This window comes from Nocardia sp. NPDC058518, from assembly GCF_042719655.1.
GTDB lineage: Bacteria > Actinomycetota > Actinomycetes > Mycobacteriales > Mycobacteriaceae > Nocardia.
The window spans coordinates 1-57,052 of record NZ_JBHXNJ010000004.1 but is presented as its reverse complement, the minus strand read 5'-3'; the positions used below and the strand labels follow the sequence as shown (position 1 = coordinate 57,052).

The following is a 57,052-nucleotide window of genomic DNA, read 5'->3' as shown; positions in this document are numbered from 1 at the left end:
TGGCCTACTACGGCCAGCTGTCGTCGAAGGACGGTTCGGTGCGCCACCAGGGTGACAACCTCACCGGCGAGGGCGAGGGCGACGACGAGATGATCCTCGTCGACCTGACCAGGATCCCGGCGCACATCAGCACGCTGCTGTTCATCGTCACCTCCTACAAGGGTCACTCCTTCGAGCAGGTGCAGAACGCGTTCAGCCGCCTGATCGACGGCACCACCAACGCCGAGCTGGCGCGCTACACCCTCGCGGGCGGCATGCCGTTCACCGCGATGGCGATGGCGAAGGTGTACCGCGTCGGCGGCGACTGGAAGATGCAGGCGCTCGGCGAGGGCTTCAACGCCAAGCACCCCGGCGAAGCGGTGCCCCAACTGGGCCGATTCCTCGGCGGCAACTAAAACCGCGACAGAGCAGGGCAGACACCGTGATTCACCTGAAGGCGGGGCAGAACACTGCTCTGACCGCTGATTCCGTGCGCTTCACCGCGCAGACCGCAGGCGCCGTCGAACTCGGGGCGCTGGTGGTCGGCGAGGATCTGCGGGTTCGCGACGTGCACGATCACGTGTGCGCGTCGCGGCCCGCGGCACCTGGCGTGAGCTTCGCCGGGGCGGCGGTGGATCTCACGCTGTCGCAGATCAGGTCCGACGCGCATGCTGTGCTGCTGTTCGTCGTCGGCGGGCAGACGCTGGGCACCGTCACCGCCGTGCTGTACGAAAACGGCAGTCCGGCTGCTGAATTCGTCATCGCGCCCACGTCCGGTGAGAGCGCGCTGATCTGCCTCGAGGTGTACCGGCGCGGTGGTGGCTGGAAGTTGCGGGCGCTCGGTCAGGGTTACGCGGGCGGCGCGGCACAATTGCTCACCGCGCACGGCGTGACCGCGCCCGAGCCCGCACCGGCGCAGGCGTGGCAGCCCGCACCACTGGCACCGCCGAGCGCCCCCACCGAGACGGTCGCGCGACCCGTACCCACATCGGGCATTCCGCTCGAGGTCGACCACGGCCTGCAACGCATGTGGATGATCTTCGAAGACGCCGCCCGCTCGGCCGCCGCGCTCGTCTCGGCCCGCGACTACGCGACCAAACGCCTGGATCAGGAACTCTCCGAAGCGGTTTCGAACCCGGCGACCCGTAATACCCCCGCCGCCGACGCGGCTCGCGCCCAAGCGCAACGTCGCCACGACGATCTGGTGGCCCTCGCCGACGCCGACCACCGTCGCGACAGCGACCAGCTCGGCCACGAGATCGCCGAGGCCGACGCTTCCATGCCCGCCGCGCTGGCCTCCTGGCTCGCTCCCGCATGGACCACCCGCGCCGCCCGCAGCGACGGCATCCGCCTCGGCGAGCTCTACGCGCTCGACCGCGGCGGCCTTCGCGTGCCGTATTGCGTTCCGGTGCCGCTGAATCGGCCGCTGTGGGTCGACACCGAATCCACCGGCGCGGCCGCACGCGTGATCGGCGCGCTGGTGGCCCGCCTCGTCGCCGCGATCCCCGACAAGCCGACCAAGGTCGACCTGATCGACCTCACCGGCGGCCTGCGCACCCTCGCCGCCCCCCTCGCCCCCCTCTTGGCGGGCCCGGTGATCGCCGACCACGGCGACATCTCCGCCCGCCTCGCCGAGCTCGCCCACGCGGCCGAACTCGCCGAAATCGCCTACAACAGTGGACAAGCCGTACCCCCGACCGAACACCGCATCCTCGTCGCCGCCGACTTCCCCCACGGCTACCAGGGCAGCGATGTAGTGCGCCTGGGCCAGCTGATGGTCCGCGGCGACCTGATCGGCCTGTCCCTGGTCATAGTCGGCAGCGGTAGCGGCGAATTCGGCGACGGCCCGGTGGACCTGCTGGCCCAGTCGTGCAGACACCTGCCCACCATGCCCGGCACCCCGCTCTTCGACCCCTGGACAGGCAACGCCTGGGAACTCGACCTCGACATGCTCCCCGCCGAGCCCGAACTCCAGGCCCGCTACTTACGAATGTAGAACCGGGGTTCCGGTCAGTTCAGCACCGACACGGGTCGGGAGCTGATCGTTGCCTGCCTCGGGCGCAGGAATTCCGGGAGCCAGGGGAGTAGTGGGTCTAGGGCTCGGTCGAGGACGCCGCCTGCGGGGTCGTCGACGAAGTCGCGGCGGACCACGTCGTTCTGGGGGCGCAGGATCTCGTAGACGATCAGTGCGCATAATCCGAGTACCGCCAGGTCGCGCAGGACGACGGTGCCGGTGAACCACTGTTCCGGCAGGCCCTTGTTGTCCTCGCCGAGGTAGTAGTACATCCGCGGTACCCAGACGAGTGCGTCGATCGTCATCCAGGCCAGCAGGATTCGCCGATGCGGCAGCGCGAGTACTGCCAGCGGCACCAGCCACAGCGAGTACTGCGGGCTCCACACCTTGTTCGTCAGCAGGAAGGCCGCGACGACAAGGAAGCACAGCTGGGTCAGGCGTGGGCGCCGTGGCGCGGTGAGCGCGAGGTAGGCGATGCCCGCGCAGGCGGCGACGAAGGCCAGCAGCGAGACCGTGTTCAGGATGGTCGGCGGCTCGCCGTGCCCGATCGGGCCGTCGAAGCCCGCCCAGCCGGTGAACGAGGTGATCACGTTGTAGATCGAGTCGGGGTCGGCGTGCCGAGTGGTGTTGAGCCGGAAGAACTCTCGCCAGCCCTCGGGGTACAGCGCCGCGATCGGGAGGTTCACCGCAGCCCATGTTCCCGCGGCGGCGAGCACGGTGAGGGTGGCCGCGCCGAGCGGGCGCAATGCGAAAAGGTGTGTCCTCGCCGGTGTCTCACGCAACCAGGTGCGGGCGCTTTCGAGGCTGTCGACATCGCGCAACCGCAGCCCGGCCCGTGCGGCGGGCTGACGCTGCATCGGGTCGATCCGCATGCACAGCACCACGATCGGCCCGAGCAGCAACAGCGGATACAACTTCGCCGCCCCGCCGAGTCCGAGCAGAACGCCCGCGAGCACCGGCTTACGCCGCGCCCACGCCAACAGCCCCGTCGCCGCGAAAGCCGTTGCGAGAGCATCGAAGTTGGTGAACATGTGCACGATCACCAACGGCGACACCGCGATCAACGCAGCGTCCCAAACCCGGCGCCCGGCTAATCGCGACGACGCCCACACCGTGATCAGCCACCCGACCGAAAGGCCGAGTGCGACAACGTTGAAGTACACCACCACCGACAGCGCACCGGGCAGCGGCAGGTGATCCCAGACATTGCCGATCTGCATCGCCGCGTACTGGTATAGGCCCGAAAGCACCGGATACTCCATGTATCTGGTCTCGGTGCCACCGTCGGGCGTCGATTCGGTCCAGGATTTCTTGTACGGGAACGCGCCCTCGTTGAGCCGTTCGGCGCCGTAGAGCGGCACCGTGTCGGAGTAGCACATGGCCACGTACTGGCGGCCGTTGTTCCAGTCCAGCATCAGGCCACCCTCGCCGTCGCTGGTCTGCTGGATGCAGCCGGCCTTGGCGGTCCAGCCCAGGGCCAGGAATATCACCGTGAAGGCGAACAGCACCCGCAGCGGCGTCCAGAACCGCACCCGCCCGATCAGCGCGTGATCGCCGACCGGGCCGCCGATCACGGTGGAGAGCTGCGCGGTCAGTGAATCGTTGCGGCTGGGCCGGTCCCGCGCATCGATCGAGCGCAGGTCGGGTGCCAGCCGGGCGGGCGCCACGTACCCCACCTCGCGGCCCGGCCGGGTACCACTCGACGCCGGCTGGTCCGCGAGTTGCTGATCGGTCACGACATCCGAGGCTACCGGTGGCTACCGGGATCGGGTCGGCGTGGTTCCCGCGCCGCTGCTCTCGTTGTCGTTGCCCGAGGCACCGTTGGTCGGTCTGGTCGACCCGCCGTTGCCATTTCCCGGCGTCGCGGGCGAGCCATCCGGGCCTGCCGTCGGCTGACCGGGCAGCGGGCCCGCACCGGTCTCAGCAGGCGACTGCTGCGACTGCGGCACCGCGGGCTGCTGCACCCCCGGCACCGGAATCCGGATGCCGGGCAGGATCTCGACCTGCGAGGGCACGATCACCGGCGGCACGATCGCCGGAGCGGTGGTGGACGGCGCGGTGTAGGGCGCCGACCATTCCGGGACACCGGCCTGGCCCTTGATCGGGGTGGGCTTGGGGAACGACTCGTTCGACGTGCCCGACAGCGCGCCGTCCATCGTCGCCTTCCAGATGTCGGAAGGCAGACCGGAACCGTAGATGCTGCCGCCGCCGTAGTTCTTGAGCGGGTCGCCCTGCTCGGTGCCGACCCAGACCGCGGTCGACAGCGACGGGGTGTACCCGACCATCCAGGCGTCACGGTTGTTGCCGGTGTCGCCGAGCTGGTGGGTGCCGGTCTTGGACGCGGACTCCCGGCCACCGGCCAGGTTGTGGTTGCGCGAGTACGCCGCGATCGGCTTCATCGCCGCGGTGACGTTGTCGGCCACGGCCGCGCTCACCCGCTGCTCACCGGCGGGCTCGCCGCGGTCGAGCAGCACCTGCCCGTCGGCGGTCACGACCTTCTGCACGAAGTGCGGCGCGTGGTAGACGCCAGACGCCGCCAGAGTGGCATACGCCGAGGCCATGTCGAGCGGCCGCGACTGGTACTGGCCGAGCACGATGCCGTTGTTGGGGCCCACGCCGCCGGGCTCGGTCAGCGTCTCGCCGACACCGGGCAGCTCCTTCGCGATACCGAGCTTGTGGCCCATATCGGCGATCTTCTGCGGCCCGTTCTGCATGTCCAGCTGCATGCGGTAGAAGCTGGTGTTCAGCGAACGCTTGAGTGCCTCGGCGATGGTGCACATGCCGCAGCCCTCGCCCTCGACATTGCCGATCTTGATGCCGTTGACGGTGATCGGTCCACTGTCGTAGAGCTGCGAAAGCGGAACGCCCTGTTCGAGATTCGCGGCAAGGCCGATCACCTTGAACGAAGAACCCGTCGGCAGACCGGCATTGGCGAAGTCAAAGCCCTGACCGTCGCTACCGCCGTAGTAGGCGCGGACCGCACCGGTGCGCGGGTCGACCGAGACCACCGCGGTGCGCAGGTTCTCCGGCTCGCCTTCGAGCTTGCCCTGCGCGGCCTTGATCGCGGCGTCCTGCGCCTTCTGGTCGATCGTGGTGGTGATCTGCAGGCCTTCGGTGTTCAGCTGCTGCTCGCTGATGCCGGCGGTCGAGAGCTCTTGGAGCACCTGGTTCTTCACCAGGCCGGACGGGCCCTCGTCGTTGTTCTTGTCGCCCAGCGATTCCAGCGAGACCACCTGCGGGTACTGCATCCCCTGACGCTCCGTCGCGGGCAGGTTGTTCTCCGCGACCATGCCGTCGAGCACGTAGTTCCAGCGCGTCCTCGCGCCCTCGGGGTTCTTCTCCGGATCCAGCATCGAGGGCAGCTGGATCGTGGCGGCGAGGACAGCGCCCTCGGCCACGGTCAGCTCCTGCACCGGCTTGCCGAAGTAGGACTTGGACGCGGCGTCGATGCCGTACGCGCCACGACCGAAGTAGATGGTGTTCAGGTAGGCGGCGAGGATGTCTTCCTTGCTCCACTGCCGCGCCATCTTGGCCGAGATCACCAGCTCGTGCATCTTGCGCGTCATCGACCGCTCGTCACCGACCAGCGCGTTCTTCACGTACTGCTGGGTGATCGTGGAACCACCACCGGCGCTTTCCTTGCCGAGGATGTTGTCGCGGGCGGCGCGGGCGAAGCCCGAGACCGAGAAGCCGGGGTTGGTGTAGAAGTCGCGGTCCTCGGCGGCGATCACGGCATTGCGCACGTGCGGCGGGATCTGATCGATCGAGACCTCGGTGCGGTTGCCCTGCGGCGGAACCACCTTGCTGATCTCGGTGGTGCCGTCGCTGGCGAAGATCGTCGCTACCTGGTTGGTCTCCAGATCGCCCGGCTTCGGCACCGATACCGCCGTGTAGGCGACCAGGAACACCGCGCTCGGCACGACGATGGCAAGGGCCATCAGGACATAGAGCGTCCGGCGAACGATCCGCCATGGCGATTTCTTCACCGCACCAGCACTACCCGAGCCGTCGTCGCCCCCGCCGCCGGCGCGGCGGCTGCGCGGACCGGTCGGCGGCGGTGTGCCACCCACACCCGCGGCACGACGTTCACCGGTGCTCGGGCCACCCACGGTGGCGCGACGTTCACCGGACGTGGGGCCACCGGGGCGTCGCCCCGCACCGGCCCGTGCGGCCGCGGCGGCACCGCCCGCGCGGGCTGTCCGCGCTACGTCTTCGTTCGCACCGCGCACGGTCCTGCCTGCACCGGTCTGACCCGAACGCACGGTCGACTCGTCGGGGCCGCCGGGACGCGGCAACTTCTGGGTGGCACCGGCAGCGGGCGTGCCGGGACGGCCCGGCTGCACGGGCCTGCCCTGCGGCGGCCTGCCCTGACCGGGCGCACCCTGCGGAGCCGGCCCACCCTGCGGTCCACCCGGACGCTGCGGGGGCGGACCAGGCCGGCGCGGCGGCATCCCACCGGGCGGCGGACCCTGCTGACGATTCGGCGGCGGCCCCTGCGGACCACGCCCTCCAGGCACCGGACCACCCTGCGGACGCCCACCCTGCGCGGGACCACCGGGCGCACCCTGCGGGCGCGGGCCCGCGGGCGGCATCGGCCGACGCGGCGGGGGACCGCCGGGCCGATCACCCGACTGTGGGGGGAGACCCGGTTGCGCACCCCGAGCCGGACGGCCGCCGCGCGGATCATCGCCGTGGGGGGAGGACTCGTAGGGCGAACTCACTGACCAGATCTCCATAACTTGTAAGGTTCGGGCACACAACATCCGCGCCGGAGTACCGGCGCGGAGAGGGTGCACCCCGAACAGTGGCGCATCACGCGGTGGCCACCATCACTTGTGCGGGCCGCCCGTCACTGGGCAGCCCCGTCGCTGCGCAAGCCATCATTCGGCAGCAGAGCGCCGGGCTCGCGAACTCGTCCGTCGCCTGGCGGGGGCGGGAGCCGTGCCGAGCACATACGACTGCACCAGATGGTTCCAGCTGCACGAGCGACATACCTCGACGACATGCACCGAGAATTCCTCGTTCGCCTCGGCCATCCGAATCAGTTCCTCGGGCGTCCGCGCCGACCCGGCCACTTGGCCGAGCCCATCGCCGAACACCCACGAAACCAACGTCAGCTGCTCTTTCCGGCAGATCGGGCAGGTCGCCTCGCTGCCCCGGCCATGGAACTTGGCGGCCCGGAGCAGATACGGATTCGCGTCGCACACCTCGGCGACGCCGACCCGCCCCGCGTAGACATCGGCCAGCAGGGACCGGCGCCGGAGCGCATAGTCCACCACCTGCCGCTGAATTCGCACGATCACCAGAGTAGCGGGGTTCGCATACGCGTGCCCACGGCATCGTTTGATCCGATCTCCCTGACCACTCCGGCTATTTCGGGGCAGATGCGGGTGTTTTCGCAGGTGAGGCGACGCGCGGCACGCGGATGTCCGGCAGACCTCGATCGGGGGTCGCCGATCCGGTCTCGCGCGTACGTGACATCGATCGCCCAGCGGCGTCGAGCATGCTTGACGCCGACGCGCCCGTAAAAAGCTCCAGTTCACCCCACTGCGCTGACCTGCGGTGATGACGCCTGCGTCACATTCGACTGTGCGTAGATGTATCGCTCCGATATAGTTGGAACTCGCATCCACGGTTAGGTCTGTTCGGCCTGTCAGGTCGTCATAGTCAGGGAGTGAGGTCGGCAGTGCTCGAATTGGCGATTCTCGGCCTGCTCCTCGACGCGCCCATGCACGGTTACGAGCTGCGCAAGCGGTTGACGGGCCTGCTCGGAGCGTTCCGGGCCTTCTCCTACGGTTCGCTCTACCCGACGCTGCGCAGAATGCAGGCCGACGGGTTGATCGCCGAGGAGCTTCCGGAGGGCGCGATCGCGCGCCGTGCGCGCCGCGTCTACCGGCTCACGCCGGTTGGGCGGGAACGGTTTTCTGAACTCCTCGCCGACACCGGTCCGCAGAACTACACCGATGACGGTTTCGGCGTTCACCTGGCCTTCTTCAGCCGCACTCCCGCCGAGGCGAGAATGCGAATTCTGGAGGGCAGGCGACGCCAGGTCGAGGAGCGCCGAGAGGGTCTGCGGGAAGCGATCAAGAAGGCCAGCGGCTCGCTGGATCGCTACACCCGCCAGCTCCACCAGCTCGGATTGGAATCAAGCGAGCGCGAAGTGCGCTGGCTCAACGAGTTGATTGCGGCGGAGCAATCGACGAAGGCGGCACCACAGAAAGAGGGAAAGAGCGGCCATGAGTGATGTCAACAAGGTTGGGTCCGGCGAAGTTCGCGTCGCGATCGTCGGTGTGGGCAACTGCGCATCGTCGCTGGTGCAGGGCGTGCAGTACTACAAGGATGCCGACGAGAACCAGGTCGTTCCCGGCCTCATGCACGTCAAGTTCGGTAGCTACCACGTGCGCGACGTGAAGTTCGTGGCCGCGTTCGATGTCGACGCCAAGAAGGTCGGCTTCGACCTGGCCGAGGCCATCTTCGCCAGCGAGAACAACACCATCAAGATCTCCGATGTGCCGCCGACCGATGTGACGGTCCTGCGTGGCCCGACCCTCGACGGCATCGGCAAGTACTACGCGATGACCATCGAGCAGTCCGAGGCCCCCGCGGTCGACGTCGTCAAGGCGCTCAAGGATGCCAAGGTCGACGTGCTCGTCTCCTACCTGCCGGTGGGTTCGGAAGAGGCCGACAAGTTCTACGCGCAGTGCGCGATCGACGCGGACGTCGCCTTCGTCAACGCGCTGCCGGTCTTCATCGCCTCCGACCCGGTCTGGGCGAAGAAGTTCACCGATGCCGGTGTCCCGATCGTCGGCGACGACATCAAGTCCCAGGTCGGCGCGACCATCACCCACCGTGTGATGGCCAAGCTGTTCGAAGACCGCGGCGTGGTGCTCGATCGCACCTACCAGCTCAATGTCGGCGGCAACATGGACTTCAAGAACATGCTCGAGCGCGACCGGCTGGAGTCGAAGAAGGTCTCCAAGACCCAGGCCGTCACGTCGAACCTCACCGGTTCGCTCGCGGGCAAGGTCCACGACCGCAACGTTCACATCGGTCCCTCGGACTACGTGGAGTGGCTCGACGACCGCAAGTGGGCCTACGTGCGCCTCGAGGGTCGCGCCTTCGGTGACGCCCCGCTGAACCTGGAGTACAAGCTCGAGGTGTGGGACTCGCCGAACTCGGCAGGCATCATCATCGACGCCGTCCGCGCGGCGAAGATCGCCAAGGACCGCGGCATCGGCGGACCGGTCATCCCGGCCTCTGCCTACCTGATGAAGTCCCCGCCGGAGCAGATCGCCGACGATGTCGCGCGCACTCAGCTCGAGGCGTTCATCATCGGTGCCGATTAATCACTGAACGAAAAAGCCGGTGTCGCACGAACTTTCGTGCGACACCGGCTTTCTTTGTAATCCAGGGAGTTCTAATCCAGGGAGACGTACACCTCGACCGAAGTCGGGCCGGTGTAGCGCTCCAGCTCCGCCGTGTGCGAGCGAGTGATGGTGCCCGCGTTCTCGGCCTTGATCACCTGGGCCCATGCGGTGCGCAGCAGATCGTAGGGCTTGTCCGAGACCACGAACTTGGCGTAGCGCCCCGCGGGAATGCGGGTGAGCACGTCACCGTGGTCGACGTCCTCCAGCCCGCCGACCTCGTAGCCGAGCACGGCCACCGCATGATCGTTCTGCCCGATATAGGCAGCCGCGCGGGGAACCATCTTCTCCCGCGAGAGATACCGATCCCAGGTGAAATTCACCAGGTCGAGATCGCGTGCGGTCACCTCGCGCCCGGCCAGCGGCACGGTGAGACCCGCGATCAAACCGTCGTCGAGGGTGACGATTTCGAAATCCACGGCCATCAGCTGTCCTTCTCATCGGTCAGCGAAACGAAGATCTCGACCGTGCGCTCGTCGGGATACTGCTCGCAATCGCCGGTATAGGCGCGCACGAATTCACCCGCTGCCTCCGCGTCCCACACCTGGCGCCACAGCCCGACGATGGTGTCGCCGAGGTTGTCGCCACTGGCCACGAATCGCGCGTAGCGGCCCGCCGGAATCTTGCCGAGCACATCGCCCACCTGTAGGTCGGCGAGAGTTTTGCACTCGTATCCGACGATGTGGGTCAGGTACGAGTTGATCTCCGGCGCGAAATCGACATAGCCCGTCGCGACCGGCCCCGGTAACGTTCTCGTCCGCAGGTTCGCCCACGCCTCGACCACCTTGGCGCGGCGCGGCCCCTCGACGGCGAGCGCCGGGCTGCGAAGCACCGTGCCCGCGATCAGCGTCTCGGGACGGTCAACGACATTGAAATCCACCTGCGTAGCCCCTATGTCTAGTGTCGTCGCATGTCGGTACCGACCGCACATCCTCCCGTATCGGTCCGACAGGTTCCGCGCCGGGATCAGTCGACCCCTGGTCGGGCGGTTCGCGCTCTGGGCAACGATGTTGCCATGTCCCTAGGGTAGTCGGGTCCGGCTGCGCCAACTCGTGATCTATCGCGGCCCTTCACCACCGAGCCCGGGGAAAAGCTCACCGGGGGCCGATGGGTTCGGTGCGGGCGGAATGATGATCAACGGCGGCGGTGGCGGATTGTTCGGCGAGTTCGTCGGCGGACCGAAGATGTCGAAGCCACGGCCCTGCGTCGGCGCCGTCCCGGTACCCGGCACCGGCACCAGCGGCGGGCTCGGCAACGGTGGTGTGTCGAACTGTTCGACCGGTGTCCCCGCCAGTGCGGCGTCCATCGACTGCTTCCAGATGTCGGCGGGCAGTCCCGAACCCCAGATGGCCCCACCGCGACCGTTGCGCAGCGGCTGGGGGTGCTCGGTGCCCACCCACACCGCGGTGGACAGCGAGGGCGTGTACCCGACCATCCACGCGTCCTTGTTGTCCTTGGTCTCGCCGAGCTGGGTGGTTCCGGTCTTGCTCGCCGACTGTCTGCCCTCGGCGAGCCCGTGGCCGTTGGAGTAGTTGGCGATCGGCAGCATCGCCGACGTAGTCGCATCGGCGATTTCGGCCGAGATCCGCTGCTCGGGCTCCGAATGTCGCTTGCCCGTCGCGGTTTCCCAGCTGCGGTCGAGCAGCACCCGGCCGTCACCGGTGCTCACCTTCTGCACGAAGTACGGCCGGTGATAGACCCCGGAGGCGGCCAGCGTCGCATACGCCGACGCCATGTCGATGGGCCGCACCAGATACTGCCCGAGCACGATCCCGTTGAGCGGGTAGCCGTCCGGTTCCGCCAGGGTGACGCCGTCGACGCCGGGAATGTATTCGGGGATGCCTGCCAGGTGCGCGGCCTCGGCGATCGAGCGCGGGCCGTCGGCCATCGTCATGGTGAGCCGGTAGAAGCTGGTGTTCAGTGAGCGTTTGAGCGCCTCGGCGAGCGAACAGCGCCCACACGAATCGCCTTCGACGTTGGTGATCTCGGTGCCGCGGTCGGTGATGGGCGAGCTGTCCATCGCCCGCGTGACCGGAATACCCTGCCGTTGGGCGGCGACGAGCGCGAAAACCTTGAACGCGGAACCTGTTTGGAGCGGTGCCTGCGCGAAATCGAACCCGGCCCCGTCCTCGCCGCCGTAATAGGCGCGCACGGCCCCGCTGCGCGGATCGATCGACACCACCGCCGAGCGCAGTTCCGGCGGCTGCCACGAGAACCGTTCACGTACCGAATCGACCGCGCCCGCCTGCGCCGCGGCATCGATGGTGGTGGTGATCTGCAATGCGCCCGTGTTGATGTCGGCGTCGTCGAGGCCGGCGGCCCGCAATTCGCGCAGCACCTGGGTGCGGATATGCCCTTCCGGTCCGAGCGTGGTCGCTTCGGCAGGCACATCGTCGAGTGGGATGATCGGCGGGAACACCGTCGCGTCACGGTCGCCGGGCGCGAGCACGCTCATCTCGACCATCCCGTCGAGCACGTACTGCCAGCGTGCTCGCAACTGATCGAAATGATTCTCCGGGTCGAGCACCGAAGGCGAGCGGATCACGGCCGCGAGCACCGCGCCCTCGGCGAGGGTCAGCTCCGGCACCGGCTTGTCGAAATAGGCCTTCGACGCGGCCGCGATCCCGTACGCCCCGCGCCCGTAGTAGATCGTGTTGAGGTAGGCGGACAGGATCTCGTCCTTGCTCCACTGCCGCGCCATCTTGGCCGCGATGATCAGCTCCCGCATCTTGCGGGTGACAGTGCGTTCGGAGCTGAGGAAGGCGTTCTTCACGTACTGCTGGGTGATCGTCGAGCCGCCGCCCGCGTAGTCCTGACCGGTCACATTGTCGCGGGCGGCGCGCAGGAAGCCGCTGGTCGAGTAGCCGGCGTTGGTATAGAAGGTGCGGTCTTCGGCCGCCAGCACGGCGTCCCGCACCGGATACGGCACATCGGTGAGCGGGATGGGTATCCGATTGCCCTGTGGCGGAATGAATTTCGTCAGAACCGTGGTGCCGTCGGAGGCCAGCACGGTGGCGGGCTGCTCGACCGCGACCTCGGCCGGTTCGGGGATCTCCGAACTCCAGTACACCGCGACGAACAGCAGCGCGGGCACACACACGAAGATCACGAACAACGCGAGCAGCAGCCGCCGGATGCGCTGGCCCCTGGTGCGCGGCTTACGTTCGGAGGGCTGGTCGTCGGTGCCGAGCAGGGCGGCCTGTGCCCGTCGCGCGGCGCCCTTGTCGCGGGGCCCTTCGGTGGCGGCCAGGCGCGCCGCCTGAGCTCGTCGCGCCGCACCCTTGCTCGGCTTCTGCTCCTTCGCGAGTGGATCGCGGAACCCGGCAATCGAGGTGTACGGCGCGTCCTCATCGGAACGCCCGCGCCCGCGCTGGGAGGCCACACCATCTCCTTTCGGAGCGAGCAGAAGAACTCACCTGCACCGACGTCGATATCGGTGCAGGCGACTCTACCCGGCGGTAGCGGCAGAACCCGGCAGGTCAGCTCTTGACGCCGCCCGCGGTGAGACCGGAGATGATGCGACGCTGGAAAATCAGCACCATGATCACCAGCGGCACGGTGACGATCACGCCCGCCGCCATGATGGCCGCGTACGGCTGCACCAGCGGGTCGTTGCCCGAGAAACTCGCGATGGCGACCGTCACCGGCTTGGTGTCGTCGCCCGACAGCAACCTGGCCAGCAGGTACTCGTTGATCGAGGCGATGAACGCCAGGATCGCGGTGGTGAACACCGCGGGCGCGGCCAGCGGCAGCATGATCAACCGGAAGGCCTGGAACTTGCTCGCACCGTCGATGCGCGCGGCCTCTTCGAGCTCCCACGGCAGTTCGGCGAAGAACGAGGCCAGGATGTAGACCGTCATCGGCAGCACGAAGGAGATGTTCGGGATGATCATCGCCTGGTACTGGCCGATCCAGCCGATATCGGTGAACAGCTGGAACAGCGGCGTCACCAGCACCACGGCCGGGAACATCGACGCCGACAGGATCAGTCCCGAGATCAGGTACTTGCCCGCGAAGGTCATCCGGGCCAGCGCGTAGGCCGCGAGTACGCCGAGGAGCAGCGCCACTGCGGTGGTCACCGAACCGATGATCACGCTGTTGAGCAGTGCCTTGCCGAAGTCGTTGCCGCGGCTGGTGTCGAAGGCGTTGCGGAAGTTCTCCAGCGTCACGTGGGTCGGCCACGGGGTGCTGTCGAAGGTGTGGGCCGGGTCGCGGAACGCCACCACGGCCATCCAGTAGAACGGGCCCAGGCCCCACACCAGCACGATGGCGACACCGAGATAGAGCCGCACCGTGCCGATCCGCTTGCGCCACGACACCGGCTGCGCCGGCAGCGTCTTCGGCTCGGCGGCAGGTTCTTTCGTCATCGACATGGTCATCAGTTCGCCTTCCGCTGTTCTTCCTGCGTGCGAACAGCGTTGGCGCCGAGCACCTTCACCAGGACGAACGCGATACCGAAGACGAGCAGGAAGGTGATCACCGACAGTGCCGCGGCGCTGTTGGGACCTTGGCGCACCTGCTCGACCACCAGGATCGACAGCGTGTTGGTCGACGGGTTACCCAGCGTCATGATCGCGGGCAGGTCGTACATGCGCAGCGCGTCCATGGTGCGGAACAACACCGCCACGAGCAGCGCGGGCTTGAGCAGCGGCAGCGTGATGTGCAGGAACCGCTGCCAGGCCGACGCGCCGTCGACCTTGGCGGCCTCGTACACATCGGCCGGAATCACCTGCAGCCCAGCGAGAATCAGCAGCGCCATGAACGGCGTGGTCTTCCACACGTCGGCCGCGATCACCGCGAACCGCGACGCCCACACGTCCGAGGTCCACAGGATGTGCGTGCCGAGCACCCGGTTCACGACACCGTCGTACTGGAACATGAACTCCCACAACCGCGCTGTGACGGCGGTGGGGATCGCCCACGGGATCAGCACGGCCGCGCGCAGCAGCGCCCGGCCGCGGAAGGTCTTGCCCATCACCATGGCCATGCCGAGCCCGAGCAGAGCCTCGAGCGACACCGTCACCACGGTGAAGAACAGGGTGATCCCGACGGCCGACCAGAACTGTGAGCCGAGCGTGCCGGTGGGGCACGACACCGTGCCCATTATCGACCCGCACTGCTGCATCAGCCAGTGCGTGTAGTTGCTGAATCCGGCACTGCCGCCCTCGACGAACATCCCGGTGGCCGGGTCGATGCCGGAGTCCTTCGAGAAGGACATCCAGACCGCCTCGACCACCGGATACCCGATGACCACTGCCAGCGCGACGAGCACGGGCGCGACGAACAGCCACGCCTTGCCGGATTGTCGCAGTTCCAGCGCTAGCCCGCGCTGCTTGGCTCCCGAAGGATCCGACACCGTTACTACTCTCCTACGGTCTGGTCGGGTCCGCTGCGCGTACCGCTACGAACCGGCGGTCTCGATGCCCTTTTGCATGCCGGCGACCGCGTCGTCGACGGACTTCGTGCCGTTGAGGGCAGCATAGGCGTTGTCCTGGATGGCCTTCGACACCGCGGGATAGAACGGGGTCACCGGACGCGGCACGGCGCTGGCGATGGATTCCTTCAGCGTGGGCAGGTACGGCATCTTCGCGATCAGGGCCGGGTCGTCGTAGAGCGAGGAGCGCACCGAGGGCAGCGAGCCGGAGGCGATGATCTGCTGCGCCTCTTCGCTGATCAGGTAACGAACGAAGTCGGCGGCGGTGGCCTTGTTCTTGGAGAACGCGCTGATCGCGGCGTTGTAGCCGCCGAGGGTGGAGGCGCCGACGCCGGTGTTGCCCGGCAGCGGGGCGACACCGAACTTGTCCTTCACCGCGGAGCCGTCGGCGGAGGCCTGGGCGTAGAGGTAGGGCCAGTTGCGCAGGAACAGCAGCTTGCCCGACTCGAACGCGCTCGCGCTCTCGCCTTCCTTGAACGTGATGGCTTCCTTGGGGATGTCACCGTTCTTGTAGGCGTCGACGAGGACCTTCAGGCCCGCCTTCGACTCCGGGCTGTTCACGGTCGGGGTCTTGCCGTCGGCGCCGACGAAGCTGCCACCGAAGGCGTTGATGACCTCGGAGGTGTTCACGGTCAGGCCCTCGTAGGGGGCGAGCTGACCGGCGTAGCAACCGATGTTGTTGTCCCGGGCCACCTGGCACTGACCGAGCATCTCGGTCCAGGTCTTCGGCGGGTTGGGCACCAGGTCCTTGCGGTAGTACAGCAGGCCACCGTTGGTGTTCTTCGGTGCCGCGTACAGCTTGCCGTTGTAGGTGGCGCTGGCCACGGTCGGCGCGAGCAGCGGCGCGGTGTCGATCGCGAAATTGCCCTCGAGCGGCTGGACCCAGCCCTTCGCGGCGAACTCGGCGGTGTCCTTCACGTCGAGGGCGACGACGTCGTAGCCGTCCTGCTTGGCACGGAAGTGCTCGGCGAGGTCGTCGTGCTGCTGGGTGCCGTCGGCCGACTGCTCCTTGAACGTCACCTGCTCGTTCGGGTGCGCGGCGTTCCAGCGGTCGATGAGCTGTTTGACCACACCGGTTTCGGTGGTGTCCTTACCTTCGACGTAGGTGATCGGGCCGCGGCCCGTCAGGTTCTGGTCGAGCGCGTTGCCACCGTCGTCACTGGAGCAACCACTGGCGAACGTTGCGGTGAGCAACGCGATCGAGGCAGCAGCCATCGTCGCTCTGGGGACAAACTTCAAGGCCATCGCAGACACTCCAGGGTCAAGACGTGAGCAGCAGCACACCGTGCGGTGCAACAGGCAACATACATGGTGAGGGCTCTTCGCGTCCGATCGTCCTGCTCTTCGGCTTACTTCCCGGTCAGTTCGCTTGCGATTCGCTGTCGGTGCCGTGCCCTACCCTCGAGTGCGTGACCAGTCCACCGCCGTCGACGCCCGATCGGATGCTCACCCGCATCGGTGGTTTGCTGCGCAAAGCCGAGTCCACCGACAACGCCCACGAGGCCGAAGCCTTCCTCGCCGCGGCCCAGCGGCTGGCGACGAAGTCCTCGATCGATCTCGCCGTCGCGCGCTCGCATGTCGCGTCACGCGAGCGCAGGTCGGCGCCGGTGCAGCGGATCATCCCGATCGGCGAACCGGGCCGAAAGGGCCTGCGCACCTACGTCCAGCTGTTCGTCGCGATCGCGGGCGCCAACGACGTTCGCTGCGATGTCGCCCGTACCTCCGCCCAGGTCTACGCCTACGGCTTCGCCGCCGACATCGATACCTGCGAAGCGCTCTACGCGAGCCTGCTGATTCAAATGGTGCGAGCCTCCGATCACTACATCAAATCAGGCGCCTACCGCGCGGCCACGGTCGTCAAAGTCGTCGCCGAGAAGAGGCTCGGCCGCACCGTCCGCCGCCGAGTCGAGGTGCCGGTGGCTGGGGTGACAGCGCGGCTGAACTTCCAGATGGCTTTCGCCGCCCGGATCGGCGCCCGCCTCGCCGAGGTGAAAGCCGAAGTCGTCGCCGAGGAATCCGTCGTCGAATCGACCGGCACCGCCCTGGCTCTGCGCGACAAAGAGGTCGCGCTCACCGACTTCTATACCGCTACCTCCGAAGCACGCGGAACGTGGCGAGGCCCCCAAACTTCCACGGGTCATTCCGCCGCGGCCCGTCGCGCGGGCGACCGCGCAGGCCGCACCGCCCGTTTGGGTACCTCGCCAGAGCTGCCCGCCGCTCGCGGAAAGCTCACCGGTAGATGATGTCTGCGCGCCGTCCCCGGATAGCGACCACCCAGTCGCGCACAGCGGCCGGCCGGGTCGGAACAGTTCGTGTCCGAGGCTGAGTCGGGTCGGCGGCGCGACAGTCAGCGCGCCAAGGTCTATGACGGTGAGCAGCTGGTGCGTGGGGTGTTCGATCGTGCCGACGAGTTCGGGCATCGGACGGTGGAGGTATACGGCTCCCAGCTGACCCTGCCGGTGGAGCGACGCTTCGCCTCCGTCGAATCGGTGCAGACCTATGTGGACAAGGTGTTGGCGCTGAATTGGGTTCGTGCGCAATGGGAACGGTCCACGGTATCGGTCCGTGTCCGCGCCCGTGGTGGTGCCGCAGCAGCCCACTACGAGCCCGAAACCGCCGTCCTGGCCGTTCCACTACACACCGGCTCCACCGCTTGGGCCCTGCGCGAGCTGGTGGTCCTGCATGAAATCGCCCATCATCTGTCGCCCGATCCGGCACAAGCCCCCCACGGCCCCGAATTCTGTACCCGTTATGCCGAATTGGTCGACGGTGTGATCGGTCCGGAGGCCGCGCTGCTCATCCGTGCGACCTTCGCGGGATGTGGTGTTCGATTCGGCTAGTCGGGCGAGGAGTTCGCGAGCAGGGCGCTGACTCGCTCGTATCGCCGCAGCCACCAGTCGACCCGGTCGGGATCGGGGTGCCGGTATTTGTCGAGCAATACGGGATCGGGTTCGGGTGGTGTGGTGGGAACAGGCAACCATCCATCTACCGGCAGCAGCGACTCCGCGACGAGATCGCCTTCGAACAGCGCGAGAGTTCCGAGTCCACACGCGAATTCGAGATCGGGCAGCGCACCCGCCAACGCCAGTTGCGCGGACAGCCCGACGCTGGTCTCCAGCGCCGACGAAACAACAGTCGGCAGCCCGGCCGCCCCGGCAACCGCCAACGCCCGCCGCACCCCGCCCAGCGGCGTGCATTTCAGCACCGCCACATCCGCAGCCCCCGCCACCGCTACCCGCATCGGATCCTCGGCCCGCCGAATCGATTCGTCGGCAGCGATCGGCACCGAAACCCGCCGCCGAACCTCGGCCAATTCCTCGATCGTCGAACACGGCTGCTCGACATATTCCAAACCCCCAGCAGCCCTGTTCAGCTCGCCGATATTGCGAACAGCGGTCTCCACATCCCACACTGCGTTCGCGTCGACCCGAACAGCCCCCGATTCCCCGATCGCCGCCCGCACCGCCGCCACCCGCGCCAGATCCTCGGCCAACGAGTCCGGGTGATCGGCCACCTTCACTTTCGCGGTCGCACAACCGGATTCCCGAACAATCCGCCCGGCCCGCCCGGCATCCACCGCGGGCACAGTGCAATTCACCGGAATCCGATCACGCACCGGCACCGGCCACCCCACCGTCACCTGCTCAACAGCGGTAGCCAACCACCCAGCCGCCTCCCGATCCCCATATTCCGGAAACGCGCAGAACTCCCCCCAACCCAACTCCCCCCGAATCAACATCCCCTCCCGCACAGTGATCCCCCGAAACCGCGTCCGCAACGGAATCGCATAAACAAACAGGTCGGCGTTCACCCGACCGATCGTAGAGGTCTCGCCGGACGGCGGCGCTCGCGTGAGCGCCGCCGTTTCGGTTCACAATCGTTCGATGATGGTGGCGTTGGCGAGACCGCCCGCTTCGCACATGGTTTGCAGCCCGTAGCGTGCCCCACGTTGGCGCATCGCGTGCACCAGCGTGGTCATCAACCGCGCCCCGGACGCGCCGAGCGGGTGTCCGAGTGCGATTGCCCCACCGTTGACGTTGACCCGGCTCATATCCACACCGGTCTCCTTCGCCCACGCCAGCACAACCGGTGAGAATGCCTCGTTGATCTCGAACAGGTCGATATCGGAGATCTCGAGACCCGCCCGTCGCAGTACCTTTTCGGTGGCCGGGATGACCGCGGTGAGCATCAGCAACGGGTCGTCGCCCGCGACGGAGAAGCTGTGCAGCCGGGCCAGCGGACGCAGGCCGAGCTGCTCGGCGCGTTCGCCGGACATGATCAGCACCGCGGAGCTGCCGTCGCTGACCTGACTGGCCGAGGCGGCGGTGATCTCCCAGCCGATCTGCGGGAAGCGGGCCGCCATCGCGGGGTCGTAATACGCGGGCTTCAGTTTCGCGAGCGTGTCGATGGTGCTGCCGACCCTGATTCCCTCATCGGTGTTCAGCCCGTTGATCGGCGCGAGTTCGTCGGCGAAGAGTCCGTCCTTGGTTGCCCGAGCGGCCTTTTCGTGACTGCCGAGCGCGAATTCGTCGAGCTGGGTCCGCGTCAGACCCCATTTCGCGGCAATGAGCTCGGCGCTGATCCCCTGCGGGACGAGGTCATCGGGATACCGCTCCGCGAACGCGATGCCCGACAAATCGGTGGCACCGACCAGGTTGGCGCCCATGGGAACTCGCCCCATCGATTCCACGCCCGCGGCGACCACGATGTCGTAGGCCCCCGCGATAACCCCTTGTGCCGCGAAGTGAATCGCCTGCTGACTGCTACCGCACTGCCGATCCACCGTGGTGGCGGGCACGGATTCCGGATACCCGGCGGCCAGCGCGGCCCGCCGGGTCATATTCGCCCCTTGCTCTCCGACCTGGGTGACGATGCCGCCGATCACATCGTCGATCAGTACCGGATCGATCCCGCTGCGCTCGACGACCGCCCGCAGGCTGTGCGCCAGTAGATCAACAGGATGAACATCGTGAAGTGCGCCGTTCGGCTTGCCCCGCCCGATCGGGGTGCGTACCGCTTCGACGATGACCGCGTCTCGCATGGAAGTCCTCTTTCGCCAATGCTGGCTCTATTTGACAATAGCCAGCTTAGATCCTAACTATCATCGACTCAAGTCAGATTGGCTATGATGTCTCTCATGGCAGCCGTGATGGAAGGACCTCTGGCCGATCTCAGCAGATGGGACACGGCGGGCTGCTCCATCGCCCGAGCCATGGATCTCATCGGCACCCGCTCGGCGATGCTCATCCTGCGCGAGGCCTACTACGGCACCCGCCGCTTCGACGGCTTCGCCAGCCGAGTAGGCATCACCGACGCCGCCGCAGCGGCCCAACTCCGCAAACTCACCACCGCGGGCCTCCTGGAAAAACGTCCCTACCAGGAAGAAGGCAAACGCACCCGCCACGAATACGCGCTCACCCAAATGGGCCGAGACCTACTTCCCGCGGTCGTGGCCCTCTGGCAATGGGGCGACGCGTACCTCCAACCGGGCCCCGCGCCTCTGCTCCGGGTGGACGCCGAGACCGGTGCCCCGGTCCGCGCCGATCTGCGCACCCCCGACGGCACCGAAATCCCCCTCGAACGACTGGCCGTCCGAGTCAACGAGGACTACCTCCGCGAACGCCGAAAGAACAAGAACAGCTGATCACCGGGCTTACCTGGTGATCAGCTGTTCGGCACGTCGACTCAGCGCAGACGCCGGCCGTCGACGCTGAAGAAGTACACGTGTTCGGGGTCGGCGGTCAGGCAGAGGCGTTCGCCCTTGGAGGGCGGGTTGCGCCAATCCACGCGCGCCACGATCGTTTCCCCGGTCTGACCGCTGACGCCCGCGGACAGGGCGCGGCCGTAGACGTAGGCGTCGGAGCCCAGTTCCTCCACCACGTCGACCTCCATCTCGAGGCCGCCGTCGCCCACTTCGAGATGTTCGGGGCGGATGCCGAGCACCACCGAGCCCTCACCCGCGTCGGCCACCGCACGCGGCACCCGCACCGGGTATCCACCGATGGTGACGGTTCCGTCGTGAACGGGCAGCGTGAACAGGTTCATCGCGGGCGAACCCATGAACCCGGCGACGAACATGTTCGCCGGATCGCGGTACAGGTCGCGCGGCGACGCGCACTGCTGGAGCAGGCCGTCCTTGAGGACCGCGACCCGGTCGCCCATGGTCATCGCCTCGACCTGGTCGTGGGTGACGTAGACCGTGGTGGTTCCGAGCCGGCGCTGCAACTGCGCGATCTGGGTGCGGGTCTGCACGCGCAGCTTGGCGTCGAGGTTCGACAGCGGCTCGTCCATCAGGAACACCCGCGGCTGCCGCACGATCGCGCGCCCCATCGCCACCCGCTGACGCTGCCCGCCCGAGAGCGCCTTCGGCTTGCGATCCAGGTACTGCTCGAGGTCGAGGAGCTTGGCCGCCTCCAGCACTCGCTCGTCGCGCTCGGCCTTGGACACCTTGGCCAGTTTCAGCGCGAAACCCATGTTCTCCGCGACCGACATGTGCGGGTAGAGCGCGTAGTTCTGGAACACCATCGCGATATCGCGATCCTTGGGCTCGGCGTTGGTCACGTCCTTGTCGCCGATCCGGATGCACCCGCCGTTGACCTCCTCGAGGCCGGCCAGCATGCGCAGCGAGGTCGATTTGCCACACCCGGAGGGGCCGACGAGTACCAGGAATTCGCCGTCGGCGATCTCCAGGTCGAGAGCGTCGACCGCGGGTTTGGTGGCACCGGCGTAGAGCCGGGTAGCGCGGTCGAAAGTCACGGTAGCCATGCGTAGATCAACATCCCATCCCGGCAGGAACGTGCCGGACGATCCGAGTAGTGGGTCGCTGGGGATCGTAGCGGCCGATAACGGCGCCGGGTAGCCTCGGTCGCGAAGGCCAGCCCGAGCCATCGAGGAGCCAGCGATATGAGTCGTCCGGTCCGTATCGGAGTCCAGCTTCAGCCGCAGCACGCGCCCGATTACGGCCTCATCCGCGACGCGGTGTTGCGGGCCGAGGACGCCGGGGTCGACATCGTCTTCAACTGGGATCACTTCTTCCCGCTCACCGGCGACCCGGCGGGCGCGCATTTCGAATGCTGGACGATGCTCGGCGCGTGGGCCGAGCAGACGGAGCGGGTCGAGCTCGGCGCACTGGTCACCGGTGGTGGCTACCGCAATCCCGACCTGCTCGCCGATATGGCGCGCACGGTCGACAACATCAGCGGCGGCAGGCTGATCCTCAGCATCGGCGCGGGCTGGTTCGAGCGTGACTACGACGAATACGGCTACGAGTTCGGCACACCGGGCAGCAGGCTGAACCTGTTGAAGGACAGCATGTCTCGCATCACGGCCCGGCTCGCGAAGCTGAATCCGCCACCGGTCAGGGAGATCCCGATCCTCATCGGCGGCGGTGGTGAGCGCAAAACGCTGCGGCTGGTCGCCGAGTACGCCGACATCTGGCATTCCTTCTCCGACGCGGCGACCCTGGTGCAGAAGAACAAGGTGCTGGCCGAGCATGCGGCCGAAGTCGGCACCGACGAGTCCAGAATCGAACGCTCGGTGCCGTGGCGGGGGCGCGACGGCGCGAAGGCGCTGTACGACGCCGGTGCCACCCTGTTCACCGTCGGCGTCTCCGGTCCCGACTACGACCTCACCCAGGTGCACCGCGCCATCGAATGGCGAGATGACGTGAACCCCGCGCTGCTCGAGGGCCTCGCATAAGCCCTGACCACCCCGTGGCGCCGCGATGCGCAACCTTCGGTGTGCAAGGTTGCGACTAGGGTCTATCGGCATGGCAGGTGTACGAACTCGGGCGCGGATCGCTGCCCTCTTGCTCCTCGTCGGGGTCGCGGCGACCGGTTGCGGTGGCTCCGACAGCAGCTCGGCGCGCGATCTCTGTTCCCCACCCGGGCCGTCAGCTGCCGCCGCCGCGCCGACCAATCTGGCCGCGGGCGAGACGGCGGGCGCCGACCGCTACACCACCGCGACAACGGCACCGGTCGACTCGATCGACACCGCGAAACTCGGTCTGCTCAACCCGGGCACCCTGAGTGTCGGCACCCTGTCCGACGCGCCGCCGAGCATCTGCGTCAACGGCCAGGGCGTCTTCACCGGCTTCGACAACGAACTCCTCACCGCGATCGGCGCGAAACTCGGTCTGCGCGTGGAGTTCTCCGGCACCGAGTTCGCCGGGCTGCTCGCCCAGGTGTCGGGCAAGCGCTTCGATGTCGGCTCGTCCAACATCACCACCACCGACGCCCGTCGCGAGCTCGTCGGTTTCACCAACGGCTACGACTTCGGCTACTTCTCCCTGGTCGTCCCGCAGGGCAGCGCGGTGAAGGGCTTCGGCGACCTGAACCAGAGCTCGCGCATCGCGGTGGTGCAGGGCACCGTGCAGGACGAATTCGTGGTGAACCAGCTGAAGCTGGATCCGGTGAAGTTCCCCGACTACAACACCGCCTACGCGAATCTGAAGTCCGGCCAGGTCGACGCCTGGGTCGCACCGTCGGCGCAAGCCGAGGGCGCGATCAAGCCAGGTGACGGAATCGTGGTCTCGCAGAACACCTTCAGCCTCGACAACTTCGTCGGCTACGCGGTGGCGAAGAACAACCAGCCACTGATCGACGCGCTCAATTCCGGCTTGGACGCGGTGATCGCCGACGGCACCTACGCCCGCCTCTACGCCGACTGGGTGCCACGCGAACTCCCGCCGGGCTGGAAGCCCGGCTCGAAAGCCGCGCCCACACCCCAACTCCCGGACTTCAAGGCGCTCGCGGCCGAGAATCAGCCTGCCGATACCGAACAGGTCGCGCAGAAGTCGACCCTGCAGCAGCTGAAGGACACCTTCTTCGACTGGTCGTTGTACCGCAAGGCTTTTCCCGATCTGATCAAGACCGGCCTGCCGAATACCCTGATCCTGGCAGTGGTTTCGGGTGTCCTCGGCACCGTGATCGGCATGCTGCTCGCGGTGATGGGCATTTCCCGCACCCGCTGGTTGCGCTGGCCCGCCCGCGTCTACACCGACATCTTCCGCGGCCTGCCCGCCGTGGTGATCATCCTGCTCATCGGCCTCGGCATCGGTCCGGTGGTCCGCAATATCACCGGCGGTAACCCGTACTGGCTCGGTGCGGTGGCGCTCGCCCTGCTCTCGTCGGCCTACATCGGCGAGATCTTCCGCTCCGGTATCCAATCGGTGGAGCCAGGTCAGCTCGAGGCCGCGCGCGCCATCGGTTTCGGGTACCGCCAGTCGATGACGCTGGTGGTGATCCCGCAGGGCGTGCGCCGGGTGCTGCCCGCGCTGATGAACCAGTTCATCGCGCTGATCAAGGACTCGTCGCTGATCTATTTTCTCGGCCTGCTCGCCTCCCAGCGCGAGCTGTTCGCCGTCGGCCGCGACCTCAACGCCCAGACCGGCAACCTGTCCCCGCTGGTCGCCGCCGGTCTGATGTATCTGGTGCTCACCATCCCACTCACCCACCTGGTCAACTACATCGACCAGCGCATGCGCACCGGTAAACCCACCCCCGCCGACCCGATCGAGCAGGCAGTCATCACAGAAGGGCGAGGCGCATGAGCGAGCGTAGCGAGCGGCAGACCAGCACAGCTGCATATGCAGTCATGGCGGAACCGAGCGCCAGCGAGGTGGAGGCATGAGTGCATCATTGACCGGCACCGGGCTCGAGCTGACGCTCGGCAACAACCACATCTTGCGTGGTGTCGACATCCACGTCGAGGCAGGTCACGCCACCACCGTCATCGGCCCGTCGGGCTCGGGCAAATCGACCCTGCTGCGAGTGCTCAACCGCCTGCACGAACCCGATTCCGGTGACGTGCTCCTCGACGGCAAATCGGTACTGAAGGACAACCCCGACAAGCTGCGCCAGCGCATCGGCATGGTCTTCCAGCAGTTCAACCTGTTCCCCCACAAGACCGTCGCCGACAACATCGTGCTGGGCCCACGCAAACTGCGCGGCCTGTCCGCTGAGGAAGCCCGCGCGCTGGCGATCGAACAGCTCGAGATCGTCGGCCTGGTCGACAAGGCCGACGCCAGGCCCGCTTCGCTGTCGGGCGGCCAGCAGCAGCGCGTGGCCATCGCCCGCGCGCTGGCCATGAAACCGGAGTTGATGTTCTTCGACGAGGCCACCTCCGCGCTGGACCCGGAGCTGGTCAAGGGGGTACTCGCGCTGATGGCCGACCTCGCCTCTGGCGGCATGTCGATGATCGTGGTGACCCACGAGATGGGCTTCGCCCGCGAGGTCTCCGACAGTGTCGTGTTCATGGATCAGGGCGTCGTCGTGGAGACCGGCACCCCCGATGCCCTGTTCGACGACGCCAAGACCCCACGCCTGCGCCGCTTCCTCGATCAGGTCCTCTGACCAGGTAAGGGGCCTCACAGCAACCCATGCGCAACTGCTAATGTCGGAAGTGCTTCAGCTCCATTCGATCAGTACCGGACCGAGTTCCGGGAAACCGGAAAGAGAGAGCCGATGACCACCACGCACGCCGAACATCCGCAGCACACCCACGTCCACGGCCCCACCTGCGGCCACGTCGCCGTTCCGCACGAGGATCACGTCGACTACGTCCACGACGGCCACCTGCACCGCGAACACGAGGGCCATTTCGACGAGTGCGAGACCTCCGCACACGTCGAGCACGCCGCCCACACCCACCAGCACGGTCCCGGCTGCGGGCACGTCGCCGTTCCGCACGGCGACCACGTCGACTACATCCACGACGGTCACCGCCACGCCGCGCACGCGGGCCACTACGACGATCACTGACCACTGGGCCCGGCCCCGCCTCAGGCGGGGTCGGCTGCCCTTATTACCACCGGCTCGACGATCGATCGGTTCCCCGGATACTGTCTGTGCCCTGCGGCCTGCGTCATGCCTGCCGACTCATGGATGGGGAATTTTCGGCCGATGGGCAAAACATTCAGGCGCACAATGGCTTTCGGTGTCGTCGGCAGCGTGCTGGCGGCGTGCGTCGCCACCTTCGGCGCGGGCAACGGCCTGGCCGAGGGCGGTGATCCGATCATCGAAGCCAAGAAGCTCCTCGCGACGCCGACCACCGCGAACGGCTCGAACATCATCTCGAGCAGGGTCGATGATCGAAATCTGACCATGCTGGTCTTCTCCGCCGCGATGAACAAGGCCATTACCGTGAAGGTGCAGCGCCCCGCGGACGCCTCCGTGCCGCGCCCGGCGCTCTACCTCCTCAACGGCGCCGGTGGCGGCGAGGACCGCGCGACCTGGTGGCAGAACACCGACGTCGGCGATTTCCTCGCGACCAAGGACGTCAATGTGGTTATGCCGATCGGCGGCGCCTGGGCGTACTACACCGACTGGCAGCACGACGACCCCGCGCTGGGCCGCAACAAATGGCGCACCTTCCTCCTCGACGAACTGCCACCCCTGGTCGACGCGGCCCTCGGCACCAACGGCGTCAACGCCATCGCCGCCAACTCGATGACCGCCACCGCCGTGCTGCAATTGGCGCAGGCAAGGCCGGGCTTCTACCAGTCCGTCGCAGGCTACAGCGGCTGCGCGCAGATCTCGGACCCGATCGGCAAGCAGTTCACCAAGCTGGTCGTGGAGACCTACGGTGGAGGCGATGTCCGCAATATGTACGGTGCCGACGACGACCCCGCCTGGGTGGCCAACGACCCCGTCGTCCACGCCGAGAAGCTGCGCGGCACAAGGCTGTTCGTCTCCGATGCCTCCGGTCTGCCCGGCCCGCACGACCGCATCGACGACCCGTACATGATGAATCCGACGCCGTTCGGCCTGGCCAATCAGCTCGTCGTCGGCGGCATCATCGAGGCCGCTGTGAACTGGTGCACCCGCAATCTCGAGACCCGGCTCGGCGAGTTGGGGATTCCCGCGACCTTCGATCGTCAATCGAGCGGCACGCACTCCTGGGGCTACTGGCGTGATGCCTTCTACCGGTCGTGGCCGGTTCTCGCAGCGGGATTGGGACTTCCCGAATAGCCGTGCGCTCAGCCGTTGACGGTGGCGAAGGCGGCCCAGAGCAGAGGTGAGTTCTCGGGCGCCGGTGCGTCGCGCCATGCGGCCAGCCGAGACCTTTGCCAGGTCAGCAGGCTGGGGATGGGTGTGGGTGAATCGTGGGCGGTGTCCACGGCGCAGATGGCCGATTGCAGTGGGTAGGTCGTGGTGGGGGTGAGGGTGTGGAAGGCGTGGTCGGTGGGGAGGGGCCAGCGGGTGGCCGTCACCAGTTCCGCACCTGCCGCCATGGCCGCGGTGGTGAGGCCCAGGGCCTCGGTGAAGCGCAGGTCGCCGCCGCTCTCACAGGCGATGAGGGCGACGCGGCTCGGCATCGGCCAGAGGTCGCGGCCCGATATCGGGGACGGGTCGAGGGAGTGGGTGCCGAGGAGGAGGTCTTTCGCCGAGAGGGGCCGGTGGGTGCGGTTCGTCGCCGCGAAGCCCCGGGTGCCCGCGGTGCAGCTGAGGTGGAGTTCGGCATGTTCGCTCTGGCCGGATTCCGGTGCGGGGGCGGTGACATGGCCGACGTAGACGAGTCGGCTCGCACCCGCCCGGAGGGCTTCGGACAGCCAGTCGCGGTCGGTGTCGGCGCGGCGGAACAGCTCCACGGGATCGTCGGCACGGGGGACTACGCGATCGCCGTAGCGGCCGAAGTGCTCGGCCACCAGGGATTGCGCACTCGGTCTGCCGAGCACCGAGCCGAGCTCTGAGTCGGCGCGGAATCCGGGCACCCGAGGATCGAGCACCGCGACCACCGGCAGATCGTGAGTGTCCTTCCAGCGGCGCACGATTCGCTGCGGTGCGTGAACCACCGACACCGGCGCAAGCAGGCTCAAATCGGCGATATCGAGCAGCCGGATCGCGGGATCGGGGGCGATGATCTCCCACGGCACCTGCGCCAGCCGAGGCGAAGGCTGAATCCGCAGATGCGGCCGAACCCCGCGCTGTGAGAGTTCATAGAGCTGCACAGCCAATCCATACGGCAACAGGGTGCGTGATAATGCCTGCGCCAGAGCGTTTTCCGCGGCTGGGTCGACAAGTGCGCCCTCGGTCATCACCCGGCGCAGATCCTCGGACCGGGTGGGATCAGGCACCGCCTCGGCCAGCATCCGCAACGTCTCACGCACCTGATCGCGGGGCAGTGTCGCGACACCGCGTCCGAGCGCCTCGTCGACCCATCGCCACGACACGTAGACATCGCCCGCATCGGCCATTCTGATGAGCGCGGTCGGTGTGTTCGGGGAGGGCGGTTGGGCGATCACAGCGCGAGTACCCGTCGGTCGCGGACCGAGCGCCCGTAGCGTTGTTCGGCGTAGGTGATGAAGTCCGCCAGCACTATTCGATCACCGTCGGTGAGGCGAGGCGGGAGTGCGACGGGGATTCCCGCCGCTGCCGCCACATCGGCGAGTGCGGCGCCGAGTTGTAGCGCGGGCGTGGTTATCTGCTCGGCGGGCAACGGATCGAGTAACTCGAAATCGAGGGTGGGTGTGCCGGAGTCGGTGTAGGCGGTCAGATCGAGAGTCGTTCCCGCGCATTGGGTATCGATCAGGTCGCTGACCAGCTGACCGTTGCCGGAGAGGGCGGCGCAGTGGAAAGCCAGGCGCATGGCCGGTTCGGCGACGGTGCGGTGCCAGTGTTCACGCTGGTTGCCGTTGGGGAGGGTGTGGCGAACGGCGTCGATGGCCAGGGCGGCCGGAACCGACAGGGAGACCGCGCGGGCCAGTAGTTCCGAATCCGGTTGTGCCGCCTGCTCGATCGAGGCGTAGAGGAGTTCGGCGTGCCAGTAGTCGAGTTGGGCGCAGTGCATCCCGAGCCCGTGGCCGGCGTAGACCGCGAACGACGCGTCGAGTAGCTCCTCGGCGACCGCGAGATCACCTTCGGCACAGGCGAGGGTGGCGAGGCGCAGTCGAACATCCGCCGCGTCCACCACCGCGCCGGTGGAGTCGAACCGTTCGAGCGCGTGCTCGTAATGACTACGCGCCGTGGTGAAGTCAGCCCGGCGTTCGGCGAGATAGCCCAGCGTCTTGGCCCCGATGCCGGACCAATGCCCCAATTCACCTGCCTCGAAGAACTCCTGACTGACCCGCAACGGCTCCTCGGCCTCGTCGAAATGGCCCGCCCGCACCAGCATGGTGGCCAGATTCTGCCGCGACTCGGCGACGGAGGCCTCCTCGCCCGCCGCGAGGAAAGCAGCCACCCCCTGCTGGGCGAAGTCGATGGCCAGCTCCCACCGTCCGGTTTCGAAGGAGCTGGCTGCCAGATTCATCAACGGGTGACCGGCCAGTTCCGGTGCGAAACGCTCTGTCACGCCGAGAGATTCGGTGGCCAATGCGCCGGCGCGCGCCCACTGCTGTCGGTGCAACGCCACCGCTGTCAGCGACAGCAGGCACGCCACCCGCAACAGCCCCTGATCGGTACTGTCGGCAAGCAGCGCGTGCGCCTCCTCGAGCACATCCTGCGCGGCATCGAACTCGCCGAGATGCTGGAAAGCCTGCGACAAATTAACCAAAGCCGCAGGTCGCTGATGTGCGGCGTCCTCGGGCATTTCAGCGAGTGCCGTCCGGAACAGCACCACCGACCGTCGGTGATCGCCGAGCTCATCGGCCATACTCGCGGCATTGATCAGCGCCGCGCTCCGCAACCGCGGCGCCGCACCGTCGGCCGCCTGCTCGAACATCTCCAGCGCCGCGACCACATCGCCACGCTGATACGCCGCATACCCCGCGGTGAGCTGCGCATCGTCGCCCTCCGAGGTTCTTCCGGTGGCTGCCATCTATCTGCTCCTGCCCGCGGTCATCAGAAGTCCTCGTCCGTTTCGGCAGCGTCGGTTTCGGCGCTCAGGCGTGGTTCGCCGGTGGGTTCGGTGAGGCGAAGGCGGGCGAACCGGCGTATTCGATCGCGAACCGCCGACTCGTCCACCGGATCGGCCGGACCGACTCCGGGAACGAAAACGGTTATTTCAGGCGATATCTCAGATTGTCCGGGGATTCGCACCGCTCCCGTCCAGGCGTCTCCGCTCAGGTGCAAGGGCGTCGTGAACTCCGTGCCTGCCGACCGCACCCGCGCATGCGGCCGAAGATGGTCGGGGACCACGCGCGGACAGTCCGGTGCGGCAACCACACTGACCCGCACCGTCGATACCCCGGCCGCCCGCGCCACCTGCCACGACACGGCCTTCTCACCCGCGTCGAGAATGCCGGGCGGGCAACGCCGCCAGTCCCAACCACCACTACCCCGCGCGACGATCAGCCTGTCGGACGAATCCGCGCCACCGGCCGCCAACGCGTAATCCTCCGCGCGACCACGCGATCGACCGATCGACTCGGCATCGCCTTCGGCGGTCTCCGCCACGTCGGCCACCGGCTCGCGGGATCGCTCGTCGACCATCATCTCGCACCGCTCGGTGAGCACCTCGATTTCCTCGTGCAGCAGCCGGGGATCCAGCGCGGGAATCCCGTCGACGGTCGACGCGGGCCACCACCGGCTTGCCCAGTGCGCATAGGCGAGTCGACGCAGGGCTGCCGCCGACTCTGGCCGAGCAGGCGCGGCTGTCAGTGCTCGGGCGTGATTGTCCGCGACAGCCAGTGCGACCTCTTCGCCGTACACCGCCCACACCCAGTCTTGCGCCGCCTCGACATCATCGAGCACCGCGCCGGGTACCAGCTCGTTGTCGAGCAGGTTCCAGCTCAGATGTCCCCCAACAACTTCGAGTACCAGCGCATCGAGCCCCGGCGCGGCATCGGTAACCAGTGGTGCCCCATCGGGCGCGATGACGAGCAGGCCGGGCTCCGCATGGCGAAGATGGACGACAGTCATCAGCTGGCCCTCGCTTCCATAACGCTCGCGGCGTCGGCGGTCAGCGCCTGTTTGACCCGGGTGCGGTGGTCCAGAATCACCGACCGGGCGATACCGTCGAGCAGATCCCACAGCTCACCGGGATCGAACACCGGCAGCTCACGCACGTCCCGACCGTGCAACCGCACCCACAACCTGCGCGAATACGGCCGCCACGGTGTACGCAACTCGGCGGCCACCGCCGCGAGCGGCCCCGTCCGGCCGTCGACCACATGCACCGCGTACCGGCGCGCTTGCAGCACATACCCTTCCCGCCGCCAGCGACCGTTGACCACCTCGTGCGCGCGCGATGACGGCCCCCGGCCTGCCTCACGGGATTCTTCGACAGCCGTGTCGATCGGTGCCAGACCGAGCGCCAGTTCGGAACCCGCCGCCGCGGCGATCCGCAGCGATTCATCGAGCAGACCCCACGGCGAACAACTGCGTGAGATCTCCCGCGTCACCAGCTCCGCAATCTCGGGCAGGTCGGTCCGATCGATGCTGCCCTGCAACACCGTGAAGACCCGTTCGTACACGGTCCGGTCGAAGGGCAGACCGAGACTCGCGGTCGACGCGGACGCGCCGAGCTCGGGTCGTTGTGGGCTGGAAAACGTGGTGAGCCCGAGGTCGTCGGCGCCGGCATCGGGATGCTCGAGCCACAAGGCGATCCCACGGTGGGTGCCCGCGCGGTTGTCGAGGAGGTCATCGAACAAGGGACCGGCGTCGGCCGGATCACCCGAATGGGCGAGCGTGCAGGCTTCGAGCAGCTCGGTCAGTTCGGCGGCCAGGTCACGGGCTCCGTAGGGGGCGAGCGGGCGTCGCGCCCAGGCGATACCGAGCAGTTCTGCCAGCTCGGCGGCCCGATGTGGTTCGGTGACATGGCGTTTCAGCGCTGCGGTGGTGCGCCCGCCGGTGCTGTCGTGGACTTCCCGCAGCATCGCCGCGGCCCTCGCGTGCCCGCTTTCACCCGCAGGCGCACCGGCCACGGTCGCCAGCTCGAAACAGCGCTGGAAGTAGAGATCCTGTGCGTTGCCCTCGGTGATCCGCAGCCGGCGCCGCACCTGCTTCAGGACGACGAACCACGCCGCACATGCCCGCAGCGCATCGGACTGCGCGTGCACCAGCGCCGTGAGCAGCGCGATCGCATCCTCGTCGAGCACGCTCGAAGCCAGCACCGGGTGCTGCATCGGCCGGAGCACCAGCGGATCCAGAATCAACTTCACCGTCCGCCGCAACGGCCCACCATCGGCCCCACTCAACGCGTCGACACCGTCGAGTCCCCGCCACACCTCATCGAGCACCATGGCGCGCGGTCTCCGCATCCGACCAGGTTATAGGTATTTTCCACGGTCGGTGCGGCGGTTGTGCAGCGCGAAAGTTGGGATCGGTAGGCGGCGCGGGATTTCTACCCTTCTCTCAACGGGTTACCAACCCGCCGACACCGAGAGAAACGGAACCACCATGAACACCAAGCTGATCGCCGCCCTCGCCGCTTCCGCCGCCGCCACCGCGCTGTTCGTCACCGGTTGCAGCGACGACGCGGGCACCGCCTCCCCGAGCACCCCCGGATCGGCAGCGCCTGCCCCGGCCGCGGGCAAGTCCACCGCCAGTGTCGGCGGCAAGGAATTCACCGCGAAGTTCGACACCACCTGCGCCAAGCAGGGCGGCACCCTCGCCCTCGCGCTCACCGACACGGCCAACGCCACCTACGGCAGCCTCTCGGTCAGCGCGTCGGTCGAAGGCGAGAAGGTCCAGGCCGTCGCCATCGGCGGTAGCCAGGGCGGCGCCAACGGCCTGCCCTACGCCGTCGGCTACGGCAACGGCCAGCCCGGCGGCTCCGCGACCCTGGCCAAGGACGGCAACACCTTCCGCATCACCGGCGAGGGCATCAGCGCCGACATGACCAACCCGCTGGCGGGTCCGTCGACGGTCAAGTTCGACATCACCTTCGCCTGCTCCACCATCGTCGGCGCCTGACCTCATCTGCGACCCGGGCACACACCGCAGTTCTCGGCGCGCCTCCGCCTCTGGACTGACCGGAGGGTGCGACGAAGGAGTGCCCGGAGGGAGGGAAGAGGCGGAGTCAAGCGCCGAGAACCGCGGCACCAGCCGCAATTAGACAAGGAGAAATCATGAAATCCAAGCTGCGTGCGGCCGCGGTCGCCTTCGGAATCCTCGCCGTCGGCTACTACCTCTACTACGGAATCACCTACACCCCGGACGAATACACCGGCGCGATGCTCGGCTGGGTCGGTCCCCAGATGGCCCTGCCGATCATCGCGTTCACCATCGTCCCCATCGTCTTCGCCTTCACCGGCGACGGCATCCTCGAAGCCTTCACCGGCCGCAACAGCAGCGAGTTCCGCGACGCCGCGGTCGGCATCGGCACCATTACCTCGTTCCGCCAGACCGGTGTCTCGGTGAACGACCAACCCCAGGTCAAGATCGCCTTCCGGGTCGAAGGCGCCGACGGGAAGCTCTTCGATTCGCACGCCAAGATGATTGTCCCGCTGACCGAACTGGCCCTGCTGCAGCCGGGCGTCGTCCTGCCGGTCCGGTATCTGCCGGGCCGCACCGACAAGGTCGAGGTCGACCGCTCCGGCGACAACGGCGTCGCCCAGCGGGCGATGAACGAATCGCTCATCCGCAAGGGCATCACCACCCGTGGCAAGCTCGACATCGCCGAACGCGGGCTGGCCGCCCAGGCGGTGGTCCGCAGCCTCGATGTCCCCGGTCGCATCCGCGGCGGCTACACCGAGATCGCGCTCGGCTTGGTGGTAACCCGCCCCGACGGCACAACTTTCGAGACCCGCGCCGAGAAGTACCTGCCCCCGTCGGCGGTCGGGGCGGTCCAGGTGGGCCGGATAGTGCAGGTGCACTACCTGCCCGGCAACGAGCAGGAGGTGGTGATCTCCCTTCCGGTCAACGCCTGATGACAACCGCATACTCACTCGGCGCGTGCTATCGCTGATCCATCCGTGATCGGTCACAGCACGCGCCGAGTTTTGGTCGTCCGTTCATCTATGCGTTCCCGATGGCTCGCTTGGGCTGCTTACGGTGCCCGAAGTCCGTTCTACTCAGGAGTCACCGTGAGTCCGAAACCGCTCGCCCTGTTCGTCAAGCACGACGGTCAGTCGGCACGCGCCGCCCTGACCTGTGAATACAAGTGCGGCAACGCCTGCTTCCACGAGCCCCCGAACACCTCCGAGGGCGCCTACTTCGGTGACATCGTCAGCGGCCTCAACCGCCGTGGCCTGATCAAGGGCGGCGCTGCCGCGGTGCTGGCCGTCGGTGCCGCGAGCGCGCTGGCCGCCTGTGGTGACGACTCCGAGGCCGCGAACACCCCGGCCCCGACTCCGGCCGGAACCCCCGGCACCGGAACTGCTTTCACCGCCGTGGCGCCGAACAAGGAAGACGCGCTCACCATCCCGGAGGGCTACGACCAGCAGGTCGTGATCCGCTGGGGTGACCCGATCTTCGCCGACGCCCCGGCGTTCGACTTCGACAAGCAGACCGTCGCGGCGCAGCTGAAGCAGTTCGGCTACAACAACGACTTCGCCGCGCTGATGCCGATCGAGGGCCAGGCCAACAGCTACCTGCTCGTGGTCAACCACGAGTACACCACCGGCCCGATGATGTTCCGCGGGTACAACAAAGAAGCCCCGACCGACGAGCAGATCGCGATCACCAAGGCCGCCCACGGCATGGCCGTGGTCGAGCTCAAGGGCGAAGCGGGTTCCGGCAAGCTCACTCCCGTGTTCGGCAAGAACAACCGCCGCATCACCGCCGACACCGAGTTCCTGCTCACCGGCCCCGCCGCGGGTAGCGCGTTCACCGTCACCGGTGCCGACCCCTCGGGCAAGAAGGTGCTCGGCACCTTCGCCAACTGCGCCGGCGGCGTGACCCCTTGGGGCACTGTGCTTTCCGGTGAAGAGAACTTCAACGGCTACTTCGCCAACGGCGACAAGGCCTCTGACCCGCAGGGCCGCGTCAAGCGCTACGGCTTCCCCAAGGGCGGCACGCCGAACCAGTGGGAGCGCACCGACAAGCGTTTCGATCTGAGCCAGGAACCCAACGAGGCCAACCGTTTCGGTTACGTCGTCGAGGTCAACCCGTGGGATGCCTCCTCCACGCCGATCAAGCACTCGGCGATGGGCCGCCTCAAGCACGAGGGTGCGTCGATCTACGTCACCGACAAGGGCGACGTCGTCTCCTACACCGGTGACGACGAGAAGTTCGACTACATGTACAAGTTCGTGTCCTCGCGCAAGATCCAGTCGGGCACCGGCGCTGCCGCGATGCGGCACAACCTGACCATCCTCGACGCGGGCACCCTCTACGTCGCCAAGCTCACCGGCGACCACGCCGCCGAGATCGACGGCTCCGGCAAGGTCCCCACCGGCGGCTTCACCGGCAAGGGCAAGTGGATTCCGATCCTCGAGACCGGCGACGACGGCAAGGGCAAGTCCCTGGTCGACGGCATGACCGCCGCCGAGGTCGCGGTGTTCACCCGCCTGGCCGGTGACAAGGTCGGCGCCACCAAGATGGACCGTCCCGAGGACTTCGAGGCCAACCCGTTCACCGGCAAGGTCTATGTGGCGCTGACCAACAACGACAACCGCGCCAAGGACGACAAGCCGGGCGTCGACGAGGCCAACCCGCGCAAGCTGAACAAGAACGGCCAGGTCCTCGAGCTCACCGACAACCACACCGGCACCGACTTCACCTGGTCGCTGCTGCTGGTCTGCGGTGACCCCGCCGCCGCCGACACCTACTTCGCCGGCTTCGACAAGACCAAGGTCAGCCCGATCTCCTGCCCGGACAACCTGGCCTTCGACCCGTACGGCAACCTGTGGATCTCCACCGACGGCAACGCCCTCAAGACCAACGACGGCCTGTTCTCGGTGATCCTCGACGGCCCCAACCGCGGTGAGACCAAGCAGTTCCTCACCGTCCCCAAGGGCGCCGAGACCTGCGGCCCGATCGTCACCGAATCCCACGTCATCGTCGCTGTCCAGCACCCCGGCGAAGCCGATGACGCCACCCCCGACAACCCGCAGTCCCACTGGCCCGACGGCGGCACCTCCCAGCCACGTCCCGCCGTAGCGGTCGTCTGGAAGAAGAACGGCGGTCGTATCGGCGTCTAGCCGACCACCGATCCGCTGGCGGAACCGCTACTCGGCTGGGCGAGTAGCGGTTTCGTCGTCTGCGGGCCTGACCCCGTTGGGAGTAATCACAATCGGGGCCCACTTTCTGTAACGTGTGTCAGTTGCCTCGGTAGTCTGCTGCACATTGCCGCGACGAGGCGGCTGGATTGTGGGGGCAGTGGAATGCGCGCAGTGGTCAAACGGGTGGCGGTGGCACTCGGCGTGGTGATCGCGCTGACGGCGGCGGGGCCGGTAGCGGCGCAGCCGACCGAACCCGCGACGGGACCGTTGCCGGTGCCGTTCGATCTGGGGGCAGGCATCCTGCCCGCGGGCCTGTTCCCCGAGACGCCACCACCGGGGGCCAACGACTGGAATTGCCGGCCGAGCGCCGAGCACCCGAATCCGGTTGTACTGGGAAACTCCACGTCGACGTCACAGGCGATCGCGTTTCAGGCCGGTGCGCCCTACCTGAAGAACAACGGCTACTGCGTATTCACCTTCAACTACGGCAACCCGGCCTGGCTGCCCGGCAAGGTTCCGTTGCAGGCCCTCGGCGATATCCGGGCCTCGGCGCGCGAACTGGCCGTCATGGTCGACCGGGTGCTCGCGGCCACCGGCGCCGAGAAGGTAGACCTGGTCGGCCACTCCCAAGGCGGCGGCGTCATGCCGCTGTACTACCTCAACGTTCTCGGCGGGGACGCCAAGGTAGACAAGATGGTCGGCATCTCACCCAGCAACCACGGCACCACCCTGAGCTCGATCGCCTACCTGCGCAGTTTCATCCCACCGGTGGGCTGGTGGATCTACGACGGTCTCGGCGACATCGCACCCGCGCTGACCCAGCAGGCGATCGGTGACGAATTGTCCGCGGAGATCTACGGGTCCGGTGATACACGCCCAGGAGTCACCTACACCACGCTGGTCACCAAGTACGACCAGATCGTCACCCCGTACGACCAGCAGTACCTCGTCGGCCCGAACGTCACCAACATCACCCTTCAGGACGGGTGCCCGGCCGACCGATCAGAGCATCTGGCGACCATGTACAGCGAACGAGTGTGGCGTTTCGTACTCAACGCCCTCTCACCCGCCACGGCCACTCCCGTGCCATGCATCCCGGTCTCTCCGTTCTTCCCCGGCGTCCGTTGAGGCTCAGCTACTGCCGAACCAGCCCGACATGTTGGCGAAGTCGGCGAGGTCGCCCTGGGCTCCGCTGTAGATGTTGACGTCGGTGGCGCCGCCGATGCCGGGGACGGCGCCGCGGTCGGTGGTTTGCCAGAAGGTCCAGGTGGGCCAGTTGCCGGGGACTTCTGGCTTGTCGTTGCCGCTGTAGTCGGCGATCCAGAGCGGGTATCCGGTGAAAATGCTGGTGTCGGCCATCGCTGTCTTCCAGAAGTTCGGATACGTGTAGATGATCGGCGTGCGCCCGGTGAGGATTTGCAGGGCGTCGAGGTAGCGCTGGGTCCAGTCGATGAGGTCGGCGGGGGCGAGGCCGCCGGAGGTCTCCAGGTCGAGCACCGGTGGGAGGTCGAGGGGGCCGTTCTGGCCGAGGACCGTCGCCGCGTACATCGCGGCCTGCGGTTCGGGCGGCAGTTCGGGCCGGGCGAAATGGTAGGTGCCGCGCGCCACCCCGGCGGTGCGCATCAGGATGCTGTCCTGCACGAAGAACGGATTGACGTAGTGCAGGCCCTCGGTGGCCTTCACCATCGCGAACTGGTGTCCGGCCGCGCGCACCGCGTGCCAGTCGATCATCCGGCCGTCCACATGCTGCCAGGACGACACATCCGGCCCGCTGGGCTCCGCCTGCGCGGTGGCCGGTAGCGCGAAGACCAGGGCGACGAGCGCAACACAACCACGAACCGTCGAACTCCAGCGCTTGGTGTCCATGGTCGTCGACCGTAATGGCTTGTTGCTGGAGTGACCAGTGGTGTTGGTGGGTGTCTGTGAATAGTTACGGAAAGCCTGTCGGCCCGTGCCCGTATCTTGGTGCGGACATCGGCTGACAGGGAGTGGTGGGCATGGCGCGCAAGCGTGAGTTGCGGTTCGAGCCCGCGGTGGGCAAGCCGGGGGCTCTGCGCCCGGCGGTCTCGCCCGGCGACGACCCGATCGACGAACTGACCGTGACCGACGTCGAATATCGCGAAGCGGATTTCGCCGAGAGACACGTCTCCGGCGTGAGCGTCGAAGCCTGCCTGTTCGACAGCGTTCGATTTCCGAGCACCCTGCGCCACAGCACCATCGCCGAATCCACGCTGCGTGTCTGCGATCTGGCCAACGTGCAGGCCGACGACTCCTCGATGATCGAAACCCTGATCGAGCACGGTCGTCTCACCGGATTGTCGTGGACCGCGGGCGTTCTCCGCGACGTGCTGATCGATTCCACGCGCGCCGACCTGTCCTCCTTCGCCCAATCGCGGATGCGCACAGTGGTTTTCCGTGACTGCGACCTACGTCAAGCCGACTTCCAGAGCACCGAGTTCCGCAATGTCCGCTTCGAACGCTGCAACCTCGTCGGCGCCCGCTTCACCGGCGCCCGCATCCAGCAGAACCTCCGCTTCGAAGACTGCGACCTCACCGGCATCTACGGCATCACCGCGCTGCGCGGCGCCACCATCAACGGCGGCGATCCGGAAGGACTGGCGTCGACTCTCGCGCGCGAACTCGGCATCACCGTCGAATGGCAGGCCGCCATCGGCGAGGACTAGCCGAGCCAATCGAGAACCGAAGCGGCGGTCCAGGATTGCTGCATGCTGCCGAGCGGAGCGCCGGTGAACGGCTCGTAGTACTCGGCGAAGCTGCCGTCGCTGGCCTGGCGCAAACCTTCGGCCCGGAGCATGTAGGAGCGCTCGGCCCAGCCTCGGCGGGCGAAAGCCCAGGAGAACAGCCAGCTCATGACCGGCCAGACGGGGCCGCGCCAGTATTCGCGGGGGCGGAAGTCTCCGGAAACGGGGGAGGTCGATGGGGGCAGGGCGTAGCGGAGGTCGGGGTGCCCGCAGAAGCGCGGGCCCTCGAAGGTGTTGAGGAGGGCTCGCTCGGCGTGGCGGGACAGGCCGCCCGAGATCAGCGGCGCGAACATGGCCAGGGTCTCGGTGCTGATCCAGCGTTGCAGGCGGACGTCGTAATCCCTTGCCGCGCCGGTCCGTTCGTCGGTGGTGGCGACCACACCCGCGCGGAACCGTTCGGCCCAGCCGTGTAGCTCGCGGACGTCGGCGTGCGGTTGCTTGTATTCCTCGCCGATGTCGGCCAGCACCTCACAGGCCAGCGCGAAGATCGCCGAGACGAACACGTCCTCCACCGCGAAACTCATCACCGAGGTGAGCTGGAAATCGTCGTAGTTCGCGCGCCGCATCTGCTCGACCAGCCACAGGTAGCGGTCGTATTCGCGGTCACTCGGACGCTGGGTCGGGTCGGAGACGATCGAGGTGTCCGCGCGACGATACGGCGGAAGATCCTTCCCCGGAACAACATTGGCGTAGGCGCGGTCCCAGCGCGGCGAGTTGTCCATCCCGGATTCCCAGCCGTGGTACAGCGTCACCCGCCCGGTTTCCTTGGGGTCGCGGGCGTGCGCGAGCCAGCGGTGCCAGCGCACCAGATCCGGCCAGCGCCGGTTCAGGAATTCCTCGGCGACGGCGCGGGTGGAGCGGCCGTGCCTGCGGGAATGGTCGAGGATGCGCTGCACGGCGATGGCGTGCACCGGCGGCTGGGTGATGCCGGAGGTGTCGGGGCCGTCGGGTGCGTTCGCGGCCAGCTTGCGGCACTCCCAGCGCGCGGGCCCGGGAAAATACCCGTCGACACCGTTGGCGAAGACGATGTGCGGGATCATCCCGTTCTTCCACTGCGCCGACAGCAGCGTGTCGAGCTCGACCACGGCCCGCTCCACGCTCAACGGCGCCAGCCCGACAGCGACGAACGCCGCGTCCCAGCTCCACATGTGTGGGTAGAGGCGGGGTGCGGCGCTGGTCATCGTGCCCAGGTCGTTGCCGCGCAGGAGGTAGGCGGCGCGGGCCGCGAGCTGCGTCGGGGTGAAACCTGGGTCGGTCATCTATCTATTCTGCGGCTGGGCAGACCCGCTGGCATCTCGGCGGCACTGTGACGATCAGTACCCGGCTTGACGCGGCGTGTTCTGGGCGGCCGACCCGACCGAGCTGAGCATGGTGGTGATGCACAGGCCGACCACCAGGTTGATCACCGCGGTCGCGATCTTGGCGTCCAGGTCGGCGACCAGCGTGAACGGCAGAATCACCGCGACGGCGGTGAGGAGCAGGCAGATCCAGGTGAAGAAGGTGAGCGGGCTCGGCATGGCCAGCAGCAGCACCATCAGCAGGGCCGTCGCCAGCAGTGCGGCGCCCGCGGCCGCGATGGCGTAGGAGGTGGTGGAGACGGTGCCGTACGCGCCTGCGCCTTCCGGCGACAGGATCGCGATGCCGAGTACCCCGCGGATCAGCATGATCGCGACCACCACCAGCAACGCGGCGACAGCGGCCGTGCCGATACCGCCCGCCCACAGCTTGCCCACATTGACCTTGGGTTCCGGCTCGCCCTGGTGGGGATACTGCGGCTCACCCTGGCCGTGGGCGTACTGCGGCTGACCCGGGTGCTGGTGGTACTGCGGGTTGTCTGGTCCGTAGTTGTACCGGGGATCGGTCATAGTCCGACGGTACTAGTCGGTGCTGTCATCCGCTCGCGGAAACGGTCAGCCTGTCGAGATCTCCGTGCCCGCTAGCGTGGGACCCATGACGGTGACCAGTACTCCCGCCCCGACCGCTCTCATCACCGGCGCGAGCCGCGGACTCGGCGCCGCGATCGCCCGCGAGCTCGCGCCCACCCACGATCTGCTGCTGGGCGCCCGATCCGCCGATGCGCTGAAGCCGATTCTCACCGAGCTGCCCGACGCGACCGGCTGGCCCGTGCCGCTCACCGACTACCCCGCTGTGGCGGCGGCCGCCGAGCGGATCTCGCGGCTCGATGTCCTCGTTCACAACGCGGGTGTCGCCGATCTCGGTACGGTCGCGGAGTCCTCGGTCGAGCAGTGGCGCGAAACTCTCGAGGTCAATCTGATCGCCGTCGCCGAGCTGACGCGGGTGTTGCTGCCCGCGTTGCGCGCCGCGAACGGGCATGTGGTGCTGATCAATTCGGGTGCGGGTCTGCGCGCGCATCCTGGTTGGGGTTCCTACGCGGCGAGCAAATTCGGGCTGCGTGCCTTCGCTGACGCGCTGCGTCAAGAGGAGCCATCGCTGCGGGTGACCTCGCTGTTCCCCGGCCGCATCGACACCGATATGCAGCGCGCGATCGTTGCCGACGAGGGTCGCGAGTACCGGCCGGAGGAATTCCTCACCGCCGAGACGGTGGCCGGTGCCGTGCGAACCGCCCTCGACACACCGCGTGACGGGCATCCGACCGAGATCGTGCTGCGTCCCCGCTGAAAGAGACCATACGATTCGGTATGGTCGCCGATAACCGCGTCCATGGGGCCGACGCTGGAATTCGCACAGAGGTATCCGCTGGTTCAGGTGCTCGATGGATTCGGTGGGTACCGTCCCGCTGATTTGATCGTGCCCTGGCTCGCGGCGAGGTGCACCCGGTTTCGAGTAGGGGTTGGTAAGTGGACAGACGTCGAATGCTGGCGATGTTGGCCGCGGGTACCGCCGTGGCGCTGACCGGCTGCGCGACCGCCGAAGGCGAGGCCGTCGAGGCCGGGTCCGCCGGTGAGATCCCCACGCCGCCAACCGTTCCGGCCCCCGCACAGCCCCTGCTCCCGCCCCCGCCGGGCGGCCCGAAGTCGATCATTCCCCCGAAACCCATCACCGCGCTCCCGGGTCAGGGTCTTTCCATGGCACTGACCGTCGATGACGGAGCCAGCCCCGAAGTCGTTGGCGCCTACGTGAAATGGGCCAGGGACACCGGCGCCCGCTTCACCTTCTTCGTCACCGGCTACTACGAATCCTGGACCATCCACCGCGACGCGATGCGTCCGCTGGTCGACTCGGGCCAGATTCAGCTCGGCAACCACACCTGGGACCACGCCGCCTTGACCAAGATCGGCACCACGGAGGTCGCCGACCAGCTCAGCCGCACGAAAACCTTCCTGCGCAACAACTTCGGCGTCGACGGCACCCCGTTCTATCGCCCGCCGTTCGGCTATCACAACGCCACCGTCGACAAGGTGGCCGCCGACCTCGGCTACACCGTCCCCACCATGTGGTACGGCTCGCTCTCCGACTCAGGCCTCATCACCGAGGAATACCTGATCGAATGCGCCTACAAGTACTTCGCCGCCCAGTCGATCATCATCGGCCACGCCAATTTCCCCCCGGTCACCCACTGCTACGGCCAGCTCGTCGATATCATCAAGGAGCGCAACCTGTCACTGGTGACGTTGAACGACGTTCTCCAGGTGCGAGCCTGAGTCGAACCGGCGCACGCTCGGCAGTGTCCCCGGCGATGTGACCAGGGTCAGGGATCGTTCCGTTCGGCGGCGGAAGCGGCCATCGGCGCTGGCAGGAAGATTTTCAGTTTACTTAGAGCGAGTATCCTGCCAGCTGTGCCCCGCAGTGGATCGGCGCGGTCGGCGGATGATCGGCGGTGGCCCGACTTCATCGCGTTAGGCGTGTTGACCAGGGTTTTTCCACCCGATGTCGTCGACGCGGCGCTGATCGAGTGTGGTCGGGTCGAACGCCGCGATCGACTGCTGCCCGCGCGTTTTGTGGTCTACTACGTGCTCTCGCTGGCGCTGTTCGCTCCCTCCTCGTACGAGGAGGTGATGCGCAAGGTCACGGCGGGGCTCGAGTGGGCTTTGGGATGGCCACACCAGAGGGTGGTTCCGACGAAGGCCGCGCTGTTCCAGGCGCGTAAGCGCTTGGGCCCGGAACCGCTGCGTGTGCTGTTCGACAAGGTGGCGGTGCCACTGGCCGATCCCCGGTTTCCCGGGGGTTTCTACCGATCCTGGCGGCTGATGAGCGTTGATGGATCGACATTGGAACTGCCGGGTAGCGAGGCGAATGTCGAGCAGTTCGGTCCGCCGTCCTCCAGTGTGGGCCCGTCGTTGCCCCGGATGCGGGTCATCGGGTTGATCGAGTGCGGTTCACGCGCGGTCATCGACGTCGCGTTCGGGACCTGCGGGCAAAACGAGCAGACCCTCACCGAATCCCTCGTGCGATCACTTCGCCCAGGGATGCTGCTGATCGCCGATCACGCGCCGCTGTGCCGCCGTCTGTGCCGATCTTCCGGCGCGGACCTGCTGTGGCGAACGGATGCCGCGCTTCCGGTCGAAAAGTGGTGTTCCGACGGGTCTTTCGAATCGCGGGTGAATCCGGTGACGGGTGGATATACACAGGGCCGGGACGGGATCGCGGTGCGGGTCATCGAGTATTCGCCGGCCACGTCCGGAGCCGACACGGTCGGCGGCGGGGAGCGAACCGGCCGATTGCTGACCACCATTACCGATCCCACGGCCGCACCAGCGGACGAGCTGGTCGGAGTACACGCACAGCAGCGGGACGTCGAGACACTGTTCGGCGTGCTCGCGACCCATCGGCGGGGCGCGGGCGCGGTGCTGCGGTCGAAGTCGCCGGACGGCGTGATCCAGGAGCTCTACAGCTACCTGTGCGTGCATAACGCGGTTCGCAGCATGATGCAGTGGAGCGGCGTTCCGGGCTTGGTCACCGCCGACTCGTCACCACACCGGGTTAAGTAAACGATCCCGTCGAATTCTCCTGTTGCGCACGTCACACGTGACGTGTCACAGTTCCTTCGCTCAATCGTTACCGAAAGGTAACTGTGAATGTCGGAACTGGAGTTTTGCATGGTCAACTTTGTTCGCACGCAGATTGCTGCGGCTATCACGACGGCTGTTGCGGCCGGCCTCGCCCTGGTGGCGGCCGCCCCGGTCCAGGCGACACCGAGCCTCAGTCCGTATGTCGCGATGGGCGACAGCTACAGCGCGGGATCCGGCATCATCCCGCTCGACCCCACTGTCACCCCGGTGTGCGCGCGAACCACGCGCAACTACCCGAACCTCGTCGCGAAGTCTCTCGGCGTCGGCTCGTTCACCGACGTCACGTGTGGCGGCGCCAAGACCGAAGACTTCTACGGCAAGCAGTACCCGAGCCTGACCCCTCAGCTCGACGCCGTCACCGCCGACACCAAGCTCGTCACCTTGACCATCGGCGGCAACAACAACGACACCCTGATCAAGGTGATCTCCGCCTGTCTCAGCGCCGGAGCGGCGACACTCGGCTTCGGTAACCCCTGCGAGGACATCTACGGCACCAGGTTCGTCAACGACGTCCTGAACAAGACCTACCCCGAGGTGAAGAAGGCCCTCACCGACATCCGAGCCAAGGCGCCGTCCGCGAAGGTTGCCATCGTGGGGTATCCGCAGGTGATGCCGGCGGACAACACCAACTGCTTCGTGAAGATGTCGATCGCCAAGGGTGACGTCCCGTACATCAACAACATTCAGGCCACCGTCAACAGCGTCGTCAAGCGCGCCGCCGACGAGACGGGCGCCACCTTCGTCGACATGTCGAGCTCCATCGGCCACGACTCCTGCAAGCCCATCGGCACCCGCTGGGTCGAGCCGGCCGCGCTGGGCCTGAACTTCGTGCCGATCCATCCGAACGCGCTCGGCATGCAGAAGATGGCCGACCAGGTTCTGGCCGCGATCCGCTGACACCACGATAAGGGCGGTCCCTGCTGAGCCTCGGCGACCAGGGACCGCCTTCGTCGTTGCCGAGGGGCAACTGCCCTCGGCGCGAGCCGGAAGTCAGGGGACGATGTTGACCATCTTTCCCGGGACCACGATCACCTTGCGGGGTGCTTGACCCGCGAGCAGGGCGACAACCTTCTCGTCGGCCAGCGCCGCTGCCTCGATGGTGGCCGGATCGGCATCGGCGGGGACCTGGATGCGGCTGCGCACCTTGCCCTTCACCTGGATCGGGTATTCGACCGAATCCGCAACCAGCAGTGCGGGATCGGCGATCGGGAACGGGCCGTGCGCGAGGGAGGTGGTGTGGCCGAGGCGCTCCCACAGTTCCTCGGCGATGTGCGGCGCGAGCGGAGCCAGCATCAACACCAGGGGTTCCACGGCGGCGCGCGGGGCGCCGTCGGGGTAGTTCTTGGTGAGGTGGTTGGTCAGCTCGATCAGCTTGGCGCCCGCGGTGTTGTCGCGCAGGGCGGCCAGGTCTTCGTCGACACCGGCGATGGTGCGGTGCACCAGGCGCAGGGTTTCGTCCGACGGCGCAGCCTCGGTGGCCTTCACCGTGCCGGTCTCCTCGTCGACCACCAGACGCCACACGCGCTGCAGGAAGCGGTGCGCGCCGACGACATCCTTGGTCGCCCACGGGCGCGAGGTGTCCAGCGGACCCATCGACATCTCGTAGAAACGGAAGGTGTCGGCGCCGTACAGATCGCACATCTCGTCGGGCGAGATGGCGTTCTTCAGTGACTTGCCGATCTTGCCGTACTCCTGGAAGACCTCGATCTCGACACCATCGGCACCGGTCCAGAAGAACTTTGCATCACGCTCGACGATCTCGGCGGCGGGCACGTACGCGCCACGAGAGTCCGTGTACGCGTAAGCCTGCACCATGCCCTGGTTGTACAGGCGGCGGTAGGGCTCGCTGCCGGACACATCGCCCAGGTCGAAGAGCACTTTCTGCCAGAACCGCGCGTACAGCAGGTGCAGCACCGCGTGCTCCACACCACCGATGTACAGGTCGACACCGCCGGGGTCGTTCGGGCCGTGCTCGGCCGTGCGCGGGCCCAGCCAGTACTGCTCGTTCTCCTCGGCGCAGAACGTCTCGGCGTTGGTCGGGTCGGCGTAGCGCAGCTGGTACCAGGAGGAACCGGCCCAGTTGGGCATGACATTGGTGTCGCGGCGGTACTGCTTCGGCCCGTCGCCCAGGTCCAGTTCGACGTTCACCCAGTCGGTGGCCTTGGCCAGCGGCGGGGACGGCTCGGAGTTCGCGTCGTCGGCGTCGAAGGTGACCGGCGCGAAATCCTCCATCTCCGGAAGTTCCACGGGCAGCATGGATTCCGGCAGCGCGTGCGCCACACCGTCGGCGTCGTAGACGATCGGGAACGGCTCGCCCCAATACCGCTGACGCGCGAACAGCCAGTCGCGCAGCTTGTACTGGACGGTGCCTGTGCCGTGCCCCTCGGCTTCGAGGTGCCCGATCATGGTGGCCTTGGCCTCGTCGACCGAAAGTCCGTTCAGGAAACCAGAATTCACCAGTTCGCCGTCGCCGGAATGGACGGCTTCGCCGACGTCGCCGCCCGCGATCACCTCGATGATCGGCAGGCCGAGTGTGGTCGCGAAATCCCAGTCGCGGTGGTCGTGGCCGGGCACCGCCATGATGGCGCCGGTGCCGTAGCCGCTCAGCACGTAATCGGCGATGAAGATCGGCACCTGCGTGCCGTCGGCCGGGTTGGTGGCGTAGGAGCCGAGGAAGACGCCGGTCTTCTCCTTGTTCTCCTGACGTTCCAGATCCGACTTCGCCGCGATCGACTTGCGGTATGCGGCAACGGCTTCGGCCGGGGTGGCGCTGTCGTTGGTCCAGCGGGCGTCGGTGCCGGCGGGCCAGGCATCGGCGGTCAGCTTGTCGACCAGCTCGTGCTCGGGGGCCAGCACGACATAGGTCGCGCCGAACAGGGTGTCGGGTCGGGTGGTGAACACCTCGATGGTCTCGCCGTCGGCGTCGAACCGCACCTGGGCGCCGCGCGAACGCCCGATCCAGTTGCGTTGCATGGACTTCACGTTGTCCGGCCAGTCCAGCGTGTCCAGGTCGTCGACCAGACGATCGGAGTAGGAGGTGATGCGCATCATCCACTGCCACATGCGCTTACGGAACACGGGGAAGTTCCCGCGCTCGCTGCGTCCGTCGGTGGTGACCTCTTCGTTCGACAGCACCGTGCCCAACCCTGGGCACCAGTTCACGATCGAATCAGACTGGTAGACAAGGCGATACGAGTCGATCAGCGCACCGCGTCCGGCCGCCGACATGGTGTTCCAGTCGCCGTCGGGAACCGGACGCGCGCCCGTGGCGAACTGCTCTTCCAGCTCGGCGATGGGGCGGGCGCGCCCGGCTTCCTGGTCGTACCAGGCGTTGTAGATGCGCAGGAAGATCCACTGCGTCCACCGGTAGTACTCGGGGTCGGTCGTGGCGAACGAGCGCCGCGGGTCGTGGCCGAGGCCGAGGCGGTCCAGCTGACGCTGCATCGTCGCGATATTGGCCTCGGTGGTCACCCGTGGGTGCGCGCCGGTCTGCACGGCGTACTGCTCGGCGGGCAGGCCGAAGGCGTCGTAGCCGAGTGCGTGCAGCACGTTGCGGCCACGCATGCGGTGGTAGCGGCCGAACACGTCGGTGGCGATATAGCCGAGCGGGTGACCCACGTGCAGGCCCGCGCCCGAGGGGAACGGGAACATGTCCTGGATGAACAGCTTGTCGGTCGGCGTCTCGCCGGCGAGCGGCCCTACCGGGTTGGGCGCGTTGAAGGTGCCGCGCTCGGTCCAGTTCTGCTGCCAGCGGCGCTCGATCCGCCCAGCCAGCTCGGCGTTGTACCGGTGCTGAGGTACGTCAGTCTCGGTTGCACGAGTGTCCTGCACGGTCCTGCCTTCTTGTTCTCGCCGATCCCCGGTAAACATCGTCTAACAGCGTAGAACGTCGGTGCGAGGTGATTTCCCAAGGGCCGAGAACGTGCCGCCCGGTCCTGTGCGGCCCCGTCGGCGCGCACCGGCGGTGTGTGGCCGGTCACCCTGGGCGGGGAGCCCTGATTTCGGGTCTTTACGGGTGCGCTAGCCTGCATGAATGGTCGTCGTCGCTCTCCTGTTGTTCGCGCTGGCCGCGGTCGCCATCGTGACCGGCGTGCTCGGACTGCTCGGCAAACTGCCCCGCAACCGCTTCCTCGGTGTCACCACCGAAGCCGCGCTGCACAGCGACGACAATTTCCGCCTCGCTAACCGGATCGCCGCCCCCACCTCTGTCGGCGCGGGCGCCCTGCTGTTCGCCGGCGGGCTGGTCGTGCTGGTAGCCGGTGGCTTCGCGAGCCTCGGCGTAGCCGCACTGGTCGCGGTAATCGCGGTCTTCACCCTCGGCGCGGGCGCCAACGCCGCAGCCCGCACAGTAGAACCCCTGCTGCCCCCCGCGCCCGTCGGCGGCTGCGGCTCCTCCTGCGGCGGCTGCTCCCTCCGCGACACCTGCGCGCCCGCCAACTGACCTGGCGGAAGGCCCTGCGATCCCGTACAACGAAAGTACGGTCTGAGCAGGGGGAGTTCCTCATGATTTTCGGCGCGTCGTTTCTCGTCGGGTTGGTCGGTGTGATTGTCGCCGGCCATGCGTTGCCCGTCGGTCTCGCGATAGTGGGCATCGCGGTGGTGCTGCTGGTGACCGGTGCGGTTCTGCAAATACGCAATGCTCGTCGTCTGCGGTCCGGGTATCAGCGCCGGCGCTTCGATACCGGTGGGAAGGCAGGTCGGCGCGGGATCGACGACGCGGACTCGCTGAGTACCACCTACGACGGTGGGAATTCCGGGTCCGGCGGCGGTGGTGGTGGGGACTGACCGTCGGCATTCCGCTGCGGCACCCGTCGGGTAGCGGTGAGTGGTCGGCGGTGGCGGCAGGTCCTGCGCTCCGGTACAACTGAGGCAGGACCTTGATCGGGGGGAATCGTGAAGGTTGTCGGGGCGGGGCTTTTGATCGCATTGGTCGGGGCGATCACTACCAGCTATTCGGCGGTCGCGGGGATTGTCGTGCTCGTCATCGCGGCTGTTGTCTTCGCGGTCGGCGGGTTTCTCATCCTTCGTGATCCCGGAGGTTCACGGAAGTCGAAGCGGCGGTGGGGGGTTGGTACGTCTGCGGCCGGGGTCAGCTGGTTCGGTGACGGCGGCGGGCAACATCACGGTGGCGGCAGTGGGGGAAGCAGCGGAAGTGGTGGTAGTGGTTGCGGCGGGGGTGGCAGCGGCTGCGGGGGCGGCGGTTGTGGTGGTGGCGGCGGCGACTGATCGGCGCCGCGCTCTAGTAGGCAAATCGGTGTCGCCGGAATCGGCGATGCTCTTCTCGGGGGAGGAATCATGTTCTTTGTCGTGGCGTTCATCGTCGCTGTAGTCGGCCTATTGGTCGGCGGGGGTACGGGAGCCGTTCTACTGGCGACCACGATCGTGCTGGTGCTGTTCGGGCTCGTCATGCTCGGTGTCACACCGGAAGCCAAAACCGAACGACACGCGGCCGCCGTCCGCCGGGCGCGTCGGCGTGCTACGTCGGGGCAGGCGAAGAGATAAGAGGGGCGGATCGGCGGCTCGTTTGCGCTGAAAGCGTTGGGGTACACCGTAGTAACGACTGAATCGGGGGAATCATGAAGGTATTCGGTTCGGGGCTTGCCCTGTTGTTCATCGGCATATTCATCGGCGTCTTCGCGCCGGTGATCGGTGTGCTGACCGTGGCGGTCGCGTTGGGCTTCATCGGGACCGGTTGCGTCCAGCTCGCCCGCGGGTCCGGGAACACCGGCCCGTCCGGGCGCCGCAACCGGGGTTGGGGCGCGGGTGGGGCCGGTGCGGGCACTATCGGCGTCGGTGACAGCGGTAGCAGCTGCGGCGGTGGTGGCAGCAGTTGTGGCGGCGGCAGCAGCAGTGGTGGTTGTGGTGGCGGTGGTGGGGGCGGCGGCTGACAGGTCGGCCACAAGGGGATTGCAAGAACTCGCGGTTACGGTCGGCCTCGACAAGCTGATCGAGCGAGGAGGGGTCCCATGAGTATCGGCGACGTGATCGGAACGATTCTTGCGCTGCTTATCGGGTTGGTCGGAGTGGTCGGGATCGTGACGGTGCCGATCATGATCATCGTGGCGATTGTTCAGCAGGTGTCCGATCCGCAGGGCAGGCCGGAGCGGCGTGCCCGCATCGCCGCGAACAGGCGGGCCCGGGAGCTGGCTCGTGCTCGTCAGCGGAGATACAGCTCGGGGTCGACCAGCTGGAGTTCCGCTGACGGCGGCTGGTCCAGCGGCAGCAGCACTAGTGGCAGCTGGTCGGGTAGCTGCGACTCCGGGTCGAGCAGCAGCAGCTGTGGCGGTGGAAGCAGCAGCAGCAGCTGTGGCGGCGGCAGTAGTAGCAGTTGCGGCGGCGGCAGTAGCAGCTGCTGAACTGCGGGGATTGAACCGCGGAGGACCGGGACCTGGTGGAGGGATCCAGGTCCCGGTCGTGATGACCCGGCGGCAGGGCCGGGTCGGGTTCCGTTGCCGAACTGATTACCGCAGGTCGGCGAGGGCGGCGTGGACGGCGCGGCCCGCGACGGGGTCGCCGACCGCGATGCGGGCGCTACCGTCGGGGTAGGCCTTTGCCCTGATGCCGGCGCGGCGCAGGGCGGTGGCCACGCCGGGACCGGGCAGGTAGAGGAAGTTCGCGTAGCTGCGGGGCACCTCGATTCCGCAGGCACGCAATGTCATTCGCAGGAGCTCTCGTTCGTGGTTGATGTGGTCGATACGGTCGCGGAGTTCGGTGCCCGCGGCGTAGGCGGCGCGCACCGCGGCGATGGACGCGGTGGGGATGCCGAAGGGTAACTGCTGGTTGCGGATTCGTTCGATCAGCTTGCCGCGGCCCACGCAGTAGCCGATCCGCAGCCCGGCCAATCCGTACGCCTTGGAGAAGGTGCGAAGGATCAGCAGATTCGGGTGCTGGTGCAGCAGGGTGTGGATGTCGAGACGGTCTGCCGGATCGAGGAATTCGACGTAGGCCTCGTCGAGCAGGACCGGCACTCGGCGGGGGATCGCGGCGAGGAAGGATCGGACCGCCGCCGCGTCGAGGACGGTCCCGGTGGGGTTGTGCGGGCGGCACAGCACGACCAGGCCGGTGCGCCGGTTCACCGAGCGGCGCATGGCGGTCAGGTCCTGATTGCCGCCGGTGTCGAGCGGGACCGGGACCAGCGTCATCCCGGCCATGTCGGCCATGATCGGGTACCCGTCGAAAGTCGGTGTACTGGTGAGGAGTTCACCGCTGCCGAGCGCCCGCATCACCTGCATCGCGACCCCGGTGGCCCCCGCGCCGACCACCACGTCGTCGGGCGAGACCCCGAGATGATCGGCGATGACCCGCGGCAGTTCCTCCGGAAGGAACTCCGGATACCGGTTGGCCTGGGTCAGCGCGATATTCACCGCCTCCAGAATGGAAGGCAGTGGCGGGAAGGGGTTCTCGCTGAGACCGAGGTCGAACAGCGTGGGTGTCGCCGTGGTGTGGAACCGGCGGGAAGGGATGGTCGGTTCCACCAGCCGCACAGTCATCGCGCGGCGCCCCAGCGAATAGCCGCCGCACCGGCGAAATCGCCCGCGTGCGCGAACGCCGACAGCAGCACCACCGAACCGTTGCGCAACCGGCCTGCCCGGTTCTCCGCGTCGAGCGTCACGGGAATGCCCGCGGCGAACAGGTTTCCGCACTGATCGAAGGTATCGGGATGACGTTCGGCGGGCAGTTCCAGCGCGTCGTGCCAGTTGCGCAGGAACAGCCGATTCGGCTGGTTGGTGATGAAGGTATCGATATCTTTGCTCTTCACCCCGATCCGCGCGCACACCGCAAGCGCCACCTCGGGCACGAGCCGGTTGCCGCGCGCGAATACCTTGGTGATCTTGGATTCGGAGAAGCTCACGCAGCCCTGGCCCTCGCCCGGCTCCCAGTACTTGCGCGGACCATTCGTGGTGAAGTCCATATCACCGGCGAATTCGGGATAGGTCCGGGTTTCGATATCGAGGATCGGACCCGAATCATCCTTGCGCAGCAGGCCGATTCCGCACCCGTCACCGGGCACCGGCGCCTGTGCCAGTTTCCGGATGTCGGGCTGGGTGAACACCGGTCCCGCGCAATTCTGCGCGGCGACGATCAGCGCGGTCTTCGCGTCGCTGGTGGCCATCATCATCCGGGCCATCGCCATCATCTGGACGAACGCCGCGCAACCGCTGTTGTGCACGTCGAGCACCTGCGACGGTTTAGCGCCGAGCCTGCGAGCCAGTTCGGGCCCGGCGCCGAGCACCGGATTATCGGGCAGCTGGGTGTGGGTGATGATGATGTCGATCTCGGCGGCGAGGTCGGCGCCGTGGCGTTCGCGCAGCACGGCGAAGGCCTGCTCGGCCATGTCGACGGCGGTTTCGTCGCGGCCGATGTGGTGGCGGCCGGTCGGCGAACGGAACATCACGTTCTTCGCCATCCGCTCCGAACGCGAGAACTGGGTGAAATAGTCGGTCGGGACGGGGTCACCGGGCAGATAGCTCGCGACATCGACCAGACTCACCTGCGGCATATTCACTGCATCCACTCCGGCTTGATCGGCAGCCCATTGGCCGCGCGGTACTCACAGATGGCTTTGAGGTTGTCCAGCTCGAGCTGGTGTCCGGCGGAGAACATTTCCCAGAAATCGCCGACCCAGACCGGGCGCTTCGGCGGAGCTGTTTCGGGATAGCCGTTCTCGTCGTAGAAGGGGTGTTTGCAGTTGACCCACGTCACCACCGAACCGGGCTTGTTGAACACCACCTTGGCGTCGATCACCCGCATCAGATAGATCATCCAGAGGTGCTCGGACTGGTCCCACGCGCAGTGATAGTCGACGGTCATCGCGTCGGGATGGGCGACGGTGCGGGTGAAACATTTGGTCGTGTCACCGAGGCGGTCGTAGGACAGCCACAGTCCGGGCTCGTCGGTTTCGACGAATCCGCGCAGGCTGTAGGTCCACTCCTCCAGCGAGCGAGTGTCGGCGAGGTATTCGTAGACCTCGCGCGGCGGTGCGGCGATGTAGGTCTGCACGGGGCAGTAATCGCCGAAGATCTGGTCGTGCGGATACACCGAACGCAGCATGTCCATGATGATCGGCGTGGTGGTCTCCCGGTCGGAGTTCTCGATTCGGATGACGCCGGGCACCACCTCCTCGGGGATGTCGGACAGGGCAGGCAGGGCGCTGGTGGTCACGGGGTGCTCCTGGATGATTCGAGGGCGGACAAGAAGGGCAGAAACGGCGGGACTTCGTCCGGGTCACAGAGGATTTCGAGAAACGAGGGTCCGGTGGCGGCGAAGCTGTGGTCCAGTGCGTCGGACAACCGGTGGGCGTCGGAGACGGTGCGGGCGGGCAGCCCGGGGAACATGGCCGCGATGCCCGCCCCCAGATGGGACGGTTGAAAGCGGTTGAAGCTGTATCGATCCTGGTAGTAGAGCTGTTCGCGGGTAACGCACATGGCGTGCGCGTTGTTGTTGAACACCACGAAGGTGATGGGCAGGTCGTGTTCGATCGCAGTGTGCATCTCCATGCCGTGCATGAAGAACGAGCCGTCACCCGCGATGACGACGGTGCGGTGCGGGCCGTCGGGCGCGGCGCGGCGGGCGAACGCGGAACCGATGCCCGCGCCGAAGGCGTAACCCATTCCGCCCATCCCGAGTGCGACCGTGAAACGTCCGCGCTCGGGTACCCGTAGGTAATGCACCACCGACGCGCCGGTGTTACCCGCGTCGGCGAAAACATCGGCGCCGTCGGGCAGCGCGCGCTGGATCGCCTCGACGACGGTGCGATAGCGCAGGCCGGGCCCCGCGGCTTCGGGGACGGTCATCGCGGTGAGCTCGGTGGCGTGCGCGCTCGTGCCCGGCGTCGCGCCGAGGCCTGCCAGCAGTGCGGTGATGGTTTCAGCGAGATCCGCGCTGGTGGCGTGGGTTGTCGCCAGGTAGGGCGGTAGTGCGCCGACGCTGAGTACCGGCAGATCGGCGAGGGCGGCATCGAGGCCGGCGCGGGCGGTGATCGGCAGGCGGGTGCCGATCAGCAGACAGGCGCTCGCCGCCGCCAGAGCCTCGACCAGCTCGGCATGGCCCATGCTGCCCGCGACACCGCAGTAGCCGGGGCCGGTGTTGGAATACACGTCCTTGGCATCGGGGGCGACGCCGATGGAGGCGTCGAGCGCGGCCACCAGTTCGGCGAGTTCGGCGCGGGCATTGTCGCGAGCGATCTGATCACCGGCGATGATCACCACCTTTCCGATGCGGCGGGCGTCGGCGAGTTCTGCCGCGATGGTGGGCGCGGAAATGCCGGGTGCAAGGCAGTCTCGGCCTGCCTCGGCGGTCGACACGACTGGCATGTCCGGCATCGACTGTTGCTGAACATCTTTCGGAATCAGTAGCACGGCGGGCCCACCACCCTCGGCCGCGGCGATCGCCGCCTCGAGCTGGGCGGGTAGCTCGGCCGGGTCGGTCACGCGGGCGCAGTACCGGCTCACCGTGGCGAACAGTGCTGCCGCATCGATGGATTCGGCCAGGCCGCTCGAATCCTGAAATGCGCCTGCCCCTTCGAGGCTGGTGGGAGCTTGTCCGATCAAGGCCAGCACCGGTACCCGCGAGGCGAACGATTCAGCAAGTCCAGCAACGAGATTCATGGCCCCACCGCCCGAAGTGGCGGCGACGACCCCCATCCCGCCGGTGCTGCGCGCGTACCCGTCAGCCATCGTGGCCGCGGAGAACTCGTGCTTGGCGACGATTCCGGCAGGCGAACCGCCCGCGTCGAAGATCGCGTCGTACAGGTCCTCGATATTGGCGCCGTCGACGCCGAAGATCTGGGTGATTCCCCGGTCGGCTACCGTTCGTACCAGGTAGTCGACCACTCTGTCCGGCATCGGCCCTCCTTCTCCGCGACGAAATGTGACGCCGTTGTGCACCGCGTCTGCCTGGACTACGAGGCGGGCCGAGGGGGAGTTCAGAGGGTGGGCGAAAACTAACCCTTGTGTGTACGTACACATATACGTATAGTGAGTTCATGCCCAACAAGACGATCTACGTATCCGACGACGATCTCCCCGTGTTCCAGCGGGCTCAGGAGCTCGTCGGCGGCAACCTCTCCAGCACCGTGGTCAGCGCGCTGCGCAGGCTCATCGAGCTGGAAGAAGGTCGCGAGGCCGGCTTCGAGGAGGTCGTCTTGCAGGTGGGTCGCGACGGTGTTCGGCAGGTGCGCTTCCTCGGCTCCCTGCTGGGCGAATGGCGCGACATCGGCGACGGGGAGGTGGTGGACCAGAAGGTCTATCGCAGCCGCAAGGGCAAGCTGGTGCTCCATACGCACATCGCGCGGTGGGAGGACTACCCGACCGGCGAGGCCGCCGGTGACATGAAGGACTGGAAGTACTGGCGCCGGATGTTCGGCATCGGTGACCGGCCCTGGGACTGGGGCGATTACGAATACGAGATTCTCGACGACCTGAAGGCACTGAAGGGGCGCATCCCCGACAAGCTGTTCCGCAAGGTCGAAGACATCGTCGCGCACCCGCAGATCGAGGAACTCGACATCTAACTCCTCGACCACAACCACACACCGAACACCCGAACCGCAGCCCCTGGGGGCTGTGTCGATAACTCATGCACATATTCGCAGTAATGAATGCAATCCTGTGGAAAGGGACGATCATGGTCAACTCGGCCATCACCGCACGCGGCCTGCACAAGGCCTACGGCGACAAAACAGTTCTCGACGGCATCGACATCACCGTCGCCGAGGGCACCGTCTTCTCCCTGCTCGGCCCCAACGGCGCGGGCAAGACCACCACCGTGCAGATCCTCACCACACTGATCGCAGGCGACTCGGGGGAGTGCGCCGTTGGCGGCCACGATGTGGTGACCGAGCGCGGCGCGGTGCGTGAGCTGATCGGCGTCACCGGGCAGTTCGCCGCGGTCGACGAGCTGCTGACCGGCCGGGAGAACCTGCACATGATGGGCGACCTGAACCATCTACCGCGCCGCGAAACCCGCACTCTGGCAGACGAATTGCTCGAACGATTCGACCTGGTCGAGGCCGCCGACAAGCCCGCGAGCACCTACTCCGGCGGCATGACCCGCAGGCTCGATCTGGCGATGACGCTGGTCGGCAATCCGCGGGTGATCTTCCTCGACGAACCGACCACCGGCCTCGACCCGCGCAGCCGCCGCTCCATCTGGGAGATCATCCGCGGCCTGGTCGACGATCTCGGCGTCACCGTCTTCCTCACCACCCAGTACCTCGAGGAGGCCGACCACCTGGCCGATCGCATCGCGGTACTCGACAACGGCCGGATCGTCGCCGAAGGCACCGCGGCGGAACTGAAACGGCTGATCCCGGGCGGCCACATCCGCATCGACTTCACCGATCAGCCCGACGTGGCAGCCGCCCAGCGCGCGTTCGGCTCGACGGCGAAGGTCGTCGAGGGCACCGACGGGCTGACCCTCGCCGTGCCGAGCGACGGCGGCGTGCGTTCCCTGCGCGCCGTGCTCGACCTACTCGATGCCGAAAACATCGAAGCGGGCGGCATTTCCGTGCACACCCCGAATCTCGACGACGTCTTCCTCACCCTCACCGGCATGAGCGGTCAGCGGCCGGAGGCGGAAGCGGAGCGTGACCACGCAGGCCGCCCGAGCATGCCCAATGTCAACAGCCGCGCCACCATCGAGCAGGAGTCACTGCGATGACCACTCTGACCAAGTCCAAGTCCTACGCCTTCGCCGACACGATGACGATGTTGCGGCGCAACATGATTCACGTCAAGCGCTACCCGAGCATGACGTTCAGCATCATCATCATGCCGATCGTGCTGATGCTGGTGTTCAAGTACGTCTTCGGCGGGGCGCTCGAGAAGTCCTCGGGCGGTAGCTATATCGACTATCTGGCACCGGGCATGATGTTGCTGTTGCCCGCCTATCTCACGGTGTCGGTAGCGGTCTCGATCGCCACCGACGCGAGCAAGGGGATCGTGAATCGCTTTCGGGTGATGGCGATTTCGCAGTCCTCGGTGCTCACCGGGCACGTGCTCGGGGCGCTCATCCAGGCGATGGCGGGTGTTGTCGCGATGACCGCCGTCGCGATGCTGGTCGGCTTCCGGCCGAACGCGAACGTCGTCGAGTGGGTCGGCGCGTTCGGGCTGCTCGCACTGGTGACGTTCGCCTTCACCTGGCTGGCCATCGCGCTCGGCCTGCTCTCGCCCACCCCCGAAAGTGCCAGCAACGCACCATTTCCCATCGTGCTGCTGCCCTTCCTCGGCAGTGGCCTCGTCGCCACCGACACGATGCCGGTCGGGATGCGCCAGTTCGCCGAGTACCAGCCCTTCACGCCCATCACCGAGACGCTGCGTGGGCTGCTGATGGGCACCGAGATCGGCGCCAACGGCTGGATCTCGCTGGTCTGGTGCGCGGTCATCGCGGGCGGCGGCTTCCTGTGGTCGAAGTCGATCTTCGGCAAGCAAGCGAAGTAGCCTGTCGCGGCGGCCCGGGCGCCGGG

General features: G+C 67.1%; 53 protein-coding genes (1 of these 53 cut by a window edge). 29 read left to right on the top strand and 24 right to left on the bottom strand.

The window, feature by feature from the left end; all coding sequences use genetic code 11:
* On the top strand, window positions 1–395 hold the final stretch of the coding sequence (locus tag ACFWPX_RS09315) for a TerD family protein (protein WP_378927011.1). It extends 964 nt beyond the left edge of the window; 395 of the gene's 1,359 nt are visible here — the last part of the coding sequence; its start codon lies off the left edge, out of view; its stop codon occupies window positions 393–395.
* A gap of 26 nt (window positions 396–421) precedes the next feature.
* On the top strand, window positions 422–1,975 hold the full coding sequence (locus tag ACFWPX_RS09310; protein ID WP_378927010.1) for a TerD family protein: 1,554 nt from the start codon (window positions 422–424) through the stop codon (window positions 1,973–1,975).
* 14 nt (window positions 1,976–1,989) lie between these two features.
* On the opposite strand, the gene ACFWPX_RS09305 is transcribed toward ACFWPX_RS09310, so the two are convergent.
* The 3 genes from ACFWPX_RS09305 to ACFWPX_RS09295 form a co-directional block, all read right to left on the bottom strand.
* Window positions 1,990–3,729 (bottom strand): glycosyltransferase family 87 protein, encoded by a 1,740-nt coding sequence (locus tag ACFWPX_RS09305; RefSeq protein WP_378927009.1) that lies wholly within the window; start codon window positions 3,727–3,729, stop codon window positions 1,990–1,992.
* A gap of 21 nt (window positions 3,730–3,750) precedes the next feature.
* Window positions 3,751–5,931, bottom strand: a complete 2,181-nt coding sequence (locus ACFWPX_RS09300; protein ID WP_378927211.1) for a transglycosylase domain-containing protein — start codon at window positions 5,929–5,931, stop codon at window positions 3,751–3,753.
* Window positions 5,932–6,873: 942 nt separating this feature from the next.
* Window positions 6,874–7,290, bottom strand: coding sequence for a DUF5318 domain-containing protein (locus tag ACFWPX_RS09295; protein ID WP_378916079.1), 417 nt, complete (start codon window positions 7,288–7,290; stop codon window positions 6,874–6,876).
* A gap of 389 nt (window positions 7,291–7,679) precedes the next feature.
* On the opposite strand from ACFWPX_RS09295, the gene ACFWPX_RS09290 reads away from it, so the two are divergent.
* Together ACFWPX_RS09290 and ACFWPX_RS09285 are read left to right on the top strand one after the other, a co-directional pair.
* Entirely contained in the window at window positions 7,680–8,237 is a 558-nt protein-coding gene (locus tag ACFWPX_RS09290) for a PadR family transcriptional regulator (RefSeq protein WP_266295864.1), read from the top strand.
* A complete protein-coding gene (locus ACFWPX_RS09285) occupies window positions 8,230–9,339 on the top strand; it encodes an inositol-3-phosphate synthase (protein WP_378916082.1) in 1,110 nt (369 codons plus the stop codon). Before ACFWPX_RS09290 ends, ACFWPX_RS09285 begins: the two co-directional genes overlap by 8 nt.
* A 71-nt stretch (window positions 9,340–9,410) precedes the next feature.
* Here the strand turns inward: ACFWPX_RS09285 and ACFWPX_RS09280 are convergent, their stop codons facing one another.
* From ACFWPX_RS09280 to ACFWPX_RS09255, 6 genes are all read right to left on the bottom strand, one after another.
* Complete coding sequence (locus tag ACFWPX_RS09280; protein WP_378916085.1) at window positions 9,411–9,842, bottom strand: GyrI-like domain-containing protein; 432 nt, start codon at window positions 9,840–9,842, stop codon at window positions 9,411–9,413.
* Window positions 9,842–10,297, bottom strand: a complete 456-nt coding sequence (locus ACFWPX_RS09275) for a GyrI-like domain-containing protein (protein WP_378916088.1) — start codon at window positions 10,295–10,297, stop codon at window positions 9,842–9,844. Before ACFWPX_RS09275 ends, ACFWPX_RS09280 begins: the two co-directional genes overlap by 1 nt.
* A 177-nt stretch (window positions 10,298–10,474) precedes the next feature.
* The gene (locus tag ACFWPX_RS09270; RefSeq protein ID WP_378927008.1) at window positions 10,475–12,799 is read right to left on the bottom strand and encodes a transglycosylase domain-containing protein; all 2,325 of its coding nucleotides are present in this window, start codon (window positions 12,797–12,799) and stop codon (window positions 10,475–10,477) included.
* A 97-nt stretch (window positions 12,800–12,896) separates the two neighbouring features.
* Window positions 12,897–13,784, bottom strand: a complete 888-nt coding sequence (locus ACFWPX_RS09265) for a carbohydrate ABC transporter permease (protein WP_378927007.1) — start codon at window positions 13,782–13,784, stop codon at window positions 12,897–12,899.
* 11 nt (window positions 13,785–13,795) lie between these two features.
* Window positions 13,796–14,773, bottom strand: a complete 978-nt coding sequence (locus tag ACFWPX_RS09260; RefSeq protein ID WP_378916096.1) for a carbohydrate ABC transporter permease — start codon at window positions 14,771–14,773, stop codon at window positions 13,796–13,798.
* A 45-nt stretch (window positions 14,774–14,818) separates the two neighbouring features.
* Window positions 14,819–16,096 (bottom strand): ABC transporter substrate-binding protein, encoded by a 1,278-nt coding sequence (locus ACFWPX_RS09255; RefSeq protein WP_378916099.1) that lies wholly within the window; start codon window positions 16,094–16,096, stop codon window positions 14,819–14,821.
* A gap of 197 nt (window positions 16,097–16,293) precedes the next feature.
* On the opposite strand from ACFWPX_RS09255, the gene ACFWPX_RS09250 reads away from it, so the two are divergent.
* Window positions 16,294–17,094: a DUF2786 domain-containing protein gene (locus tag ACFWPX_RS09250; protein WP_378927210.1), complete on the top strand. Its 801-nt coding sequence runs from the start codon at window positions 16,294–16,296 to the stop codon at window positions 17,092–17,094.
* A 69-nt stretch (window positions 17,095–17,163) separates the two neighbouring features.
* Window positions 17,164–17,691 carry a TIGR04338 family metallohydrolase gene (locus tag ACFWPX_RS09245; protein ID WP_378927006.1) on the top strand — a complete coding sequence of 176 codons (528 nt, stop codon included), beginning with the start codon at window positions 17,164–17,166 and terminating at the stop codon, window positions 17,689–17,691.
* Here ACFWPX_RS09245 and ACFWPX_RS09240 read toward each other — a convergent pair.
* On the bottom strand, window positions 17,688–18,662 hold the full coding sequence (locus tag ACFWPX_RS09240; RefSeq protein WP_378927005.1) for an o-succinylbenzoate synthase: 975 nt from the start codon (window positions 18,660–18,662) through the stop codon (window positions 17,688–17,690). The two genes, ACFWPX_RS09245 and ACFWPX_RS09240, sit on opposite strands and share 4 nt — an antisense overlap.
* Before the next feature lie 60 nt (window positions 18,663–18,722).
* The gene (locus ACFWPX_RS09235; protein WP_378927003.1) at window positions 18,723–19,892 is read right to left on the bottom strand and encodes a thiolase family protein; all 1,170 of its coding nucleotides are present in this window, start codon (window positions 19,890–19,892) and stop codon (window positions 18,723–18,725) included.
* Window positions 19,893–19,976: 84 nt separating this feature from the next.
* On the opposite strand from ACFWPX_RS09235, the gene ACFWPX_RS09230 reads away from it, so the two are divergent.
* Window positions 19,977–20,495 carry a winged helix-turn-helix transcriptional regulator gene (locus ACFWPX_RS09230; RefSeq protein WP_378927002.1) on the top strand — a complete coding sequence of 173 codons (519 nt, stop codon included), beginning with the start codon at window positions 19,977–19,979 and terminating at the stop codon, window positions 20,493–20,495.
* 41 nt (window positions 20,496–20,536) lie between these two features.
* Here the strand turns inward: ACFWPX_RS09230 and ACFWPX_RS09225 are convergent, their stop codons facing one another.
* Window positions 20,537–21,616, bottom strand: coding sequence for an ABC transporter ATP-binding protein (locus tag ACFWPX_RS09225; protein ID WP_378916113.1), 1,080 nt, complete (start codon window positions 21,614–21,616; stop codon window positions 20,537–20,539).
* Between the two features lie 138 nt (window positions 21,617–21,754).
* Here ACFWPX_RS09225 and ACFWPX_RS09220 point away from each other — a divergent pair, with 138 nt between their 5' ends.
* The 5 genes from ACFWPX_RS09220 to ACFWPX_RS09200 all read left to right on the top strand — a co-directional run bounded on the left by ACFWPX_RS09220 (window position 21,755) and on the right by ACFWPX_RS09200 (window position 26,820).
* Window positions 21,755–22,549, top strand: a complete 795-nt coding sequence (locus ACFWPX_RS09220) for an LLM class F420-dependent oxidoreductase (protein WP_378927001.1) — start codon at window positions 21,755–21,757, stop codon at window positions 22,547–22,549.
* Window positions 22,550–22,619: 70 nt separating this feature from the next.
* Window positions 22,620–24,401 carry an ABC transporter substrate-binding protein/permease gene (locus ACFWPX_RS09215; protein ID WP_378927000.1) on the top strand — a complete coding sequence of 594 codons (1,782 nt, stop codon included), beginning with the start codon at window positions 22,620–22,622 and terminating at the stop codon, window positions 24,399–24,401.
* 76 nt (window positions 24,402–24,477) lie between these two features.
* Window positions 24,478–25,203: an amino acid ABC transporter ATP-binding protein gene (locus ACFWPX_RS09210; RefSeq protein ID WP_378916122.1), complete on the top strand. Its 726-nt coding sequence runs from the start codon at window positions 24,478–24,480 to the stop codon at window positions 25,201–25,203.
* Between the two features lie 111 nt (window positions 25,204–25,314).
* Entirely contained in the window at window positions 25,315–25,611 is a 297-nt protein-coding gene (locus ACFWPX_RS09205) for a hypothetical protein (RefSeq protein WP_378916125.1), read from the top strand.
* Window positions 25,612–25,752: 141 nt separating this feature from the next.
* Complete coding sequence (locus ACFWPX_RS09200; protein WP_378916128.1) at window positions 25,753–26,820, top strand: alpha/beta hydrolase; 1,068 nt, start codon at window positions 25,753–25,755, stop codon at window positions 26,818–26,820.
* Between the two features lie 8 nt (window positions 26,821–26,828).
* On the opposite strand, the gene ACFWPX_RS09195 is transcribed toward ACFWPX_RS09200, so the two are convergent.
* Genes ACFWPX_RS09195 through ACFWPX_RS09180 form a run of 4 tightly spaced genes read right to left on the bottom strand, consistent with a single transcriptional unit; the run spans window position 26,829 to window position 31,970 of the window.
* Window positions 26,829–28,046 carry a CHAT domain-containing protein gene (locus ACFWPX_RS09195; protein WP_378927209.1) on the bottom strand — a complete coding sequence of 406 codons (1,218 nt, stop codon included), beginning with the start codon at window positions 28,044–28,046 and terminating at the stop codon, window positions 26,829–26,831.
* A 44-nt stretch (window positions 28,047–28,090) separates the two neighbouring features.
* A complete protein-coding gene (locus ACFWPX_RS09190) occupies window positions 28,091–29,605 on the bottom strand; it encodes a tetratricopeptide repeat protein (protein WP_378926999.1) in 1,515 nt (504 codons plus the stop codon).
* A 23-nt stretch (window positions 29,606–29,628) separates the two neighbouring features.
* Complete coding sequence (locus ACFWPX_RS09185; protein ID WP_378926998.1) at window positions 29,629–30,648, bottom strand: hypothetical protein; 1,020 nt, start codon at window positions 30,646–30,648, stop codon at window positions 29,629–29,631.
* Window positions 30,648–31,970, bottom strand: a complete 1,323-nt coding sequence (locus tag ACFWPX_RS09180) for a hypothetical protein (protein WP_378927208.1) — start codon at window positions 31,968–31,970, stop codon at window positions 30,648–30,650. The genes ACFWPX_RS09185 and ACFWPX_RS09180 overlap by 1 nt, the downstream gene beginning before the upstream one ends.
* Window positions 31,971–32,127: 157 nt before the next feature.
* Between ACFWPX_RS09180 and ACFWPX_RS09175 the strand changes: the two genes are divergently transcribed.
* From ACFWPX_RS09175 to ACFWPX_RS09160, 4 genes are all read left to right on the top strand, one after another.
* A complete protein-coding gene (locus ACFWPX_RS09175; protein WP_378926997.1) occupies window positions 32,128–32,643 on the top strand; it encodes a lipoprotein LpqH in 516 nt (171 codons plus the stop codon).
* A gap of 155 nt (window positions 32,644–32,798) precedes the next feature.
* The gene (locus ACFWPX_RS09170) at window positions 32,799–33,599 is read left to right on the top strand and encodes a hypothetical protein (RefSeq protein WP_378926996.1); all 801 of its coding nucleotides are present in this window, start codon (window positions 32,799–32,801) and stop codon (window positions 33,597–33,599) included.
* Window positions 33,600–33,755: 156 nt separating this feature from the next.
* Window positions 33,756–35,813 (top strand): PhoX family protein, encoded by a 2,058-nt coding sequence (locus tag ACFWPX_RS09165; protein WP_378926995.1) that lies wholly within the window; start codon window positions 33,756–33,758, stop codon window positions 35,811–35,813.
* 183 nt (window positions 35,814–35,996) lie between these two features.
* Window positions 35,997–36,962 carry an esterase/lipase family protein gene (locus ACFWPX_RS09160; RefSeq protein WP_378926994.1) on the top strand — a complete coding sequence of 322 codons (966 nt, stop codon included), beginning with the start codon at window positions 35,997–35,999 and terminating at the stop codon, window positions 36,960–36,962.
* 3 nt (window positions 36,963–36,965) lie between these two features.
* Here the strand turns inward: ACFWPX_RS09160 and ACFWPX_RS09155 are convergent, their stop codons facing one another.
* Window positions 36,966–37,700, bottom strand: a complete 735-nt coding sequence (locus ACFWPX_RS09155; RefSeq protein ID WP_378926993.1) for a glycoside hydrolase family 25 protein — start codon at window positions 37,698–37,700, stop codon at window positions 36,966–36,968.
* Window positions 37,701–37,831: 131 nt separating this feature from the next.
* Between ACFWPX_RS09155 and ACFWPX_RS09150 the strand changes: the two genes are divergently transcribed.
* Window positions 37,832–38,518 (top strand): pentapeptide repeat-containing protein, encoded by a 687-nt coding sequence (locus ACFWPX_RS09150; protein ID WP_378926992.1) that lies wholly within the window; start codon window positions 37,832–37,834, stop codon window positions 38,516–38,518.
* On the opposite strand, the gene ACFWPX_RS09145 is transcribed toward ACFWPX_RS09150, so the two are convergent.
* Complete coding sequence (locus tag ACFWPX_RS09145) at window positions 38,515–39,855, bottom strand: amylo-alpha-1,6-glucosidase (protein WP_378926991.1); 1,341 nt, start codon at window positions 39,853–39,855, stop codon at window positions 38,515–38,517. The two genes, ACFWPX_RS09150 and ACFWPX_RS09145, sit on opposite strands and share 4 nt — an antisense overlap.
* 54 nt (window positions 39,856–39,909) lie before the next feature.
* Window positions 39,910–40,461, bottom strand: a complete 552-nt coding sequence (locus tag ACFWPX_RS09140) for a DUF6069 family protein (protein WP_378916158.1) — start codon at window positions 40,459–40,461, stop codon at window positions 39,910–39,912.
* Between the two features lie 85 nt (window positions 40,462–40,546).
* Here ACFWPX_RS09140 and ACFWPX_RS09135 point away from each other — a divergent pair, with 85 nt between their 5' ends.
* From ACFWPX_RS09135 to ACFWPX_RS09120, 4 genes are all read left to right on the top strand, one after another.
* A complete protein-coding gene (locus tag ACFWPX_RS09135; protein WP_378926990.1) occupies window positions 40,547–41,236 on the top strand; it encodes an SDR family oxidoreductase in 690 nt (229 codons plus the stop codon).
* A gap of 194 nt (window positions 41,237–41,430) precedes the next feature.
* Window positions 41,431–42,219 (top strand): polysaccharide deacetylase family protein, encoded by a 789-nt coding sequence (locus ACFWPX_RS09130; protein ID WP_378927206.1) that lies wholly within the window; start codon window positions 41,431–41,433, stop codon window positions 42,217–42,219.
* Between the two features lie 135 nt (window positions 42,220–42,354).
* The gene (locus ACFWPX_RS09125) at window positions 42,355–43,506 is read left to right on the top strand and encodes an IS4 family transposase (protein WP_378926988.1); all 1,152 of its coding nucleotides are present in this window, start codon (window positions 42,355–42,357) and stop codon (window positions 43,504–43,506) included.
* A 108-nt stretch (window positions 43,507–43,614) separates the two neighbouring features.
* Window positions 43,615–44,484, top strand: coding sequence for an SGNH/GDSL hydrolase family protein (locus ACFWPX_RS09120; protein ID WP_378926987.1), 870 nt, complete (start codon window positions 43,615–43,617; stop codon window positions 44,482–44,484).
* Between the two features lie 93 nt (window positions 44,485–44,577).
* On the opposite strand, the gene leuS is transcribed toward ACFWPX_RS09120, so the two are convergent.
* Window positions 44,578–47,418 (bottom strand): leucine--tRNA ligase, encoded by a 2,841-nt coding sequence (gene leuS / locus ACFWPX_RS09115; protein WP_378926986.1) that lies wholly within the window; start codon window positions 47,416–47,418, stop codon window positions 44,578–44,580.
* A gap of 202 nt (window positions 47,419–47,620) precedes the next feature.
* Here leuS and ACFWPX_RS09110 point away from each other — a divergent pair, with 202 nt between their 5' ends.
* The 5 genes from ACFWPX_RS09110 to ACFWPX_RS09090 all read left to right on the top strand — a co-directional run bounded on the left by ACFWPX_RS09110 (window position 47,621) and on the right by ACFWPX_RS09090 (window position 49,943).
* Complete coding sequence (locus ACFWPX_RS09110) at window positions 47,621–48,028, top strand: SdpI family protein (protein ID WP_378926985.1); 408 nt, start codon at window positions 47,621–47,623, stop codon at window positions 48,026–48,028.
* 62 nt (window positions 48,029–48,090) lie between these two features.
* Window positions 48,091–48,372: a hypothetical protein gene (locus tag ACFWPX_RS09105; protein WP_378926984.1), complete on the top strand. Its 282-nt coding sequence runs from the start codon at window positions 48,091–48,093 to the stop codon at window positions 48,370–48,372.
* Between the two features lie 510 nt (window positions 48,373–48,882).
* Entirely contained in the window at window positions 48,883–49,089 is a 207-nt protein-coding gene (locus ACFWPX_RS09100) for a hypothetical protein (protein ID WP_378926983.1), read from the top strand.
* A gap of 74 nt (window positions 49,090–49,163) precedes the next feature.
* Window positions 49,164–49,475, top strand: coding sequence for a hypothetical protein (locus tag ACFWPX_RS09095; RefSeq protein WP_378926982.1), 312 nt, complete (start codon window positions 49,164–49,166; stop codon window positions 49,473–49,475).
* 78 nt (window positions 49,476–49,553) lie between these two features.
* A complete protein-coding gene (locus tag ACFWPX_RS09090) occupies window positions 49,554–49,943 on the top strand; it encodes a hypothetical protein (RefSeq protein WP_378926980.1) in 390 nt (129 codons plus the stop codon).
* Between the two features lie 105 nt (window positions 49,944–50,048).
* On the opposite strand, the gene ACFWPX_RS09085 is transcribed toward ACFWPX_RS09090, so the two are convergent.
* Genes ACFWPX_RS09085 through ACFWPX_RS09070 form a run of 4 tightly spaced genes read right to left on the bottom strand, consistent with a single transcriptional unit; the run spans window position 50,049 to window position 54,431 of the window.
* Window positions 50,049–51,062: a pyridoxal phosphate-dependent aminotransferase gene (locus ACFWPX_RS09085; RefSeq protein ID WP_378926979.1), complete on the bottom strand. Its 1,014-nt coding sequence runs from the start codon at window positions 51,060–51,062 to the stop codon at window positions 50,049–50,051.
* A gap of 11 nt (window positions 51,063–51,073) precedes the next feature.
* A complete protein-coding gene (locus ACFWPX_RS09080) occupies window positions 51,074–52,087 on the bottom strand; it encodes a 3-oxoacyl-ACP synthase III family protein (RefSeq protein ID WP_378927205.1) in 1,014 nt (337 codons plus the stop codon).
* A gap of 2 nt (window positions 52,088–52,089) precedes the next feature.
* Window positions 52,090–52,749: an SRPBCC family protein gene (locus ACFWPX_RS09075; RefSeq protein WP_378916189.1), complete on the bottom strand. Its 660-nt coding sequence runs from the start codon at window positions 52,747–52,749 to the stop codon at window positions 52,090–52,092.
* Entirely contained in the window at window positions 52,746–54,431 is a 1,686-nt protein-coding gene (locus ACFWPX_RS09070; RefSeq protein ID WP_378926978.1) for a thiamine pyrophosphate-binding protein, read from the bottom strand. Before ACFWPX_RS09070 ends, ACFWPX_RS09075 begins: the two co-directional genes overlap by 4 nt.
* A 140-nt stretch (window positions 54,432–54,571) precedes the next feature.
* Here ACFWPX_RS09070 and ACFWPX_RS09065 point away from each other — a divergent pair, with 140 nt between their 5' ends.
* The 3 genes from ACFWPX_RS09065 (at window position 54,572) to ACFWPX_RS09055 (ending at window position 57,026) form a co-directional block, all read left to right on the top strand.
* Entirely contained in the window at window positions 54,572–55,099 is a 528-nt protein-coding gene (locus ACFWPX_RS09065) for an EXLDI protein (protein WP_378916194.1), read from the top strand.
* Window positions 55,100–55,182: 83 nt separating this feature from the next.
* The gene (locus ACFWPX_RS09060; protein WP_378926976.1) at window positions 55,183–56,247 is read left to right on the top strand and encodes an ATP-binding cassette domain-containing protein; all 1,065 of its coding nucleotides are present in this window, start codon (window positions 55,183–55,185) and stop codon (window positions 56,245–56,247) included.
* Complete coding sequence (locus tag ACFWPX_RS09055) at window positions 56,244–57,026, top strand: ABC transporter permease (protein ID WP_378926974.1); 783 nt, start codon at window positions 56,244–56,246, stop codon at window positions 57,024–57,026. Before ACFWPX_RS09060 ends, ACFWPX_RS09055 begins: the two co-directional genes overlap by 4 nt.
* Window positions 57,027–57,052: the final 26 nt, after the last annotated feature.

Coding starts and splice junctions, on each gene's coding strand:
- ACFWPX_RS09140 (WP_378916158.1), bottom strand. CDS start 40,461: ATGACCGATCCCCGGTACAACTACGGACCAGACAACCCGCAGTACCAC.
- ACFWPX_RS09280 (WP_378916085.1), bottom strand. CDS start 9,842: ATGGCCGTGGATTTCGAAATCGTCACCCTCGACGACGGTTTGATCGCG.
- ACFWPX_RS09265 (WP_378927007.1), bottom strand. CDS start 13,784: ATGACGAAAGAACCTGCCGCCGAGCCGAAGACGCTGCCGGCGCAGCCG.
- ACFWPX_RS09095 (WP_378926982.1), top strand. CDS start 49,164: ATGAAGGTATTCGGTTCGGGGCTTGCCCTGTTGTTCATCGGCATATTC.
- ACFWPX_RS09230 (WP_378927002.1), top strand. CDS start 19,977: ATGATGTCTCTCATGGCAGCCGTGATGGAAGGACCTCTGGCCGATCTC.
- ACFWPX_RS09195 (WP_378927209.1), bottom strand. CDS start 28,046: ATGGCCGATGCGGGCGATGTCTACGTGTCGTGGCGATGGGTCGACGAG.
- ACFWPX_RS09175 (WP_378926997.1), top strand. CDS start 32,128: ATGAACACCAAGCTGATCGCCGCCCTCGCCGCTTCCGCCGCCGCCACC.
- ACFWPX_RS09070 (WP_378926978.1), bottom strand. CDS start 54,431: ATGCCGGACAGAGTGGTCGACTACCTGGTACGAACGGTAGCCGACCGG.
- ACFWPX_RS09180 (WP_378927208.1), bottom strand. CDS start 31,970: ATGGTGCTCGATGAGGTGTGGCGGGGACTCGACGGTGTCGACGCGTTG.
- ACFWPX_RS09255 (WP_378916099.1), bottom strand. CDS start 16,096: ATGGCCTTGAAGTTTGTCCCCAGAGCGACGATGGCTGCTGCCTCGATC.
- ACFWPX_RS09300 (WP_378927211.1), bottom strand. CDS start 5,931: ATGGCCCTTGCCATCGTCGTGCCGAGCGCGGTGTTCCTGGTCGCCTAC.
- ACFWPX_RS09160 (WP_378926994.1), top strand. CDS start 35,997: ATGCGCGCAGTGGTCAAACGGGTGGCGGTGGCACTCGGCGTGGTGATC.
- ACFWPX_RS09120 (WP_378926987.1), top strand. CDS start 43,615: ATGGTCAACTTTGTTCGCACGCAGATTGCTGCGGCTATCACGACGGCT.
- ACFWPX_RS09105 (WP_378926984.1), top strand. CDS start 48,091: ATGATTTTCGGCGCGTCGTTTCTCGTCGGGTTGGTCGGTGTGATTGTC.
- ACFWPX_RS09185 (WP_378926998.1), bottom strand. CDS start 30,648: ATGACTGTCGTCCATCTTCGCCATGCGGAGCCCGGCCTGCTCGTCATC.
- ACFWPX_RS09200 (WP_378916128.1), top strand. CDS start 25,753: ATGGGCAAAACATTCAGGCGCACAATGGCTTTCGGTGTCGTCGGCAGC.
- ACFWPX_RS09135 (WP_378926990.1), top strand. CDS start 40,547: ATGACGGTGACCAGTACTCCCGCCCCGACCGCTCTCATCACCGGCGCG.
- ACFWPX_RS09150 (WP_378926992.1), top strand. CDS start 37,832: ATGGCGCGCAAGCGTGAGTTGCGGTTCGAGCCCGCGGTGGGCAAGCCG.
- ACFWPX_RS09250 (WP_378927210.1), top strand. CDS start 16,294: ATGCTCACCCGCATCGGTGGTTTGCTGCGCAAAGCCGAGTCCACCGAC.
- ACFWPX_RS09235 (WP_378927003.1), bottom strand. CDS start 19,892: ATGCGAGACGCGGTCATCGTCGAAGCGGTACGCACCCCGATCGGGCGG.
- ACFWPX_RS09060 (WP_378926976.1), top strand. CDS start 55,183: ATGAATGCAATCCTGTGGAAAGGGACGATCATGGTCAACTCGGCCATC.
- ACFWPX_RS09225 (WP_378916113.1), bottom strand. CDS start 21,616: ATGGCTACCGTGACTTTCGACCGCGCTACCCGGCTCTACGCCGGTGCC.
- ACFWPX_RS09215 (WP_378927000.1), top strand. CDS start 22,620: ATGGCAGGTGTACGAACTCGGGCGCGGATCGCTGCCCTCTTGCTCCTC.
- ACFWPX_RS09205 (WP_378916125.1), top strand. CDS start 25,315: ATGACCACCACGCACGCCGAACATCCGCAGCACACCCACGTCCACGGC.
- ACFWPX_RS09110 (WP_378926985.1), top strand. CDS start 47,621: ATGGTCGTCGTCGCTCTCCTGTTGTTCGCGCTGGCCGCGGTCGCCATC.
- ACFWPX_RS09210 (WP_378916122.1), top strand. CDS start 24,478: ATGAGTGCATCATTGACCGGCACCGGGCTCGAGCTGACGCTCGGCAAC.
- ACFWPX_RS09090 (WP_378926980.1), top strand. CDS start 49,554: ATGAGTATCGGCGACGTGATCGGAACGATTCTTGCGCTGCTTATCGGG.
- ACFWPX_RS09145 (WP_378926991.1), bottom strand. CDS start 39,855: ATGACCGACCCAGGTTTCACCCCGACGCAGCTCGCGGCCCGCGCCGCC.
- ACFWPX_RS09155 (WP_378926993.1), bottom strand. CDS start 37,700: ATGGACACCAAGCGCTGGAGTTCGACGGTTCGTGGTTGTGTTGCGCTC.
- ACFWPX_RS09100 (WP_378926983.1), top strand. CDS start 48,883: ATGTTCTTTGTCGTGGCGTTCATCGTCGCTGTAGTCGGCCTATTGGTC.
- ACFWPX_RS09285 (WP_378916082.1), top strand. CDS start 8,230: ATGAGTGATGTCAACAAGGTTGGGTCCGGCGAAGTTCGCGTCGCGATC.
- ACFWPX_RS09080 (WP_378927205.1), bottom strand. CDS start 52,087: ATGCCGCAGGTGAGTCTGGTCGATGTCGCGAGCTATCTGCCCGGTGAC.
- ACFWPX_RS09190 (WP_378926999.1), bottom strand. CDS start 29,605: ATGGCAGCCACCGGAAGAACCTCGGAGGGCGACGATGCGCAGCTCACC.
- ACFWPX_RS09065 (WP_378916194.1), top strand. CDS start 54,572: ATGCCCAACAAGACGATCTACGTATCCGACGACGATCTCCCCGTGTTC.
- ACFWPX_RS09220 (WP_378927001.1), top strand. CDS start 21,755: ATGAGTCGTCCGGTCCGTATCGGAGTCCAGCTTCAGCCGCAGCACGCG.
- ACFWPX_RS09130 (WP_378927206.1), top strand. CDS start 41,431: ATGCTGGCGATGTTGGCCGCGGGTACCGCCGTGGCGCTGACCGGCTGC.
- ACFWPX_RS09055 (WP_378926974.1), top strand. CDS start 56,244: ATGACCACTCTGACCAAGTCCAAGTCCTACGCCTTCGCCGACACGATG.
- ACFWPX_RS09170 (WP_378926996.1), top strand. CDS start 32,799: ATGAAATCCAAGCTGCGTGCGGCCGCGGTCGCCTTCGGAATCCTCGCC.